The organism is Ferdinandcohnia sp. SAFN-114, assembly GCF_059415045.1.
In genome coordinates this window covers 1-57,671 of record NZ_JBPFDQ010000008.1, presented here as the reverse complement: position 1 = coordinate 57,671, position 57,671 = coordinate 1, and the positions used below count along the sequence as shown (strand labels likewise).

General features: G+C 36.1%; 57 protein-coding genes and 4 pseudogenes (1 of these 61 running past the window's edge). 49 read left to right on the top strand and 12 right to left on the bottom strand.

Annotation, left to right across the window (positions count from 1 at the left end; genetic code table 11):
- The 3 genes from cax to ACR65M_RS04235 all read left to right on the top strand — a co-directional run.
- Nucleotides 1-294, top strand: the 3' portion of a protein-coding gene (gene cax / locus ACR65M_RS04245) for a calcium/proton exchanger (RefSeq protein WP_440272640.1). It extends 771 nt beyond the left edge of the window; only the last 294 of its 1,065 coding nucleotides appear in the window; its start codon lies off the left edge, out of view; the stop codon is at nucleotides 292-294.
- Between the two features lie 329 nt (nucleotides 295-623).
- Nucleotides 624-1,253, top strand: a complete 630-nt coding sequence (locus ACR65M_RS04240) for a YczE/YyaS/YitT family protein (RefSeq protein ID WP_440272639.1) — start codon at nucleotides 624-626, stop codon at nucleotides 1,251-1,253.
- Between the two features lie 508 nt (nucleotides 1,254-1,761).
- A complete protein-coding gene (locus tag ACR65M_RS04235; protein WP_440272638.1) occupies nucleotides 1,762-2,580 on the top strand; it encodes a YfkD famly protein in 819 nt (272 codons plus the stop codon).
- A gap of 51 nt (nucleotides 2,581-2,631) precedes the next feature.
- Here the strand turns inward: ACR65M_RS04235 and yfkAB are convergent, their stop codons facing one another.
- The gene (gene yfkAB, locus ACR65M_RS04230; protein ID WP_440272637.1) at nucleotides 2,632-3,753 is read right to left on the bottom strand and encodes a radical SAM/CxCxxxxC motif protein YfkAB; all 1,122 of its coding nucleotides are present in this window, start codon (nucleotides 3,751-3,753) and stop codon (nucleotides 2,632-2,634) included.
- A gap of 132 nt (nucleotides 3,754-3,885) precedes the next feature.
- Here yfkAB and ACR65M_RS04225 point away from each other — a divergent pair, with 132 nt between their 5' ends.
- A complete protein-coding gene (locus ACR65M_RS04225) occupies nucleotides 3,886-4,074 on the top strand; it encodes an SE1561 family protein (RefSeq protein ID WP_121448735.1) in 189 nt (62 codons plus the stop codon).
- Between the two features lie 494 nt (nucleotides 4,075-4,568).
- Here the strand turns inward: ACR65M_RS04225 and ACR65M_RS04220 are convergent, their stop codons facing one another.
- Complete coding sequence (locus tag ACR65M_RS04220; protein ID WP_440272636.1) at nucleotides 4,569-5,756, bottom strand: DUF4317 domain-containing protein; 1,188 nt, start codon at nucleotides 5,754-5,756, stop codon at nucleotides 4,569-4,571.
- 138 nt (nucleotides 5,757-5,894) lie between these two features.
- Between ACR65M_RS04220 and ACR65M_RS04215 the strand changes: the two genes are divergently transcribed.
- The 3 genes from ACR65M_RS04215 (at nucleotide 5,895) to pdaA (ending at nucleotide 10,203) form a co-directional block, all read left to right on the top strand.
- Complete coding sequence (locus tag ACR65M_RS04215) at nucleotides 5,895-7,124, top strand: MFS transporter (protein WP_440272635.1); 1,230 nt, start codon at nucleotides 5,895-5,897, stop codon at nucleotides 7,122-7,124.
- Between the two features lie 113 nt (nucleotides 7,125-7,237).
- A complete protein-coding gene (locus ACR65M_RS04210) occupies nucleotides 7,238-8,773 on the top strand; it encodes a fumarate hydratase (RefSeq protein ID WP_440272634.1) in 1,536 nt (511 codons plus the stop codon).
- A gap of 668 nt (nucleotides 8,774-9,441) precedes the next feature.
- Nucleotides 9,442-10,203, top strand: coding sequence for a delta-lactam-biosynthetic de-N-acetylase (gene pdaA / locus ACR65M_RS04205; protein WP_440272662.1), 762 nt, complete (start codon nucleotides 9,442-9,444; stop codon nucleotides 10,201-10,203).
- 168 nt (nucleotides 10,204-10,371) lie between these two features.
- On the opposite strand, the gene ACR65M_RS04200 is transcribed toward pdaA, so the two are convergent.
- Both ACR65M_RS04200 and ACR65M_RS04195 read right to left on the bottom strand, forming a co-directional pair.
- Nucleotides 10,372-10,965: a lysozyme inhibitor LprI family protein gene (locus ACR65M_RS04200; protein ID WP_440272633.1), complete on the bottom strand. Its 594-nt coding sequence runs from the start codon at nucleotides 10,963-10,965 to the stop codon at nucleotides 10,372-10,374.
- Between the two features lie 102 nt (nucleotides 10,966-11,067).
- On the bottom strand, nucleotides 11,068-11,580 hold the full coding sequence (locus ACR65M_RS04195; RefSeq protein WP_440272632.1) for a DUF2269 domain-containing protein: 513 nt from the start codon (nucleotides 11,578-11,580) through the stop codon (nucleotides 11,068-11,070).
- A gap of 172 nt (nucleotides 11,581-11,752) precedes the next feature.
- Between ACR65M_RS04195 and ACR65M_RS04190 the strand changes: the two genes are divergently transcribed.
- The 12 genes from ACR65M_RS04190 to ACR65M_RS04135 all read left to right on the top strand — a co-directional run bounded on the left by ACR65M_RS04190 (nucleotide 11,753) and on the right by ACR65M_RS04135 (nucleotide 24,033).
- On the top strand, nucleotides 11,753-12,076 hold the full coding sequence (locus ACR65M_RS04190) for a DMT family transporter (RefSeq protein ID WP_440272631.1): 324 nt from the start codon (nucleotides 11,753-11,755) through the stop codon (nucleotides 12,074-12,076).
- The gene (locus ACR65M_RS04185; RefSeq protein ID WP_440272630.1) at nucleotides 12,077-12,430 is read left to right on the top strand and encodes a DMT family transporter; all 354 of its coding nucleotides are present in this window, start codon (nucleotides 12,077-12,079) and stop codon (nucleotides 12,428-12,430) included. It abuts the gene before it with no gap.
- Between the two features lie 57 nt (nucleotides 12,431-12,487).
- Nucleotides 12,488-12,799 carry a cupin domain-containing protein gene (locus ACR65M_RS04180; RefSeq protein ID WP_440272629.1) on the top strand — a complete coding sequence of 104 codons (312 nt, stop codon included), beginning with the start codon at nucleotides 12,488-12,490 and terminating at the stop codon, nucleotides 12,797-12,799.
- A gap of 87 nt (nucleotides 12,800-12,886) precedes the next feature.
- On the top strand, nucleotides 12,887-13,753 hold the full coding sequence (locus ACR65M_RS04175; RefSeq protein ID WP_440272628.1) for a DNA-3-methyladenine glycosylase family protein: 867 nt from the start codon (nucleotides 12,887-12,889) through the stop codon (nucleotides 13,751-13,753).
- A 16-nt stretch (nucleotides 13,754-13,769) separates the two neighbouring features.
- The gene (gene rlmD, locus ACR65M_RS04170; RefSeq protein WP_440272627.1) at nucleotides 13,770-15,185 is read left to right on the top strand and encodes a 23S rRNA (uracil(1939)-C(5))-methyltransferase RlmD; all 1,416 of its coding nucleotides are present in this window, start codon (nucleotides 13,770-13,772) and stop codon (nucleotides 15,183-15,185) included.
- 100 nt (nucleotides 15,186-15,285) lie between these two features.
- Nucleotides 15,286-15,831 carry a hypothetical protein gene (locus ACR65M_RS04165; RefSeq protein WP_440272626.1) on the top strand — a complete coding sequence of 182 codons (546 nt, stop codon included), beginning with the start codon at nucleotides 15,286-15,288 and terminating at the stop codon, nucleotides 15,829-15,831.
- A 486-nt stretch (nucleotides 15,832-16,317) separates the two neighbouring features.
- Entirely contained in the window at nucleotides 16,318-17,232 is a 915-nt protein-coding gene (locus ACR65M_RS04160; RefSeq protein WP_440272625.1) for a hypothetical protein, read from the top strand.
- 905 nt (nucleotides 17,233-18,137) lie between these two features.
- On the top strand, nucleotides 18,138-18,779 hold the full coding sequence (locus ACR65M_RS04155; RefSeq protein ID WP_440272624.1) for a hypothetical protein: 642 nt from the start codon (nucleotides 18,138-18,140) through the stop codon (nucleotides 18,777-18,779).
- Between the two features lie 649 nt (nucleotides 18,780-19,428).
- Nucleotides 19,429-20,460 (top strand): CBASS cGAMP-activated phospholipase, encoded by a 1,032-nt coding sequence (locus tag ACR65M_RS04150; RefSeq protein ID WP_440272623.1) that lies wholly within the window; start codon nucleotides 19,429-19,431, stop codon nucleotides 20,458-20,460.
- Nucleotides 20,447-21,427, top strand: coding sequence for a cyclic GMP-AMP synthase DncV-like nucleotidyltransferase (locus ACR65M_RS04145; protein ID WP_440272622.1), 981 nt, complete (start codon nucleotides 20,447-20,449; stop codon nucleotides 21,425-21,427). The genes ACR65M_RS04150 and ACR65M_RS04145 overlap by 14 nt, the downstream gene beginning before the upstream one ends.
- A 37-nt stretch (nucleotides 21,428-21,464) precedes the next feature.
- Nucleotides 21,465-23,198, top strand: coding sequence for a ThiF family adenylyltransferase (locus tag ACR65M_RS04140; protein WP_440272621.1), 1,734 nt, complete (start codon nucleotides 21,465-21,467; stop codon nucleotides 23,196-23,198).
- A complete protein-coding gene (locus ACR65M_RS04135) occupies nucleotides 23,188-24,033 on the top strand; it encodes a ribosomal-processing cysteine protease Prp (protein WP_440272620.1) in 846 nt (281 codons plus the stop codon). The genes ACR65M_RS04140 and ACR65M_RS04135 overlap by 11 nt, the downstream gene beginning before the upstream one ends.
- Nucleotides 24,034-24,490: 457 nt before the next feature.
- Here ACR65M_RS04135 and ACR65M_RS04130 read toward each other — a convergent pair whose 3' ends face one another.
- Nucleotides 24,491-24,940: a TetR-like C-terminal domain-containing protein gene (locus ACR65M_RS04130; RefSeq protein ID WP_440272619.1), complete on the bottom strand. Its 450-nt coding sequence runs from the start codon at nucleotides 24,938-24,940 to the stop codon at nucleotides 24,491-24,493.
- A gap of 443 nt (nucleotides 24,941-25,383) precedes the next feature.
- Here ACR65M_RS04130 and ACR65M_RS04125 point away from each other — a divergent pair, with 443 nt between their 5' ends.
- The 6 genes and pseudogenes from ACR65M_RS04125 (at nucleotide 25,384) to ACR65M_RS04100 (ending at nucleotide 31,022) form a co-directional block, all read left to right on the top strand.
- On the top strand, nucleotides 25,384-26,250 hold the full coding sequence (locus tag ACR65M_RS04125; protein ID WP_440272618.1) for a hypothetical protein: 867 nt from the start codon (nucleotides 25,384-25,386) through the stop codon (nucleotides 26,248-26,250).
- A gap of 473 nt (nucleotides 26,251-26,723) precedes the next feature.
- Nucleotides 26,724-27,641: an alpha/beta fold hydrolase gene (locus tag ACR65M_RS04120; RefSeq protein ID WP_440272617.1), complete on the top strand. Its 918-nt coding sequence runs from the start codon at nucleotides 26,724-26,726 to the stop codon at nucleotides 27,639-27,641.
- Between the two features lie 406 nt (nucleotides 27,642-28,047).
- The gene (locus tag ACR65M_RS04115) at nucleotides 28,048-29,478 is read left to right on the top strand and encodes a sensor histidine kinase (protein WP_440272616.1); all 1,431 of its coding nucleotides are present in this window, start codon (nucleotides 28,048-28,050) and stop codon (nucleotides 29,476-29,478) included.
- Nucleotides 29,471-30,160 (top strand): annotated as a pseudogene (locus ACR65M_RS04110) (response regulator transcription factor). The gene ACR65M_RS04115 and the pseudogene ACR65M_RS04110 overlap by 8 nt, the downstream one beginning before the upstream one ends.
- A 149-nt stretch (nucleotides 30,161-30,309) precedes the next feature.
- Complete coding sequence (locus ACR65M_RS04105; RefSeq protein ID WP_440272615.1) at nucleotides 30,310-30,813, top strand: hypothetical protein; 504 nt, start codon at nucleotides 30,310-30,312, stop codon at nucleotides 30,811-30,813.
- A 2-nt stretch (nucleotides 30,814-30,815) separates the two neighbouring features.
- Nucleotides 30,816-31,022 (top strand): SHOCT domain-containing protein, encoded by a 207-nt coding sequence (locus tag ACR65M_RS04100; protein WP_440272614.1) that lies wholly within the window; start codon nucleotides 30,816-30,818, stop codon nucleotides 31,020-31,022.
- Nucleotides 31,023-31,174: 152 nt separating this feature from the next.
- On the opposite strand, the gene ACR65M_RS04095 is transcribed toward ACR65M_RS04100, so the two are convergent.
- The gene (locus ACR65M_RS04095) at nucleotides 31,175-31,768 is read right to left on the bottom strand and encodes a TetR/AcrR family transcriptional regulator (RefSeq protein ID WP_440272613.1); all 594 of its coding nucleotides are present in this window, start codon (nucleotides 31,766-31,768) and stop codon (nucleotides 31,175-31,177) included.
- A gap of 168 nt (nucleotides 31,769-31,936) precedes the next feature.
- Here ACR65M_RS04095 and ACR65M_RS04090 point away from each other — a divergent pair, with 168 nt between their 5' ends.
- The 14 genes from ACR65M_RS04090 (at nucleotide 31,937) to ACR65M_RS04025 (ending at nucleotide 42,692) form a co-directional block, all read left to right on the top strand.
- Nucleotides 31,937-32,890: a zinc-binding dehydrogenase gene (locus tag ACR65M_RS04090; RefSeq protein WP_440272612.1), complete on the top strand. Its 954-nt coding sequence runs from the start codon at nucleotides 31,937-31,939 to the stop codon at nucleotides 32,888-32,890.
- 707 nt (nucleotides 32,891-33,597) lie between these two features.
- Entirely contained in the window at nucleotides 33,598-34,374 is a 777-nt protein-coding gene (locus tag ACR65M_RS04085) for an SRPBCC domain-containing protein (protein WP_440272611.1), read from the top strand.
- A 15-nt stretch (nucleotides 34,375-34,389) separates the two neighbouring features.
- On the top strand, nucleotides 34,390-34,824 hold the full coding sequence (locus ACR65M_RS04080; protein WP_440272610.1) for an SRPBCC family protein: 435 nt from the start codon (nucleotides 34,390-34,392) through the stop codon (nucleotides 34,822-34,824).
- Between the two features lie 558 nt (nucleotides 34,825-35,382).
- Nucleotides 35,383-35,685, top strand: coding sequence for a Spo0E family sporulation regulatory protein-aspartic acid phosphatase (locus ACR65M_RS04075; RefSeq protein WP_440272609.1), 303 nt, complete (start codon nucleotides 35,383-35,385; stop codon nucleotides 35,683-35,685).
- Nucleotides 35,686-36,180: 495 nt separating this feature from the next.
- On the top strand, nucleotides 36,181-36,501 hold the full coding sequence (locus tag ACR65M_RS04070; protein WP_440272608.1) for an ArsR/SmtB family transcription factor: 321 nt from the start codon (nucleotides 36,181-36,183) through the stop codon (nucleotides 36,499-36,501).
- 3 nt (nucleotides 36,502-36,504) lie between these two features.
- A complete protein-coding gene (locus ACR65M_RS04065) occupies nucleotides 36,505-36,897 on the top strand; it encodes an SRPBCC family protein (RefSeq protein ID WP_440272607.1) in 393 nt (130 codons plus the stop codon).
- 46 nt (nucleotides 36,898-36,943) lie between these two features.
- On the top strand, nucleotides 36,944-37,315 hold the full coding sequence (locus tag ACR65M_RS04060) for an iron chaperone (RefSeq protein WP_121447002.1): 372 nt from the start codon (nucleotides 36,944-36,946) through the stop codon (nucleotides 37,313-37,315).
- Nucleotides 37,316-37,380: 65 nt separating this feature from the next.
- A complete protein-coding gene (locus ACR65M_RS04055; RefSeq protein ID WP_440272606.1) occupies nucleotides 37,381-38,082 on the top strand; it encodes an FAD-dependent oxidoreductase in 702 nt (233 codons plus the stop codon).
- Nucleotides 38,083-38,111: 29 nt separating this feature from the next.
- Nucleotides 38,112-38,534: a VOC family protein gene (locus ACR65M_RS04050; protein ID WP_440272605.1), complete on the top strand. Its 423-nt coding sequence runs from the start codon at nucleotides 38,112-38,114 to the stop codon at nucleotides 38,532-38,534.
- Between the two features lie 119 nt (nucleotides 38,535-38,653).
- Nucleotides 38,654-39,064, top strand: a complete 411-nt coding sequence (locus tag ACR65M_RS04045; RefSeq protein ID WP_341330002.1) for a transcriptional regulator — start codon at nucleotides 38,654-38,656, stop codon at nucleotides 39,062-39,064.
- 265 nt (nucleotides 39,065-39,329) lie between these two features.
- Complete coding sequence (locus ACR65M_RS04040) at nucleotides 39,330-40,022, top strand: winged helix-turn-helix domain-containing protein (RefSeq protein WP_121446998.1); 693 nt, start codon at nucleotides 39,330-39,332, stop codon at nucleotides 40,020-40,022.
- An 80-nt stretch (nucleotides 40,023-40,102) separates the two neighbouring features.
- Nucleotides 40,103-41,026 (top strand): ABC transporter ATP-binding protein, encoded by a 924-nt coding sequence (locus ACR65M_RS04035; RefSeq protein ID WP_341330003.1) that lies wholly within the window; start codon nucleotides 40,103-40,105, stop codon nucleotides 41,024-41,026.
- Entirely contained in the window at nucleotides 41,019-41,774 is a 756-nt protein-coding gene (locus tag ACR65M_RS04030; RefSeq protein ID WP_341330004.1) for an ABC transporter permease, read from the top strand. The genes ACR65M_RS04035 and ACR65M_RS04030 overlap by 8 nt, the downstream gene beginning before the upstream one ends.
- A gap of 12 nt (nucleotides 41,775-41,786) precedes the next feature.
- Nucleotides 41,787-42,692 (top strand): sensor histidine kinase, encoded by a 906-nt coding sequence (locus ACR65M_RS04025; RefSeq protein WP_440272604.1) that lies wholly within the window; start codon nucleotides 41,787-41,789, stop codon nucleotides 42,690-42,692.
- 97 nt (nucleotides 42,693-42,789) lie between these two features.
- On the opposite strand, the gene ACR65M_RS04020 is transcribed toward ACR65M_RS04025, so the two are convergent.
- Nucleotides 42,790-43,731 carry a helix-turn-helix transcriptional regulator gene (locus ACR65M_RS04020; protein WP_440272603.1) on the bottom strand — a complete coding sequence of 314 codons (942 nt, stop codon included), beginning with the start codon at nucleotides 43,729-43,731 and terminating at the stop codon, nucleotides 42,790-42,792.
- 84 nt (nucleotides 43,732-43,815) lie between these two features.
- Here ACR65M_RS04020 and ACR65M_RS04015 point away from each other — a divergent pair, with 84 nt between their 5' ends.
- Complete coding sequence (locus tag ACR65M_RS04015; RefSeq protein ID WP_341330007.1) at nucleotides 43,816-44,295, top strand: GyrI-like domain-containing protein; 480 nt, start codon at nucleotides 43,816-43,818, stop codon at nucleotides 44,293-44,295.
- Between the two features lie 280 nt (nucleotides 44,296-44,575).
- Here the strand turns inward: ACR65M_RS04015 and ACR65M_RS04010 are convergent, their stop codons facing one another.
- Nucleotides 44,576-45,064: an SRPBCC domain-containing protein gene (locus ACR65M_RS04010; protein ID WP_341330008.1), complete on the bottom strand. Its 489-nt coding sequence runs from the start codon at nucleotides 45,062-45,064 to the stop codon at nucleotides 44,576-44,578.
- Nucleotides 45,065-46,001: 937 nt separating this feature from the next.
- On the opposite strand from ACR65M_RS04010, the gene ACR65M_RS04005 reads away from it, so the two are divergent.
- Nucleotides 46,002-46,400 carry a response regulator gene (locus ACR65M_RS04005; RefSeq protein WP_440272602.1) on the top strand — a complete coding sequence of 133 codons (399 nt, stop codon included), beginning with the start codon at nucleotides 46,002-46,004 and terminating at the stop codon, nucleotides 46,398-46,400.
- 288 nt (nucleotides 46,401-46,688) lie between these two features.
- Entirely contained in the window at nucleotides 46,689-47,426 is a 738-nt protein-coding gene (gene truA, locus ACR65M_RS04000; RefSeq protein ID WP_440272601.1) for a tRNA pseudouridine(38-40) synthase TruA, read from the top strand.
- 156 nt (nucleotides 47,427-47,582) lie between these two features.
- On the opposite strand, the gene ACR65M_RS03995 is transcribed toward truA, so the two are convergent.
- The 4 genes and pseudogenes from ACR65M_RS03995 to ACR65M_RS03980 all read right to left on the bottom strand — a co-directional run bounded on the left by ACR65M_RS03995 (nucleotide 47,583) and on the right by ACR65M_RS03980 (nucleotide 51,454).
- A complete protein-coding gene (locus ACR65M_RS03995) occupies nucleotides 47,583-48,374 on the bottom strand; it encodes an ABC transporter ATP-binding protein (RefSeq protein ID WP_121446990.1) in 792 nt (263 codons plus the stop codon).
- Nucleotides 48,374-49,405 (bottom strand): FecCD family ABC transporter permease, encoded by a 1,032-nt coding sequence (locus tag ACR65M_RS03990; RefSeq protein WP_440272600.1) that lies wholly within the window; start codon nucleotides 49,403-49,405, stop codon nucleotides 48,374-48,376. The genes ACR65M_RS03995 and ACR65M_RS03990 overlap by 1 nt, the downstream gene beginning before the upstream one ends.
- Nucleotides 49,405-50,432 (bottom strand): annotated as a pseudogene (locus tag ACR65M_RS03985) (FecCD family ABC transporter permease). The gene ACR65M_RS03990 and the pseudogene ACR65M_RS03985 overlap by 1 nt, the downstream one beginning before the upstream one ends.
- A gap of 2 nt (nucleotides 50,433-50,434) precedes the next feature.
- A complete protein-coding gene (locus ACR65M_RS03980) occupies nucleotides 50,435-51,454 on the bottom strand; it encodes an iron-siderophore ABC transporter substrate-binding protein (protein WP_440272599.1) in 1,020 nt (339 codons plus the stop codon).
- Between the two features lie 222 nt (nucleotides 51,455-51,676).
- Between ACR65M_RS03980 and ACR65M_RS03975 the strand changes: the two genes are divergently transcribed.
- The 7 genes and pseudogenes from ACR65M_RS03975 to ACR65M_RS03945 all read left to right on the top strand — a co-directional run.
- On the top strand, nucleotides 51,677-52,702 hold the full coding sequence (locus ACR65M_RS03975) for an NAD(P)/FAD-dependent oxidoreductase (RefSeq protein WP_121446986.1): 1,026 nt from the start codon (nucleotides 51,677-51,679) through the stop codon (nucleotides 52,700-52,702).
- Between the two features lie 321 nt (nucleotides 52,703-53,023).
- Nucleotides 53,024-53,335 (top strand): hypothetical protein, encoded by a 312-nt coding sequence (locus ACR65M_RS03970; RefSeq protein WP_440272598.1) that lies wholly within the window; start codon nucleotides 53,024-53,026, stop codon nucleotides 53,333-53,335.
- 915 nt (nucleotides 53,336-54,250) lie between these two features.
- Nucleotides 54,251-54,486 (top strand): annotated as a pseudogene (locus ACR65M_RS03965) (ATP-binding protein); the annotation flags it as partial.
- Between the two features lie 101 nt (nucleotides 54,487-54,587).
- On the top strand, nucleotides 54,588-54,965 hold the full coding sequence (locus ACR65M_RS03960; protein ID WP_341330016.1) for a RidA family protein: 378 nt from the start codon (nucleotides 54,588-54,590) through the stop codon (nucleotides 54,963-54,965).
- Between the two features lie 401 nt (nucleotides 54,966-55,366).
- Nucleotides 55,367-56,269: a Gfo/Idh/MocA family protein gene (locus ACR65M_RS03955; protein ID WP_440272660.1), complete on the top strand. Its 903-nt coding sequence runs from the start codon at nucleotides 55,367-55,369 to the stop codon at nucleotides 56,267-56,269.
- Nucleotides 56,270-56,303: 34 nt separating this feature from the next.
- Nucleotides 56,304-56,804 (top strand): YehS family protein, encoded by a 501-nt coding sequence (locus tag ACR65M_RS03950; RefSeq protein WP_440272597.1) that lies wholly within the window; start codon nucleotides 56,304-56,306, stop codon nucleotides 56,802-56,804.
- A gap of 356 nt (nucleotides 56,805-57,160) precedes the next feature.
- Nucleotides 57,161-57,595, top strand: a pseudogene (locus ACR65M_RS03945) (malate synthase); the annotation flags it as partial.
- Nucleotides 57,596-57,671 lie beyond the last annotated feature (76 nt).

Here is a 57,671-nt window from a genome sequence, read left to right as displayed (position 1 = left end):
GAGCATGCATCAGCCGTTATGATGGCTTATAAAAATAAAATGAATGTTGCTATTGAGATTGCAATTGGTTCAACATTACAGGTAGCGATGTTTGTTGCGCCGTTACTGGTATTGATTTCATTATTCCTTGACACACAAATGTCACTTGTTTTCTCGATGCCAGAACTTATTTCTATGATAACAGCAGTATTCTTAACTATTGCACTAACAAATGATGGTGAAACGAACTGGTTCGAAGGTGGCACTCTCTTAGCTGCATACGCCATTATGGGAATTGGATTTTATTTATTATAAGAAAAAAACGACTCTGTGTAGAACCTCCACACAGAGTCGTTTGGTGTTGTTTTAATCTTCTAAGTACTTTTTAAGGGATAACTTAACTTTTTTTCAATGGTGTTCTCATCGTCCGGCAACTCGATAGCATACCCCCTCCATTAAGGTATGGTCTCCTTATCCCTCCTTCATTTAAGGTATACTTAATAATATTTACATAACATTAAAAATATTCAATTTAATTTTAAAAAAATGAAAAAATATCGATAAATTTTATTAAGTTGATTATAATAAAATCCAATGTTTAAACTAATTTTTTATAAAAAATTTAACCTTTAGGGAGCTCATTCATGATCACACGGCGAATCTTATTCTTTTGCGTTGGGTTATTTGTTCTAGCACTGGGAATCAGTTTAATGATCATTGCAGATATTGGGGCTGGAGCATGGGACGCACTCAATGTTGGACTTTCAGAAACAATCGGCCTCACTGTAGGAAATTGGGTTATAATTGTTGGTATTTTTGTTATGCTTTTAAATGCGTTATTACTTAAAGAACAGCCAGCATACTTATCAATTGGAACTATCATTTTAATTGGCTTTTTTATAGACTTTTGGTTATTAGTTGCACTAGATGAAATGAATTTAGAAGGATTTGTCGTGAAGGCCATTGTTTTGCTAGGAGGGTTAGTAATCGCATCACTTGGGATTGCAATCTACCTGCAAGCTAAGTTTCCACTCTCACCGCTCGATAATCTGATGCTCGCGATCAGCAAGCGATTTAAGTTAAGATTTGGGATTTCAAAAACAATTGGCGAGGCAACAGGCTTGGTATTGGCCCTTTTATTTGGAGGACCAATTGGCATTGGAACTCTGGTTGTTACCTTCGGAATTGGACCGATTATCCAATTCTTCTATCCACATTGTGAAAGGTTGATGGAAAAGGGCTTCGGTTCTAAGATAAAACCGAAAATTAGTTAGTCGGCCTTCCGGGTGAACCGGAAGGCTTTTATATGGAGCAAACCTCGATTTGTCCAATATATTGGGGTTTATGTCCGATATAATCTGACTTATGTCCGATAAAAAGTGCCCAATGTCCGATATCTTCAAATATATGTCCGATATCGAGATGGAAGCAAAGAATAGTTAGTGGGCCTTCCGGTAAACCGGAGGGCTTTTATAATGGAGTAAACCTCGATTTGTCCGATAAATTGGGGTTTATGTCCGAAATAATTTGATTTATGTCCGATAAAATATGCTCAATGTCCGATATCTTATCAACTGTGTCCGATATCTTCAAACATATGTCCGATATCTAAGTTGACAGCAAAGAATAGTTAGTTCGGGCCTTCCGGTAAAAAAGGAAGGCCTTTTAGTATGCTCTTTTCGTGCTATTCATTTGTTCCGAGAAATTTCTAATAAAAGGATGGATAATCCGCAAATACTTCGAAAAAACTAAGCACAAAGCCAAGGAAAGGAGTACCGATCTATGAAACGATATTTTCATTTTATAGTTGCCGCCATTTTTATGTTTAGTTTTGTTGCAGGAACAGCGATGGCGGAAGGTACCGAAAAATCAAAGGATAATAAAGCAGATAAATTCAAAATTCCTAGTTCTGTTTTAGACATATCACAAGATAATACGTACCCGAACCCAACACAGGATTTGCCCTACCTACAACCAAGTAAGCTTACAAAAGAGCTTATTAAGAGTGCTGATGTAGAAATCGAAAATCCAGATCTCATTCGTATCTTAAATGAGTCGGCAATTCAGACGACACCCCTAGCGGTTGGGTATCGCGCAACGATTTATTTAGGCCAATGGCCACTGAACTATGAATCGTCTGAAACAAGCACGAATTGGGAATATGAAAAAATCAATACGAATTATTATGACAATCGTGGTGGAAAGACTCCATATAAAATCCACTACAAACAGGAAATGCAGAAGTTTGTCAAAGGTGGACTAACAGCGGAGATTCAAGATGCTGAAGATGTAAAGAAAATGATGCTGATTGAGGCTGCGAAAAAGTCGAAGCTTCCACTTTCCTTTAAAACGATTATTGGTGGAGGAACGAAAAAAGATCAAATCTATAATGTACCCCCGAAAAAGCTAGGATACTTATATGCCTATGCGCCAGCCGTTAACGAAAAGGGGAAGGTTACATATGGTGAGGTCTATCTCGTTCTAAAAGGAAGCAAAAAATCAATCGTTGTTAAAAATGTGACTCATCAAGGAATCGGTGCATGGATTCCAGTCCAAGACCACGTTTCTTACGGTTTCCTCGTATCAGACACCCCAAGATAAACCCGTTAATACGGGATAAAAAAATTCGGGCGACACTCAGCGCCCGAATTTTTATAGATTTGTACTCCGTTTTGTAAAATCATCCTCTTTGTAATACGCATTTTTCACAAGAATATTAGGCCCAAGGCATTTCACTGCTGGGCAGTGGCAACTAATTTCTTTCGCGATTTTTGTTTGTGACCAATTGTCATATGCATCTTGTAGAGAGGTTGTTTGGATATTACCCAGTGGAGGAGTGTCTCCGAAATCAGTTACGATAATATCCCCGTTGAAAATATTCACATTCAATCGAGAGCGACCATCGGGGTCATTACGAACTGTTATATTTTTACTTGAATAGAGTCTCTTTAGTAAAGTAAGATCATCCTCATTGTGACTGCACGGATAAAATGGCAAGGTGCCAAACAACATCCACACATCCTCATTGCGAATATCAAGGAGTTGATGAATGGCGCTCCTAATTTCTTCAAGTGACAGCACCTCTAGATTGCTTGCAAAATCGCTTGGGTACATAGGATGCACCTCATGTCGGCCACACTCCATTTCCTCCACAATTTGTTTATGAATTGTTTCTAAATGTGGTAGAGTACGTTTATTTAACATGGTTTCTGCAGCAACCATCACTCCAGCTCTCGATAAAGCTTTACTATTTTCAATCATTCGCTGAAAATAACGTTCGCGCTGTTCAAAAGATGGCTTTTTCTCCATCATCGCAAATCCGCCTTGAACAAAATCATCGACCGTTCCCCAGTTATGTGAAATATGAAGCACATCTAAATAAGGAACAATTTTTTCATACCGCGCGAGATCCAGCGTGAGATTTGAATTGATTTGAGTACGAACCCCTCTTTCATGGGCATACTTAAGAAGAGGAACCACATAATTCGCAACAGATTTCGTTGATAGCATTGGTTCGCCACCTGTGATACTTAAGGACCGAAGCTTCGGAATTTCATCTAGGCGTTTTAACAATAAATCGATTGGTAAAGCATTTGGATCCTTTGGTTGTAATGTGTAGCCAACCGCACAATGCTCGCATCTCATGTTACAGAGATAGGTCGTTGTAAATTCAATATTGGTAAGTTGCATTGAGCCATATTGCTCAACATCTAAATAAGCCTCCCACGGGTCATGTGCGGGAGAAATTCGAATAGAAGATTGTAATTTTGACATATGTAACTCCTTTATACAGATTTGTTAAACACAAATCGCCATAGGCATTGTATTGAAAAGAATAATAGTTGTCAATGCAAACATCTTTTACTAAGATAAAAAGATATCTGAAAATGAAAGGAACGTTGTCACTTGGGAAACGCAATTCAAGATAAGGACTTACAAATAACGTATTTAAAAAATCGACTAAATATGTTTTTAGAGGTAATTGATTCATTAGACCCTGAATCAACTGATCTAGAAGACATCGACCGTCTAATTGGAATGCTCGATGACTTGGAAGGAAAATACGAACGATTTAAAAAGGATTGGAAAGAATAAAGGTTGAAGGACGCTCAGCACTTGTGCTGGGCGTTTGTTCGTTTTTGATTGGGCTGACTTGGTAGCGATAAAACGCCGATCCGTGCCCGATTGTTGAGCGAGAAGGAGCGAAAGGTAACGCAAGGGTGTGGATCGTGCCCGATAGTCTACTGAGAAGGAGGGAAGGGTAACGCAAGTGTTTGGATCGTGCCCGATCGTGGAGTGAGAAGGAGGGAAGGGTAACGCAAGCGGTGGGATCGTGCCCAATCGTGGAGTGAGAAGGGGCGAAGGGTAACGCAAGCGAGTGAATCGTACCCGATGGTGGAGTGAGAAGGAGGGAAGGGTAACGCAAGCGGTGGAATTGTGCCCGATCGTTGAGTGAGAAGGAGCGAAGGGTAACGCAAGCGAGTGAATTGTACCCGATCATCGAGCGAGAAGGAGTGAAAGGTAACGCAAGCGAACAGCAACAGTACATAAAAAAACAGTGGATTTAAGAAAATCCACTGTTACTTAGTTTATATGGAACCGTCCTCGTGCCCTTGGTTCTTCGTCTCTAAAGTCAATCCTTCGACAACAACGTCTTCATCAATTTCCAATAGCAAACAACGCTTGCCTTGGTACATAATGTATTTGACGTATCTGAGGTCTTTTGGACCGAGTGTAAGCTTAGCTACTTTGGTGTTGATTTTGATTGATTTTGGAACGAGATTCGCTGCTTTGAATTCATGACGCTCATCATCGACTACACTTTTAAAAGCATGTTCCACCTTTACTGTGTCCACATTTTCTACGCCGCTCACCTTTAAGATGCGCTCAACGTCTTGGTAGTTGATCATCGGTGGTTCGCTTTCTTCCTGTTCCTCTTCTTCTTTTTCTTGAACGAAGCGGTCGATTTCTTCATACACGTTCGAGATAACCTCAGATTCTACCTTGTCCCCAATGACGTTTTTCAAGATCATTTCAAAGCCAATTTTATCATCTTCCGCTGTCATGATATCTTCACAATTCAACACATCGGAAATAAATGTATAACTAGGCTCATTCGCCTTTCCAGATGCATAAAGGATATGATTTACGTCTGCTGCATTGTCGTTAAAGGCTGGAAAAAGAAAACCCGTTAACGGAGCAGTCAGATTTATTACTGGGTCCAGCTCAGTATTTGGTTTAAATGTTCTTTCAATATAGTCAAAAACCAATGACTTTTTCGGTTGGTCCATTTTATTCACACTGCAAAGAATGAGCGGGCTAAAATAAACCTCATCAGAGCCGCCAATCTCAGATTCTGGGTCACGTTTTCGAGTTGGCTTACGGTATTCGGCACGGATGAATGTCACTACAGTGTCAAACTCGTAAACCTTATGGGCGTACATTTTCTCCACGATTTGTAGCATTTGCTCCAGCCATTCTTCGGTGTCCTCCATTTGTAGTCCGTCGTACAGAAGGTCGCGTGTGCTATTCTCCACACCGTGTTGGAACTTTAATTCAAACAGCTTCGTATCCAGTTGACCTGCTAATGTCTTTTTAAAGTTATCTAAAAACAATTCTTGCGCTTCCTGCTCAAGTAGCTCGAATGGCTGGCAAATATGATGATAAATCTCATTGGATTCTTTTTTAACATATACATTGAAAATCTCTTTGATGTTTAAGTATTGATTATTTAACTTAAATTGCTTTCGGATGTTTGCGATATCTTTTTTATTCACTAATCTCAACTCCCATTTTTTGATTATACATGCTGGTATCAAAAATTGTAATGATTGATTTTTTCGTTTATGTATGAGCACTACCGGTATGAAAACCCATATATATATAAGGTAAAAAGCAAACAGGGGAAGATATCATTGGGCATACAAACTAGTAAATTTAGATGGGTTATTTTTGCTTCTGTTTTGTTTACGTATGTGGTCATGTCAAGTCAGCGAACCGCACCAGGATTGATTACAGACCAACTGATGACGGATTTTCAAGTAACAGCTACCACGATTGGACTCCTCACGAGTATCCAATTTTTTGTGTACACAGGTCTACAAATGCCAATGGGTATCTTGGCGGATCGATATGGACCTAACTTTTTTCTGATACTAGGCGCCATCCTTACAGGCGTTGGAACCATCATTTACAGCTTGGGAACCCATGAAGTCATCCTCTTTTTTGCAAGAATCCTAACTGGAATAGGGGATGCAACCATTTGGGTGAACTTGGTGCTGATTTTAAGCAGATGGTTTAATGAAAGAGAATTTACCCGGCTAATTGGTGTCGCAGGCATGACCGGTAGCCTTGGTTTCTTGATGGCAACTGTCCCTTTTTCAGCATTAATCGTTTTACTAGGTTGGCGAGGCGCTTTTCTCTCAGGGGGAATTCTACTTTGCTTGTGTGGGATTTTTCTTTACATTGTACTTGTCAAAAAGCCGGGCCACCCGATGATAGAGAAAAAAGAGGTTCAGCGTGAAAAAACATCAGTGTTACTCCGACGAATTTTTACCAATCGGCAGGCATGGGCTTTGTTCTTATGTCACTTTGGGCTAGTTGGAGGCTATTTAGGTTTTATAGGTTCGTGGGCAGTACCTTATGGAATGGATATGTATGGCTTGACCCGTTTGGAAGCAAGTCAACTTATTATGTTTAGTCTGATTGGCGCGCTAATGGGTGCACCGTTAATCGGCTGGATCTCAAGTCGTTTAGGGGTCATCAAACGACCTTATATTATTTTTCATGTTGTCACTGTGTTATGTTGGTCTACTTTTCTTGTTTTCAGAGAAGGACCCCCATTATTCTTGCTCATTTCCCTCTTCTTTATTATCGGATTCTCGTTCGGTTCAAATTCTCTAACCTTTGCCATCGTTCGTAAAACGTTTCCGACAAGTGAATCAGGAATGGTATCTGGATTTGCGAACACAGGTGGATTTTTAAGTGCTGTATTGCTTCCGGCCATTTTCGGGGGTGTGTTAGACCACGTTACATCTGGATATTATTATGGCTTTATCATTCCTTTGATTTTTTCAGTCTTCGGTTTGATAGGAGTGAACCTTATAAAAGAAAAACCTCAGGTTGCAACGATTCCGGAAAGATAAAATCTGGAATCGTTTGCAAATCCCTTCCCGAAAAAATTAGATAGGGGTATAATGAAAATTGGATTATAAATAACATGTATAAAAATGGGGATATAAGGGAAAGGGGAATACAGATGGATAAGCTACAACAAAGTATGTACAAGTTAATTGTAGAGACATCAACAAGACTTCCAAAGGATGTACGTAGAGCGGTTGCTCGCGCAAAAGCGAGTGAAAGTGCGGGTACTCGTGCTGCTATGTCTCTTTCAACCATCACCAATAATATTTCAATGGCAGACGTAAACGTATCACCAATCTGTCAAGATACAGGTCTACCAACTTTTAAAGTGAAAACTCCTGTTGGAGTGAACCAATTAAAAATCAAAGCTGCGATTCGTGCAGCCATTGTGGAAGCTACTAAAGACGGAAAGCTTCGTCCAAACTCAGTTGATTCATTAACTGGTAAAAACAGCGGAGACAACCTTGGTGAAGGTGTTCCGGTTATTAAGTTTGAACAGTGGGAAAAAGATTACATCGATGTTCGCCTTATTTTAAAAGGTGGCGGCTGTGAAAACAAAAACATTCAATACAGCTTACCATGTGAATTAGAGGGACTTGGTCGTGCTGGCCGTGACTTAGACGGTATTCGTAAGTGTATCATGCACTCTGTGTACCAAGCACAAGGACAAGGATGTAGTGCTGGATTTATCGGCGTTGGAATCGGTGGGGACCGTACATCTGGCTATGAATTAGCAAAAGAACAACTTTTCCGCTCTGTTGAAGATGTCAATCCAAACGAAGATCTTCGCAAACTTGAAGAATACGTAATGGAAAATGCAAACAAGCTTGGCATCGGAACAATGGGCTTCGGCGGCGAAACCACTCTACTTGGTTGTAAAGTGGGCGTTATGCACCGTATCCCAGCAAGCTTCTTCGTATCTGTTGCATACAACTGTTGGGCATATCGCCGTCTAGGTATCACTCTTGATGCTGAAACTGGTGATATCAAAGATTGGTTATACAATGAGGGAGAGGAAATTGACTTCTCTAAAGAACAAGAGGAGGTACAAGAAGTAAAATCAGAAACTCGTGAAGTTGTGCTTCAAGCTCCAATCACTGAAGAGCAAATTCGTGAATTAAAAGTTGGTGACGTGGTTAAAATCAACGGTCGTATGTTCACAGGTCGTGACGCTATCCACAAACATCTATCCGAAAACGATGCACCTGTTGATCTAAATGGACAAGTCATTTACCACTGTGGTCCGGTCATGCTTAAGGATGAAGATGGAAACTGGCACGTAAAAGCTGCTGGCCCAACAACAAGTATCCGTGAGGAACCTTACCAAGGAGACATCATGAAAAAATTCGGCATCCGTGCTGTAATCGGTAAAGGCGGAATGGGACCAAAAACGCTAGCTGCACTTAAAGAGCATGGTGGAGTTTACCTAAACGCAATCGGTGGAGCTGCACAATATTATGCAGACTGCATCAAGTCAGTCGACGGCGTAGATCTAATGGAATTCGGTATTCCAGAAGCAATGTGGCATCTATCTGTTGAAGGTTTCACTGCCGTAGTAACCATGGATTCACATGGCAACAGCTTACACGAGGATGTTGACAAGTCTTCCTTAGAAAAACTAGAACAATTCAAAGAGCGTGTATTTGCTTAAATTGAATAGTACCCGTTACGTATTGTGCGTAGCGGGTTTTTTAGGTTGGTTGGAGGTTAGGGCACAAATAATTGAAGTTAGGTCACAAATGTTAAAAGTTAGGGCACAATTATTCGAGAATAGGGAACAAAAATCATTTAGTATCACTCAGCCAGTGTTCACAACAATGCATTTTCTAAAAAACGTTCATCAAAAATTAAAATAGACTAACATAAATGGTTTCGTGGAGCATACACACTCAAAATAGGAAGAGCATGATAGTTAAAACCTTTTTAAAAGTACAAGCTAAGAGTGGTTTCTCCTAGGAATGTATGACAAGATGAGGCTCGCGGTACACGCTCAAAGCGAAAATGCTCAAGCATATATGTTAAGAATGGTTTAGCGGTACACGCTCAAACCTAAATAGCCACCGGCATGCCCTGCAAGACATTCTCACACTACAAGCTCGGCCAAAAATACACACCAGCATGTTCCGCAAACCCAACCAGCAACACAACTCCACCCCCACAAATTTTATTCAACTCACCCACAAAATCTTTTTGGTAATGTATTCGTGCATGAACTCCCTAAATGTGGTAAAAACTAACCCTACTACTAACGGAGTTTGGGAGGTTTTACTTTTGAAAAGGCTTTTGGGCTTACTTTTTCTTTTAACTGTTACCTTTTCATTGGTTGGTGCCCACCAGGCAGCAGCAGCTTATTCAAATGCACCCATCCATTGGGGCTTCAAAAAAAGCAAGAATCATGAACCGGCATCAGCCGGTGAGGAGTATGATAAACTACTCGCAAAATATGGGGCATTTTATATTGGGGACACAACTAAGAAAGACATCTATCTAACCTTTGACAATGGCTATGAAAATGGCTATACCGAAAAAGTTCTTGATGTGTTAAAAGAGAAAAAGGTTCCTGCAACATTTTTTGTAACCGGACATTATCTAAAAGATCAGTCCGACCTCGTCAAACGAATGGCAAAGGAAGGACATATTGTTGGCAATCATTCATGGTATCATCCGGATTTAACAAGAGTGAGTGACGAGCGACTCCGAAAAGAGTTAGATTCAGTTAGGGAGGAAACGAAAAGGCTGACTGGGCAGGATGTCGCCTATCTTCGACCACCGCGCGGCATTTTCAGTGAACGTACCTTAGCATTATCGAATGATCTGGGCTATCAAAATGTATTCTGGTCACTTGCATTTGTTGATTGGCATATCAATAATCAAAGAGGTTGGGAGTATGCCTATAACAACATCATGAGACAAATTCATCCAGGTGCGATTCTATTGTTACATACAGTATCAAGGGACAATGCGGAAGCGCTTGGTAAAGCTATCGATGATTTACGGGAGGAAGGGTATACTTTCCGAAGCTTAGATCACCTAATGGTTGAAAGATCCATTAAAGAAGAGCTACTATTAAACATGAATTAAATGGGAAAAGGACTTAGAATGTATCTAAGTCCTTCGTTATTAATGTCTAGCTTCAGGCGCCATCGGCTCGAGGTCATAAGCCAATCGCTTAGGAAGGTAAAAGACACCTTCTGTCAGCGTTTGTCTTATGCTTGTCGCCGTTAAGCAGGCGCCTTACGCTTTTCTATTTTACATATATTTTTCAACTAATTCATAGCATCTTTCTTTGGTGACCTGTGCTAGAGTACTTGTCTTTACTAAAGACTCCATTGTGCCACCTTTGTACTGTTCTGCTTCTTCACTTGCCGCCTTATATTTTTCTTTAATCCATCGGCGTTGTTCTTCACGTAACTCATCCATTTCTTCAGTCGGAAGTTGTTTCTCAAGTTCTTTCCAGATTTTATTTAGCGCATCATCCCAGGCTTTATAGTTTGCTGCCGCGATTTCATCCATCTCAACTTGAGTTTCTCCCTCAGGCTGGCTTTCGATTTCCTTCTCAATCGCTTCAAGTTCACTTAAATATTGGATCTTAAGAGGACTGTCTTCTGTTGTCCCTTCAACGTTAGTATCAGTAGACTCTGCATTAGTATTTTCCTCAGTGGTATTTGCCTCGTTACTTTTTTCAGTGTCTTCAACAGTCTCATTTGAATCTGCTTTTTCTGAGTCAGAAGTATTTTCTTCGTTTTTAGTTGGTTCTTCTGGTGTTAAACTGGTCTCCTTATCTGTATTTGAACAGGCAGCCAACAAACCTAATATGACAGTTAACAGTAAAAACTTCTTCATTATAAAAACTCCTTGTAAAAATTTGTTTTATGTAACCTACTTTAACAAAAATGCATGTATCGTCAAATTATAACGTAAAAACGATAAAAGAGCTGTAAGTTTTCAGCTCTTTTTCTGTGGTACTTTTTTCTTCCGCCAAGGTTTAATGTACGAAATAATAAAAATAAAAATGGTAACCGCCACTTGAAAATAGACTGCATATTGTCTCATTAAGTGGTTTTGAATGAACTCGGGATTGGTCAATGCTAATTCCCGTTGAGTTTCAAGGAGCTCCATATTAGTGATCATTAGCTTATCTATAATAAAAATTCCAACAATCGTTTGAATTAAATAAAGTACGAATTTTACGCCAACCCATCGATGTTTGAAAAATCCCCAGTTTGTAAAGAATCCATAGGTGAGCCCCACTAATAATGTGCCGATCGCACCCCAGCGAACAATATGATCACTAATGATTACAATATTTTTATATCCCAAATAAGACTCATCAAACTTAGCGAAATCAAGATGTATATTAAGTGCAAGGGAGCTCATTATTCCTCCGAAAAAGACCACGACTAGAAAAACGTGAATTATTTTTAACCATTTCATCCCTTTAGGTCCGATTTTTCTCATATTTCAATACCTCCCGTGTTATCTGAACAACATCATCCATTTTACGCCGAGGAGGAACATATAAAAATATGCCACAGACGTAACTTTCGCTACAACTGAGGTCCTATATTTTCTAAACTTGACCGAGGAGGTAAAATGGAGAAAGAGACTTTTTAAGGTAGGAGGAATCACAATGAATGCATACATCCTTTTGGTTTTTGCGATTATTAGTGAAGTATTCGGGAGTTCGATGCTTAAAGCAACAGACGGGTTCAAAAAGTTCCTGCCTTCTTTAGGAGTCATGGTTGGATACGGTCTAGCATTCTACGGTTTATCACTTTCTTTAACAACTTTACCACTCGGAATGGCCTATGCGATTTGGGCAGGAGTAGGGACAGCACTAACCGCATTAGTCGGAATCATCATCTATAAAGAACATGTTGATCGAAAAAAAATCCTTGGATTCTTCTTAATCATCGGTGGAGTCATTTTACTAAATGTCGGAGGGGGTCATTAAATGAGAGGATATCTTGCATTATCTATTTCAATTATTTGTGAAATTTTTGCAACCGCGATGCTTAAAATGTCCGAGGGCTTTACTGTACTTTTGCCGTCGGTCGGAGTCATCATTGGTTATGGACTCGCATTTTATTGTTTATCCTTATGTTTAAAAACCCTTCCGTTAAGTTTGGCATATGCGATTTGGTCTGGTGTCGGTACTGCATTAACAGCAGTCATCGGTGCCCTTGTGTGGGGAGAGGTTTTTAGCACGCTTAAACTAGCAGGGATCATCTTAATTATCGGTGGAGTGATTTTATTAAATTCTTCGAAAAGCGAAGAAATTGAGAATCCAAAAGCTAAAGCACTTTAATAAAGATGCATTACCTCTTATAATTGTAAGGGAATACATAATAAGGGGGACAAGGAAATGGTTGGAGAATGGGAAAACGCAGAACCAGGGGTAAAACGAAAAATTTTCCCTCCAGGTGAATCAGTGATGATGATGGAAGTGCACTTTGAAAAAGGGGCGGAAGGCTACCAACATAGTCATCCTCATGAACAGTTCACGTACGTCATGAAAGGAAGCTTCCAGTTCACAATTGAAGGTGAACAAACAACGGTATCCCAAGGAGAAACGATTTTTATTCCAGGGAACCATAAACATGGAGTCGTGGCACTTGAAGACGGTATTTTACTAGATACATTTACACCGCTTCGTGAAGACCTACTTAATAGATAATCAAGGAATCCTCTTGCTTGCAGGGGGATTTTTTTTATGCGTAAATGGTATAATGTGTACTAACACTTAAGAATTGAGGTTGGTTCCATGTGGGAGAAAACAGTGCATGTACAGCCGCCATATAATTTCGATCGGGTCCTAGACCGGCTATCAATAAATCCACTTATCGATTTAAATAAAGATGAACGTTCCGTGAAGGTACCATTTTATATTAAAAATGAACCTTTGGTTGTTACGGTAAAAGCAACTGGAACAACAGAGAATCCAAATTTCGTAGTCAAGGGTACTCAAACTGATTTATCGGAACAGGCTTTGCAGCAAGTTTCTCACATTCTTCAATGGGATGTACCATTAGATAAAATCCAGGACCATTTTTTACAAACGGACCTCAGAGATATTTTCATAGAACATCGCGGGACACCGTTAGTCTTAGATTTCGATCCGTATTATTGCTTGATGAAGTGTATCATCCATCAGCAACTCAATATGACATTTGCCTATACACTGACATCACGATTTGTCACGACATTTGGCGAAGAAATTGACGGAACATGGGTTCATCCGCGACCTGAAAAAATTGCGAAATTAACGGTTGAAGATCTGAGAGAGTTGCAATTTAGTGGTCGGAAGGCTGAATATGTGATAGATACTTCCAAACTGATTGCAGCAGGTGAGTTAACACTCAATGACCTCAATACGAAAACAGATACTGAAGTCATAGATACTCTTGTAAAAGTCCGTGGAATTGGAAAATGGACCGCAGAAAATTTTCTCCTATTTGCATTGGGACGCCCGAATCTATTTCCGATGGCAGATATCGGAATCCAAAATGCCATCAAAAAATTATACAATCTTGAGAAAAAGTCATCCTATGAACAGATGGAAGAATACAGCAAGCCATGGGAGCCATATTTAAGCTATGCCTCCTTGTATTTATGGCGAAGCATTGAATAGAAAGTTGTGTGTAATCATGAAACAACAAAAAGAAAACCAAGCAAAATTACAGGTGGGACAAACATTCCCCCTTACAATAAAACGACTCGGAATCAACGGAGAAGGTGTAGGCTATTTTAAAAGACAGGTTGTCTTTGTTCCGGGAGCACTGCCAGGTGAAGAGGTAGTCGTTGAAGCAACAAAGGTCCACCCGAAATTCTCTGAAGGAAAGATTAAAAAAATCCGCAAAAAATCAGAGCATCGGGTGAAGCCACCATGTCCAATTTACGAACTATGTGGTGGTTGCCAGCTTCAGCACTTAGATTATCGTCAGCAATTGAAAGAGAAGCGGGACATTGTGGTTCAAGCTTTTGAACGCTATGGTAAGACGCCGATTGAAAAGCTGAATATTAAAGAAACGATTGGCATGGATAACCCGTGGAACTATCGAAACAAAAGTCAGTTCCAGGTTGGACTCGATAAGACAAAGGTGATAGCTGGACTCTATGGCCTTAATTCACATAAACTAATCGATATTGCGGACTGTATGATTCAACATCCTGCGACAAGCAAGGTTACTCAGACAGTCAAAATGATCCTACAGGATTTAAAAATATCAATTTATAATGAGCGAAATCGAAAAGGACTTGTCCGAACAATCGTCACAAGGGTAGGTGTCCAGTCCGGAGAGGTTCAGGTTGTCTTAATTACAGCTCAGAAAGAAATCCCACATAAACAATTATTAATAGAAGAAATCACAAAACGCTTACCAGAAGTGAAATCAATCATCCAAAACATCAACGGACAAAAGACTTCACTCATTTTTGGAGACGAATCGATTCATTTACACGGAAACGAGGTCATTCAAGAAACTCTAGGAGACCTTTCATTCGAACTGTCAGCACGTGCATTCTTCCAGCTGAACCCGGAGCAAACCGTCAAACTATATGACGAAGTAAAAAAGGCAGCGCAATTAACAGGTAAGGAAAAAATCGTCGATGCCTACTGTGGAGTTGGAACGATCGGACTTTGGCTTGCAGATGGTGCTGCAGAAATTCGCGGAATTGAAATCATCCCAGAAGCCATCGAAGACGCAAGAAAAAACGCCAAAAAACACGCCAAAAAACACGGTTTCCAAAACGCCACCTACGCCGTAGGAAAAGCAGAAAAACTCCTACCGAAATGGGTAAACGAAGGCTGGCGCCCAGACGTTATCGTCGTCGACCCACCACGTACCGGCTGCGACGACCAATTCTTACAAACCGTCTTAAAAGTAAAACCGAAGAAAATGGTGTATGTATCTTGTAATCCTTCTACACTGGCGAAGGATATCCAAGTTTTGTCAAAGCTTTATCGGGTGGAGTATGTGCAGCCGGTGGATATGTTTCCGCATACGGCGCATGTGGAGGCGGTCGCGAAGTTAGTTTTAAAAAAAGCAGCAGGCCCCAAATAGGGGATTCTGCTGCATTTATTTGATTTTGTGAGCCGTAAAAGTAAAGTGGATGATTGGTTTCCCATCAGACATAACTTCAATTCGATTTAGAGGAGGAAATATGGAAGATAGTTCACACGGATTAACTTTCAAAAAACAGATTATTTTTTTTATTATAAGTACAATTATAGGTGCAGTTATAGGAGGTATATCTAACGAGATACTAAATTTAAAATCAGATAGGAGAGAAGCTGAGCAAAGTGCAATGCTCTTGTACTATGATTTAAAAATGGCAAGTGATACAATCCATTCAACAAATGAAAACATCTCAAACATATCATCATCTGATATTATTTATACACATACTACAATCGCTAATTATATAAATAATTATGGAGAGTTGTTGATAAATTTACGTTCAGATTTAGATACTCATGATTTACAAAACATTATTGCATATTATAAAAATTTAGAGGTTTTAGAAAAAATCAGAGTTAATTTAGATGAGTTTACTTTTGAAAAAGACAAGGAAGAACAACTTTCATCTGAATATGAGAATTACAAAAACTTTATTAAGCAAATGGAAACACAATGTAACGAACATAATGAAAATTGTATCGATCCAACAATAGAAAAGATAAAAGAAATAGCAAAATTAGAACATTAAGAATAACAGTTATCTTTTCGTTAATAGTATAAAATGCTGTGATTTTATCGAATAATTAAAAGGCAGATACAAATGGAACTATCGGATAGAGTTAATAAAGTAGTGAAATTAAATACTGTATCTATTATATGGTGCTCCATGAACTGATTCAATTCAGGTATAATCATTAGTGAGAATTTTTATAACATGGTCTTTACTTTGATATCCGATTGGGAGAAGAGGAAAGCAATTTTAGATGAAGAAGTGGTAAAGGACTTATAAAAATGAACTACTTAGTGATGAACACAACAGGATAGAAAACAGAAGGCAGTTCATATACTATGGAGCTGCCTTTTTAACATACTTTAGATTGCTTATAGGGAGGAATAAGAAAGAGTAAAACAAATCAATCAAGACCGGATGATATGCATGATTTGGTAACGAGGTTGTTATGATGACTCGACGTGTAGAAATATTATACTATTTGAATTGTTGGAGGCTAAAGGAATGCTTGAGGGGATATTGATGGGTATATTTGGAAATACAATTTTTGCTATAATTCAAGGAATGGTTACTACGTTATTTGGTGACAAGGATGATGATCTAAATAATCGAATTTATGAGTCTTTGGAAATGGCGACTAAAGACTTCTTTAAGCAATACGGTGAAATCTATAGGAAACCACATAGTAGCTTTTTAGCACGTGAGTCTAATATTAGATTAATAGTTCAATCGGTGTATTTCGGAAAAAAAATAGATGTGCTGAAAGAGTTAGATCGAAGAGGGTTTGATAATGAACCAGATGTTTCAGAAGAACATTTACATTATTTTGTGAGTAACTTAGAAAAAATTATGAAAGAAGATTTTATTTTAGATAAATTAAAAGAAGAAAAAAAGCATATCGAGGAGTCAAAAGTAGCAAATGAAAATATAAAGGAGATTTTAGAAATAGTAACTGGACAGTCCACAACCACTCCTACTGTAAAAAAAGGTAATTGGCAACTAACTGATTTGGCTACTGGAAATGAAATACCATTTATAGAAGGGAAAAAGTATCATCAAAAATACCCAAACGGTGTAGAGCAAATTTTCATGATAAAGGATGATATTATTAGTGTGGATTTCAAGGATAAAGATGGTAGATGGTCATACCATGAAATAGACATTAGTAAAGGGAGTGCTAAGAACAACAAGTTCCCTTATCCCGTATCGGAATATAAGTTAGTTGTTAATAAGTCAGACATCATTAATAAAACTGTTACTCCATTATCAAATGGTTACTATCAAGAAGAGATGACACTGAAGTGGGGAAGGACATCAAAAGTTATATATGATATCAATGATAGAATACAGCAATGTAATGTAAGTGGGGAGTGGATGGTAAATCACAATTCAAAAACTATTAGTCCGCACAATGAATAATATTAAAGTGGAGATTTACTATATTTGTTTTAATAGTTAGGTAAAAGCTACTATTATTAGTCAGTGATATTAGAGTAAAGATATATAGATTTACAATTACTGGAGTGGGGCTTGTAATTGATCCTGCTGCAGAGATCACAAATAGAAGAACAATTAAAGGGCAGCCCCTCATCGTACTAAAGAGTTAGCACACTAGGGTTCAGGCCCTACTCCTAATTTGATCTGGCATTACTGCTTGTACCTATTTTAGATAAATTGGTTACTGAAAGAGAACTAAACCTTGAAGTATTATTTGAAAGAATACTATCTTGGCCTTTGTTACATGAAAAGAATAAAAGGTTTATTGAGCTAGGACTAGGGAGATTTTTGGAAGAGGACTATGTAAGTCAATTCATATTTTAGTACCAAATTTTGAGTCAACTATGAGAAGAATGTTTTCATCAATCGGATTTGCAAGAACTCAATTAAGAAAGGTAACAATCAACAAGAAGAAACATTCAATGAATTTCTGAACAGAGAAGATGTTAAAAATGCTTTAGGTAAAAATTTACATCAATATATCTATATGATAATTGTTAATCAAAGTGGCCTCAATTTAAGAAATAGAATTGCCATGGATTAATTTCATTTGAAGAATGTAATAAATATATCAATGTATTAATTGTTTATTTATTTTTACTCTTAACAAATTTCAAACCAATAGTATCTGAAGATAATGAGTAAGTTTACTCTTTTTTTAAAACCTTATGAAGTATGTGAGAAGAGCCTTTATTTTGGGCTCTTTTTTTGATTGGGGAATAAATTTTGGGAAATATGATACATTTTTCACTCTACTCAAAGAAAATTTAGTAAAATCTTTATGTGCTCAATCTGCTAGATGCAGAAGAAAATAGGAGGGGTTGTGTATGGATTATTTTTTCGTCTTAGGTCTTAAAATTGGTTTCATTGTGGGGATTGCTGCTTTGGTGTTAGGGATATTTTTCACAGCAATGTTTAAATCGTGGAAAAAAGAAAAGCCCGCCACAAAAGTTATTACAGGATTTTTAATTATTTGGTTCTTATCTTTAATTATTTTGGTTTTCTTATTTGGAAACGAAGAAATTCTAAATCCTACTATGAAAGAATGGACAAAAATTATAACTATTTCATCAACTGCAGTTGGTCTTATCGGTTTAATCGTTAAGTCATTCCATAAAGAAGCTAAATCATTATCTTTTGGTTGGTTTCTCTTTATTATCCTGCTATTAATCGGTACTAGCGCAATTTTAGACAAAGTATATGGAGGGTTTGTTTACTTCCAAAATACGATGAGTGATATTTATACACTTATTACAGCAACATTTATCTTTTCTACTCCATATCTCAGTTACTTGATTGAGAAACGAATGGATGAAAAGAAAAAAAACTGGAAGCGATTGAAAATTAATAGTTTGACTGAAGAGAATGATAACCTAAAGAAAGAGAAAAAGGATTTGAAAAAAGAGATTAAAGACCTAAAGATAGAACTGGGAAAACTTAATAGTAACTCAGGAAACACAACAAAATAAGTAACATTAAAGCGCAGGGGCTTATCCATGCGCTTTTTTGCTTTGTTTATTCCTAAATACCTCCTAATTATTTACAAACAAAATAATAATAGAATAGATATGAGCTGAAATAGATGTTTATCAGCCCTATGTTGCTTCAGAATTTTGAACGGAGTTTTGGTATTTTTCTTCTATTTAATATTAGTTTTTGTATTTAGACTTTTTGTCCGACAATTTGCATTTCGTTTAATTTTATATAACAATTTGTATATTATTTTAGGCTAATTTCAACCCTTTAGAAATTGAACTACACGTTCTTGGAATCTAGCAATTCTCGGATTGACCATATTGTAATTGAATTCTTTATTGTTGAGACAGACTGTTAAAGGGGCATGTTTTAAATTTTTTGTAATAATAAAGAAATTTACAATATGGGTCTTAAATACTTTATTTCATAGGTTTTATTTCTTCTAGATTTAATATTTTATCTAGTAATATATATCTAAAAAAAGAGAAAGTATGTTCTTGTTTTTTGTAGATTTTTGTCAAACTTATGGTACAATGGTATTACAAAATATTACAACTATTTCGAAATAGAAAGTATTAATAGCAAAAAATCTTTTGAAAACGTACCTAAATTCAATAATTGAATGGGAGGGCTAGGCAGAACATGAGTGAAAATGAATCATTTAAAATTTTATCTATCGACGGAGGTGGAATAAAAGGATTATATTCTGCAGTTATTTTGGCAGATTTCGAGGATAAGTATGGAAAATTAAGTAATTACTTTGATTTGATTTGTGGAACATCTACTGGTGGAATTATTGCGTTAGCACTATCTGCAGGTATTCCAGCTAAAGATATTGTTGACCTATATGAAAAAAATGGTCCACTTATCTTTCCATTTATGAATAAATATAATCGAAAGTTTCACAAAGTTAAGCAAATTTTTCTTACTTCAAAATATAGTGATAAAAATTTGAAAAATTCCCTTATTAACGTATTTGGCGATATGAGAATAAAAGATTGTATAACAAATGTATTAATTCCTACCTCGAATATAACTAAAGGCACTCCATGTATAATAAAAACTGATCATAATCATGAATTGGGAAGGGATAGCAATCATTTATTAGTTGACGTTGCATTAGCAACTGCTGCAGCACCTACATATTTCCCTATTCAAGAAATCCCAACGATGGGGGATTGTAATGACCAGTTTGCGGATGGGGGATTATATGCAAATAATCCGTCACTACATGGCATACAAGAAGCGTACCGTTATTTTATTGGCAAGGAAAACAATAAGTATAAAAAATTTAGTCTATTATCTGTTTCAACGCTTCATCGGAATTTTTCGTTTCAAAAACCACTTAATATATATAGACGATCATTTATTTTATGGAATGCAAACTTAATTTCTTTAATGATGGATTTACAATCAATTTCAACTCACTATCATATTGAATACTTAAACAAGTCCCTTAAGGGTGATTATCTAAGAATTGAGAGTGAGGATCTTACTGAAATAGAAAGCAAGTTGATTGACTTGGATAATGCCTCTCCAGAATCTATAAAAATATTAATTGAAAAAGGTCACGAAGCAAGCGAAAAGTGGATTAATGAGCCTCTTTTAAAAGGCTTTTTTGAGAATGAGTTTGAAAATATCACGTTAAGGGGTGAGCCTGTTGGCACAATGTAATGACTTGTTTATTGAATTTGATAGGAAAATTAAATTAAAACCAGAAAAGAAGAAGTCTTTGCGAAAATCAAGAAATGCACTTAGAGTTAAGATTCAAAATCATTTTGAAAATAATTTAAAGGTCACTAAACCTAAGTTTTGGGGACAAGGTTCCTATATGATGAACACTACAATTGAACCAATAGAAGGCGAATATGATATTGATGACGGAGTTTATTTAGTTCATTTGTCTAGCAAAGAAGAAGAAGAATGGCCAGCAGCAAGTACTGTACATAATTGGATATTAAAAGCCGTTGATGGACATACAAGTACAACACCTGTTAATAAAAATACTTGTGTACGTGTTATTTATAAAGACGATTACCATATTGATTTTCCGATTTATATTAAAGGAGATAATGCGGATCATCCTAAATTGGCTCATAAAACCAAGGGATGGATTGATAGTGATCCCAAAGCATTAACAAATTGGTTTAATACGGAAGTAACTAGTAAAGGTGATCAACTAAAACGAATTGTACGGTACTTTAAAGCCTGGAAAGATTATAAAAAAGGCGACGACAAATTTCCGAGTGGAATGGTATTTACAATACTTGCAGCAAATTATTTTGTTGAAGGTTATGAAGAAGACGATGATTCTGCACTTATTGCAATTGCGAAAGAAATTTATGATAACCTAAGCGATTCCTTCAGTCTTAATCGACCTGTTTTCCCAGAGGAGGATTTGTTAGATGACTGGTCAGATACCGCAAAAACCAACTTTTTAAGTAAATTGTCAACACTTATTTCAAATGGACAAAAGGCGCTTGAAAAAGATAAATTAAGTGATGCCGCCGATATCTGGATTAAAATATTTGGAGATAGATTTCCTAAGTCTAATCCACCAGAAGAAGAAAGAGTGAACAAAGGATATGCTTTACAAACATCGACACCTGCAATTTTAGGTAACCATGGACGCTCCTCTTAATTTAAAAGAAATTTATTCTAAAATTAGAACCGAATCAGTGGATTATCTGGAACAAACTTATGGAGCAATTTTAGTTGAAACAGAAAATCCCATTAGGTATCCTGTCACTATAAAAATATCAATATTAGTTGAGGGATACCTTATTAATCTTTTGATGAGTCTTCCATTTAATTTTCCTGATTCGTTTCCCAAAGTTAAATTAGACGACCAAAGCTTTCAAAAGTTAAATCCTTTGCCTCACTTAGATATTTTTAAGACACTTTGTGTTTTCGATGATGTAATTGCAAGTCCAAACCCTGACAATCCACTTGGTGTCTTAGACGCAACTATTGAAAAATCTAGAGAAATACTGTTAAAAGGTATTTTGAAACAAAACTTAGATGATTACACTGATGAATTTGAAACCTATTGGATGGAAGAAAGTAAGGGGGTCTACATATCTATTGTAGAACCCTCTGATATTCCCAAAGAAGTCTTTTTAGTCCCATTTAAGTATGGGAATTGGTTGGAAAAGGGAATATTCTCTGACCAAAAAAGTGAAGCAATCAAGTGGATACAAAATTTAGGCGGTTCTTTTAACGAAGAAGAAATAATCCATGTCCTGTATATGCCTATTTTTGAGCCTATAGGGTTTCCATTCCCTAAAGATAACAAAGATATTATTCGATTACTAAAAAGTAATAAAAGTAATTTAAAGAATTATTTCCATTTCCTTTCAAAACATAAAAGACCTACAAAAATACTGTTTTCATTGCATTTGAAAAATGAATACACATGGGGTGTCTGGGAACACCTAAAACCCTTTAAAAGAGTAGTTTCTAATTATAAAGGAAGAAAGATAATACAAACAGGACTTAATGGATTTCGGAGCACCATTCAAAATGGATGGCTAGAGTTAATAAAGGAATTCCCTATGATGGAAATACAAAAGTATTCCGTAAAAGATGTTAGAGCAGCACGGTTAAAAAGTCGTGGTGGGGATGGAAAGATTGGTAACATTGGAAGGAAAGTTGCTGTAATAGGATGTGGAGCAGTAGGCAGCCATATTGCGCAAAGTCTAATGGATATCGGAATACAGGATTTACTCTTGATTGATCCTGACATTCTAAGTTTTGAGAACATTAACAGACACCTATGTGGTGCAAATCAAGTAGGACAAAAGAAAACTGAGGCAGTTAAAAATAATCTGAAAAGACACTATCCAACAAGTCATATTCATGTATATAGTGATGATATATTATCATTGTTACAGACTTATCCCTGTTCATTAGATTCCTATGATTTTATCATTGTTGCAATCAGTAATATGCCTACAGAGTTAAGGTTAGATGAATTACAAAATAAGAATATAATTAACAAGCCAATACTAAACATTTGGGTGGAGCCGTATTTAGCTGGTGGACACGCAATATGGAATGAACCAAATAGTCATACAATATTAAAGACGCTATTTAAGGACGGAATTTATAAATATCAAGTATTAAAGAATGGAAATCTATATTCAAAAAAAGAACTTGGGTGTAACACATCGTTTGTACCTTATGGAGTATTAGAACTGAAAAAGTTTATTATTGAAGTCATGATGTTTATCCAACAGCAATTAGATAAAGACATTATAAGTAGCAAGGCTTTTACTTGGTTAGGAAACTTAACAGAACAAAAGAAAAATAATCGACTATTATCACCTAAATGGGTAGGTGCATCCGATTTTTCAGTTAGGTTAAATAATTTAGAAAATTACCAAGAAAGTGTTGATTTAAGTGATATATAAATTTTGCGACAGCCATGTTGATGTTGTCTTTTCAGAAAAAGTTGTTAAAGTTTTTCAATCCTATAAGCAAATAGAAAAGAATCAACATGAATCAGGAGGAATCCTCTTAGGTAAAATCTATAAAGATTTAATTTTAATTGATACTATTTCGGAGCCTTCAGAGGAAGATAAGTCAGGGCGCTATTACTTTTATAGGAATGTTCAAAAGGCTCAAAGAATAATAGAAGATGCTTGGGATAAATCCAAAGGAGAAAGAATTTACTTAGGTGAATGGCATACACATCCAGAAGATATACCTACACCTTCAAGTGATGATAAGAAGTTATTAAGTTGTATGTTGAAGGACTCAACAATGGAAATAGACTTTCTATTGATGACAATTATAGGTATTAAGAATTCATATGTAGCAATTCAACGGAAGGGGCAAAAAGAAATTCAGCGACTTAGAAGAATTAAAGCAACGGATGGATTAGAAATTACACTTTATGAAAATCAACAAGGGAAAATCAATGGTTTTAAAGTAGGTGGATATTTGCAGTTTGCAAAATTAGGATATGATATTTATAACGCGGTATTTTCCCAGATTTTTTTTGGAACAATCAATTCTATAGTTGCTTTAACCGGAATATCCGATTATATACTAGAAAAAGAAAAGGCTTTTATTAGGTTCGTAATCCCCAGTATTAATGAGAATGAAGAGAAAGCTTTTATCCTTTTTGACTCAATGAAGATTCAGATTGAAATGGTTATGGAAGAAATGCAAGGGAAGAATCTTGATAATAGGTTGAATATTAGAATTGATAACGCGACATATAAAGAATATAACAAAAGGTAGGAAGAATTCTTTGAATTCCTGCCTTACTTCTTGGCTTCTAAGAAATGTATTTACCGGGGCACTTGATTAGATCCTAGCTTTTTTGTAAGATTCTAATCCTATTTTAACAGCATTGAGGAAACCCAATGCTGTTATTTGGCCTCTCAAATTACTACGTGAACAGTATAAATAACAAGTATGGTATATCAAATTACGTAATTTATTTTGGGTAAACACTACTACATCAATTATGTCTGCGATCACCACTCAAGCCACGTCGAGTGCATAACTTAAATCATAAGATCTGTGTACCCATAAATAACATCTGCCAGTTAAAAATAAAGTCTTGTCATGTAGACCCTGATTTTAGTTTACAAAACTAAAGCCCAATCCAAACAAGGATTGGGCTTATTGCTGATCAACTATGCGTGGAACTATTTGTGAAACAAGAATTTTCGGGTCGTCACTGTGACGTTTCCTAACTGTCAATCTCTTTTATAACAAACCCTCTTGCAAAGGTATTTAAAATACGTATGAGACGATCTGTCATTTCACCGGGTGTCACATCAAAATCCTGCGCAATCCAGTCTGTAATTAACCCCGCCGTACCATATGCCATATAACGCTTTTGGTGGTAATCATCAACAGAAGGCACATCGTATAGAATATCAAATTTATTCTTCAATAAATTAAATATCGCTTCAGGTAGCTGCTGGTGAATGTGTGGCAAGGTGTCTTCTAAAAGTAATAATGTAAAGTAATCACGGTGATCGTAAATATAATATAACAAGTCGAAGGAGTTTGTTGTTAACTCTTCTACTTTTACCCGACTATCGCTTTGGTATTTAGACGTGCTGTAATACTGAATGGCTTCAAACATTTCCTCCATTAACTCTTCGACAAGATCATCTATGTTTTGATAATACACATAATAGGTTGTCCGATTAATTGCGCATGGTCAACGATGTCCTTCACCGTAACAGCACTAAATCCCTTTTAAATAAAGGGCCTGCCCCCAGCGTACTAAAGTGTTAGCGCACTGGGGGTTAGGTCATTGGCCTTGGTGGAGTCACGACTAGTAACTAGGAGATTAAATTATGTTTGAAGTATTCAAATGCCGAAGTGTAGATATGCCCAATCAAATTTAACGGGTGACATAACAATATTATACGGGTGAAGATCAAAATCAGCAATTTACTCTTGAAGTATAGTAATGGTGACAATTAAAGGAACTGACCTCAGTGTGTGAATCGGATACTTAGGGGAAGTTCCTTTTATTTTTTTAGAAATCTTCCACAAAAACTCTCATAACGGATGCCCTCTTTTGACCACCGCCTCTCTATAACAATGGTGAAAGGGTGGTGCATTCGTATGAATTTAAAATCCGGGACAATTGATAAATTTGAGGATTATTCGAATTTTAGTGATTTACAAGAGTTCAATAGACATATAGAGAAGTGGATGCTTCAATACAAGGATGATTTTTCAAAAGGGCAGCTTGTTGGATTAAAACGGATTGTGCGTTATTCTGCAAAAATTCCTGGGGTTTGCAATGCAAAGATTGGTACGATATTGAAGTCCATAAATGAGGAATACAATGGAAATGGCATATCTCGTTCTACATTTAAACGGATGATTCAAAAAGCTGTGGCTTTAGGTATTTTTACAGTTTATGAAACCGAGCGGAAGAACGGCTCACAATCTAGCAATCTTTATGTGTTTAATCGTTACCCTAAAATGACTTCAACCCATCATGAACCACCTAAAAAGGAAATCTTGAACCACCATAATGAAACTAGTAATCCTTTTAAAACTAAACAAAATATAAAAGAACGTAAGGACGTACCTTTAGATTTCACATTTACTAGTGATCTAGTTCCTGTATCCTTTGTGAATGCAGTAAAACCATTTTTTCCTGAAGCAAAAATAATCGAGGAGTATTGGAAAATGGCAACCATTGCAGCTAGTAAAAACAATCGTGACGGGGATTGTGTAGATATGATTGAGCTTTCGATTAAAGCCTTCAAACAAATGATTGTCAAGTTAAAGAGACATAATGTTCATAATCCATTTGCCTATTTTTATGGGATATTAATCCGAAAATTAGAAGAGTTATATTATCAGGAACTGGAAGAATCAGAGGAATATTTCGCGGATAGCATAAGCAAGCAGCGAAAAGAAGCATCCAAAAAATCTGAGCTATTTTTGTTGCTTCAGGAAGTATTACCGCTTGCTTAGTCGACAAAAAGGTTAAATTTTTGGTGTTGGTACTTAGTTATAATACAGCCCAATCAAACAAAGATAGGATTTATTGTCTATAACCTATTCGTGAAACTATTTGTGGAATTAATGGGCATGCCCCCCGTCGTACTAAAACGTTAGCGCAGTGGGGGTCATGCCCTGCTTTTTGAGTTTTTGTAAAAACACTATTTCTATTTTAATTAAAGAAACTCACTACGCATCACACCTGATATGAAGTGTTCTTTGCTAAATAATTGTATGAGTAAAAGTTCCACAGAAAGTTATAAATCCTGGAAAACTCGAGTTTAAAAAACTGGAATACGGCATTTAGATTTAACAATACTCTCTGCTACTTTAATTATAATACAGTAAAAAAATATATTATAGACTATTTATTTAAAAGCATACTCGTATAATATACTTACAGCAGATTACTGTTTTATTAATACTAGTACAGGGAGGATATAATCATGGATAAAAATAATGTTCAAATTCATGGTGAAGAAAGTGTTCAAAATGTTGGACCATCGAAAATAAAAATGGTTTATCAGCGTTTTGGTAATCCTGCTTTATCACCTGTCTTTCTGATTATGGGTGCTGGTGCACAAATGATTAACTGGCCTGAAGGATTTTGCATAGAACTGGCTGGTCACGATCTGCATCCAATTCGTTTCGATAATAGAGATGCTGGACTTACAACTCACTTTTCAGATGCTCCTGTACCAGATTTTCCAGCGATACTATCAGGTGATTTCTCTACAGTAACTTATTCTCTTTCTGACATGGCAGCAGACACGATAGGTCTCATGGATGCGCTTGGTTATGATAGTGTGCACTTGGTAGGTGCATCAATGGGTGGAATGATAGCTCAAACAATAGCTATAGAGTATCCTCATAGGGTTCGGTCATTGACCTCTATAATGTCAACTACTGGGGATCATTCAGTTGGACAGCCCGACTATTCCGTGTTTGCAAATCTGGGTTCGCCACCTTATGATGACCGTCAAGCCTATATTGAGTGGCAAATTCAATCACGTAAAGCTATTGGTTCTCCCAAGTACCCTTTAGATGAAAAATTAACTGCTCAAATCGCAAGTCTTGCCTGGGATCGGGATCATGATCCACTAGGCATGATGCGACAAGCTGTTGCAGTAATAAAATCCGGTGATAGAACAGAACAACTGCGTTCTATAAAGATACCAACTCTAGTTATCCACGGTGAAAATGATAAAATGATTAATATAAGTGGAGGACGTGCCGTTGCGGCCGCTATTCCAGGTGCTGAACTTGCTACATTTGAAGGCATGGGTCATGATCTCCCAAAGCCTTTATGGTCAGTGTTTACAAAGAAGATTGCAAATCTGATACATAGAGCAGAGTCCTCGTGATATATTAAACGATACACAAGCATTTACAGCCATTTAACAACGAGTTGTATTGATGGTGTTGGCATGGTACCAATAGGTTTTGTGGTTTTTAACTAAATATTAAAGTGTGTTTGATCTTTCCCCGGACGAAAAGTTCGGGGATTTTTTGACCCCTGGGGTCTTACTTTTACGAGGAATAATCGATAGAAGGTAATGATTGAAGTTCAACTTATCTAATGAAAATTTGATACCCAAAAAACCAGGTGTTTTTGTCTTTGGAACAGTCACTAGACATGATAATGATAGATAAATACACACCTAGATACTATGAGTTTAGAAAAATTTTATATTTCGTTTAGAATATGTTCTTTATTATTTTTTACAATAAGGTTATAGAGTTAAGTACCTTATTTAGAAGGAGTTTACTATGTCTATTCGTAAACAGTTTATGTTATCTCATGCTGCAATGATTTTGACACCTATTGTTATCATTATACTCATTATGCTCTTGTTAAAAGTAGTGTTGGTTGGCAATACAGATTGGAACTTTGGGCAACAAGGCTATGATCAACAAGATGAGAGTGTTGAGATATTTCAACGTTTAATCAAAACAGCATCACTAAATCAAGAGAAACTAATGGATACCGAATATTTAAATGCACTTTTGAATCACTCAGATGACAATCTTATTGTGCGTAAAAGTAATGAACTATTGTATACATCAAAAGAAATGGATAAGAATAAGCTACCAGCCTTTGGTTCTGTTTCTAACAAATTTAACCCAAAAGGGATATGGATAAATGAAGAACATTATTCTGTTATGCAATATGATTTTTACTTTAAAGATGGTACGGAAGGTTCTATTTTTCTTTTAAATCAAGCATCTTCTTTTGCTAAAAATGCGAGAGTTTTTTTCCCAGTGCTATTTCTTACACTTATTTTCACGCTGATTCTAACTAATTTATTATTATCGTATTTCATGTCACGAAATATTTTGCGCCCAATAAAAAAATTATCAGCTGCTGCAGAAAACATTCGTAATGGAAATTTTGATTTCGAAATGGAGCCAAACGGTAAAAATGAACTGAATAAACTTATTCAAACATTTGATACGATGCGTGCTCAATTGAAAGAGACATTTGAACTGCGGGAAAAGTATGAGACCAATCGTAAGGAATTAATCGCCAATATTTCACATGATTTAAAAACACCAATTACGTCGATCTTAGGGTATGTGGAAGGACTTGAAAAAGGCATCGCGAAAACACCTGAAAAGGAAAAACAATATCTTGAAACGATTCATTCAAAGGCTTCGTATATGAATCAATTAATTGAGGAACTCGCTCTATTCTCTAAGTTAGATGTAAATAGAGAGCCATTTCATTTTGAATCAGTTAACATTCATAAATTTGTAAGTGATTATTTAGAGGAGATGGAAGACGATTTACATGACAAACACATTCAATGGACATTAAATGATGAAAACATGAATGTATATGTTCTTATAGATAGAAATAAATTAATTCGAGTTTTGGAAAATATTATCTATAATAGTGTGAAGTACATGAATAATGTCGCTGGTCAAATTAATATTTCCCTGACCAATCAAGAAAAAAACGTACTTATCACCATTAGTGACAATGGCCTGGGTGTGCCTGAAGAGGAGCTTTCAGCTATATTTTCTCGTTTCTACCGTGTTGATTCTTCTAGAAGTCAAGGTGGTAGTGGTCTAGGACTAGCTATAGCAAAACAAATTATTGAAGCACATGGTGGTACCATTTGGGCAGAAAACAATCCAACAGGTGGACTAATAGTACACTTTACATTGAAAAAGTCAGAGGATGATAGGAATGAGTAAATCAATTTTAATTATTGAAGATGACCAGAGTATTGCAGAAATAGAAAAGGACTTTTTGGAAATAGATGGATTTCAGGTTGAAATAGCAAATGAGGGTGAAATAGGCTTGGAATTAGCACTAAGTAATCAATATGACCTTATTCTACTTGATCTTATGCTCCCCAATCTAGATGGTTTCCAAATCTGCAAAAGGATACGCCAAGAAAAGGACATTCCGATTTTGATGGTCACTGCAAAATACGAGGATCATGATAAAGTACGTGGTTTTGGATTAGGTGCGAATGATTATATTGTTAAGCCTTTTAGCCCAACCGAATTAGTAGCTAGAGTAAGGGCCCATCTTGCAATGTATGATTGACTAATTCAAAAAGAAAAACCAAAAGGGGAAATAGCGATACGCGGTCTTCATATTCATCTTCTCTCTAGACAAGTTTACTTACATGGACAAGAAATAGAAATGACCAATAAGGAATTTGATTTACTTGCTTTTCTGGCGTCTCATCCAAATCAAGTATTCTCTAAAGAACAATTATTTGAAGGAATTTGGGGACTAGATTCAATGGGAGATACTGCAACCGTTACCGTTCATATAAAACGGATACGTAAAAAGATTGAAAAGGATCCGACGAACTTTCAATATATCCAAACTGTATGGGGATCGGGATACAGGTTTAATGGATAAGTACTTAACCACCACTCATTTAATACAAATGGGTGGTGGTTTTTGCATTTTCTCCATTGTTTATTGATGGTTTATAAAAAGTTTATATCTGTGTAAGAGCCTGTTTATTTATACCTGATATAGTGAAACTAAGGTAAGGAGGTGACATATTGAAGTTAACAAAAACAGCTAGAAAATGGATATTAATCCCTCATATCCTGTTTTCCGCAATAATGGTAGGCAATATGGCTACATTTGTAATTTTAAATATAACCGTCCTAACAACATCTGATTCTTTTCTGATAACAAGCTGTTATAAGGTTATGAACATCCTTTCTGATACTTCAATCAAAGCCTCTACTATCGGGGCAACAGTAACCGGAATTATTCTTTCTGTGGGCACCCATTATGGCTTATTCAAATATTGGTGGATTATTGTAAAGGAAATTTTAACTGTACTGCTCATTGGAATAAACCTCTGGGGGATGTATTCTTGGACACTAGAAGCTTTAGAAAATATGGTTGAGGGAGGGCTAGAAACGCAATCCACTTTAGCCAATCTCGATTTATGGACAGGTATAGTTTTACAAATTATTACGTTAGTTTTTCTATTTGTCATTTCAAAATTCAAACCATGGGGAAATCGTAAAAATTACAATAAAAGGAGTAGGTAGTTATGCATTTTTTTGGTTTTATTATCTTTAAATTATTATTTATTGCCCTCATCATTACAGTTTTTGTTATATTTATGCGTAAAAGAAGATCTTTTCAATACGGTGCTACAGATCCAATCACTATTCTAGAAACTCGATTTGTTCACGGTGAAATCACGAGTGAGGAGTTTAAAAGAATTAAAGAAGAATTAATACAAAGTCGGAAATAAAGAACCAATTATTAAAAACGGTATCGAAAAAAGTAGAAAAACCATCCCCTAGTTGTTCGGGCGATGGTTTTTTTATAATGTCCTCATTAAGAATACATTTAACTATAATTACCTATTTACGCAACATTAGAAATATATATTTCTAAAGTTATTTAAGTGTCGATTTCTTTTATAACAAACCCTCTTGCAAAGGTATTTAAAATACGTATAAGACGATCTGTCATTTCACCGGGTGTCACATCAAAATCCTGCGCAATCCAGTCTGTAATTAACCCCGCCGTACCATATGCCATATAACGCTTTTGGTGGTAATCATCAACAGAAGACACATCGTAAAGAATATCAAATTTATTTTTCAATAAATTAAAGATTGCTTCAGGCAGTTGCTGGTGAATGTGTGGCAAGGTATCTTCTAAAAGTAATAATGTAAAGTAATCACGGTGATCGTAGATATAATACAACAAGTCGAAGGAGTTTGTTGTTAGCTCTTCTACTTTAACCCGACTATCGCTTTGGTATTTAGACATGCTGTAATACTGAATGGCTTCAAACATTTCATCCATTAACTCTTCGACAAGATCATCTATGTTTTGATAATACACATAATAGGTTGTTCGATTATATTGCGCATGATCAACGATGTCCTTCACCGTAACAGCACTAAATCCCTTTTTATGTACCATTTCAATAAATGCCTTTTTTAAGAAATTTTTTGTCCGCATCGCTTGGTTGGAATTAGATTTCATCATATTCCTCTCCTATTAGACAGATTTGATGAAAGTGTTGGTTTCCTCAACATTATAGCAAATATTAAGGATGGTTTATAGCAAGAGAAACCTAGTAAACTATATATGTAGCAAGAATTATTAGGGGAATTACAAAAAATAAGATTTGAACAATTTGGAGGAGATAGTATGAGAGGTTGGCTATTTTCAGGAACAAATAAACCACTAGAATTGATTGAAAAAGAAGATCCGAAAGCGATTCCAGGTCATGTTGTGATAGACGTGAAAGCTGCTGGTCTATGCCATTCAGACGTTGCAGCACTACAAGATCCAGGTTGGATGCCGCTTTTCCCAAATGGTCCTGTTATTATGGGGCATGAGTTTGCTGGGGTTGTTATTGAAGTGGGTGAAGGTGTTGAAGGTTTTAAAGTTGGAGACCGTGTTGGGGCTAACCCAATGAATAGAGAAACAAAAGTAACTGCTGGGTATAACTATGACGGTGGGTATGCAGAAAAAGTACTTGTTCCTGCAGAGCAATGCGTAATTATTCCTGAAGGCGTTTCCTTTGTAGAAGGAGCAGCTTCAACAGATGCAGGGATCACAGCTTATCGTGCTCTTTTCAGTATTGGACAAGCTAAAGAAGGTACAAAATTAGGAATCATCGGAATCGGTGGTCTTGGTCAATTTGCTTTACAAATGGCATTGATTAAAGGTTGCGAAGTGTACGCTACAGATGTATCTCCAGAAGCTCGAAAGCTTGCTGAAGAACTAGGAGCTACTAAAGTCTACGATACTATTCTAGATATGAAAGAAGCAGAATGTGATGTTATTGTTGACTTTGCTGGTTTTGGACAAACAACTTCTGACGCACTGGAAGCTGTAAGACCAAAAGGAACAGTTGTTATTGTTGGTATGGGTAAATTAGAATCTACTATCAATACGTACCTAATGATTACAAAAGAAATTAAGCTATTAGGAAGCAATGGTGGATCAGTAGAAGACTTAAAAGGTGTATATGATTGCTTTGCTACTGGAAAAATGAGTCCAGCTCTTATCACAATCCCGTTTGAAGAAGTCGACAAAGGGATTGAAAAACTCAAAAATCATGAGGTAAAAGGGCGCTTAGTAGCTGTATTTGAATAAGTGTAAGTTATCTCTATAAAGGTAGAGGTTGGGATAAAACAATCTTCTATAATGAAAAAGCCTGTGAAATTTTGTCGTTAAATTTCACAGGCTTTTATATTTTAGAAAAGTATCGTAATAGCAAACAAAACAAAAAATGGAGAAAGCTAAATTTAAGTTAACTTTTTCTCCAACCCATTTTAATTAAGCTAGTTATGTCCCAGCCTGTTTTTATTGTTAAATCTGATATCTTCTAGGGAGGAGTATGTATTGGTTTCATTATAGTGTTATTGATGACATCTGTTTTATTTTAAGGATCTTTTTTAAAGATTGTTACATTTTGTTAATACATTGAAAACCATGATGATTGGAGCGTAAGGTGGCGACTCCAGCGGGAAAAGCGTGAGACTTGAGACCCCGCAGGAGCAGCAGCGACGAGGAGGCTCAAGCCACGCCCGCGGAAAGCGTCCACCTGAAGCGGAAGTCAACGATATAAAAAACAACAAAGATTACGAAAACAGCCTATTTTAAAAATAGGTTATTTAAACTGATGTCTCTACGGACTATTTATGTAATTTTCAAACAAGAGGACAAACTATGCTTTGTTCTATTATTTTTTTATAGGTAACCTTGACCAGGGATGATCGACATGTTACCATTAGGTCACATTAATATGTTACCTTTTTGTCACATGTGAAATAAATTTATAGAAAGAAAGGATCGATGTAATGAGTGAAGAACTATCAACCATATTCAAAGCATTGGGACATCCGATCCGAAGGAAAATTCTCGATCTTTTAAAGGTATCTCCAAAAACTACGGGAGAACTAGATGACCACTTTCCTGAAGTCACTAGATATGCCATTATGAAACATTTAAAGATATTAGAGGAAGGGAATTTGGTAGTAGTACGACGTGAAGGAAAATATAAAAGGAACTTTCTTAATACTGTTCCTCTTCAAGAAATGCATAACCGCTGGGTTGAAAAATACATGGAATCTACTGCTAACTCGCTATTAAATTTACGGACGGCAGTACAAGAAAAAGGAGGAAATGGAAGAATGGAAACCTCAAAGGATTTTCGTATTGAACAGGAGTTATTTATTAATGCACCTCGAGAAAAGGTATTTACTGCATTAACTGAAAATGTAGAAGATTGGTGGGAATTTCGTTTAGCTCCAAAGGGTGTAACTTCCCACTTTACATTAAATCCTGTCCCAGGTGGACAATTTATTGAAAAATGGGGTGAAAACGAAGGTGCGATTTGGGGGAACGTGTATTATGTAAATGCTCCAGAAGAAATTCGATTACATGGACATCTCGGTATGCAAGGTGCGGTAAATAGTGCTTATACGTATCGTCTGCTTGAGAAAGAGGGAGGAACCTTGCTTCAATTATCCCATACAGCTTCTGGTGTCATTCATGAGAATTGGGAACATGATCACACTAAAGGATGGGAATACCTACTTGGCACATTACTAAAAAAATACGTTGAAGCTAAGTAATGTTAGGAGGACAAAATGGTAGATGTTTTAACAGAAATCATTATAAATCGCCCCATTTCACAAGTATCAGAATATGCAATGAATCCTGATCATGCTCCAGAATGGTATGTAAATATACAGTCTATAGAATGGAAGACACCCAAACCGCTCAAACTTGGTTCACAAATTGCTTTTAAAGCGAACTTTCTTGGTAGGGAGCTTTCCTATGTGTATGAAATTGTAGAATTTATACCCGGGGAGAAATTTGTGATGAAAACAGCAAATGGCCCATTTCCTATGGAGACAATCTATACATGGCAAGCCATCGATGAAAATCATACTCGAATGACTTTACAAAATAAAGGTAAACCATCTGGCTTTAATAAGATATTATCCCTTTTCATGACAACAATGATGAGAAGAGCAAACATGAAAGATTTGAAAAAAATCAAAGCTATACTTGAACAATAACTTCTGCTGACAAGAATTTGTTCAAAATTTAATTATCACCTAGTTGATTGTTGACTTCCGCTTCGGGGTGGACGCATTCCGTGGGCGTGGCTTGAGCCTTCTCGTCTCTGCTGCTCCTGCGGGGTCTCAAGTCTCACGCTTTTCTCGCGATATAAAAACAACAATGTTTGCGAAAACATCATTTTTGTATGAATTCCATTGTTGCGACTATAAATCAAGGTTATCTAAGTTTTTAAAATTGTATTACTTTTCCCTTGACTATTATATTAATAAAATTAAGTGCTGTAATTTTAAAAGAGGAAAAGGGAGAAAATCTTTGATTATCAAGTGATTAAACAAACATATAGTTTTCATCTATTAAAAAAGTATTATATTACTAATCCGATAGACTTTTTAAAATATTTCTGCTTTTCGCTTTCGTATTTCCTCCAAGATTAGACTGTGATACTATCTTATAGGTTTTGGAATTAGAAGATATTTCATCACAGATTAGAGTATTACTGGTTTTGATCATCACCCATTCCAAAACCATAATAAAAAATATTATTGGAGTGTATGATGAAAACAAAAGAGAATGTTCAAAGTGAAAATATGGAACTCTTAATAGAAATCTTTCATCTTAGAAATACCTTAAGCGAAATATACTCTCAAAAGGGGCCAGATAACTCTGTTTATCTTTCACTCTCACTAGAGTTAAAAGTACTTGTTAATGAGTATATTGAGGAAAAAATTACTATGTTGAAAGATGAGCTTATCGAAATATGTAATGAAAAAGGCTTTCAAAACAAAGAAACTATTGAGACGAGCAGGAAACTTGATAATGCAATAATCGAATATCAGAAGTTGATGTATATTGGCTAGAATGGGAGTCAAACAAGTTATCCTAAAGGAGTTAAAGATTAGGATAACTTTTTTTGTTTATAAACCTATATACCTGAACTCTTCAGTAGTTCATCGTTTGCAGTTCTATTTTACGTTTTTGTCAAGACATCACTAAAACTAAAAGACATAGAATGCTGATATAAAGAGTGACTGATACACAATATGTGGTGTCAGGCATTCTTTTTTGATATTAAAAATCTCTATCTAAATATAGATAATCACTTAATCACCACATTAAGGAGTGACAAATATAACTAAAAGGAAAATGATTATTTATCAAATCGAAGAATGTTCACGATTTAAAGTTAATCTCTAAAGCTATGTTTTTTTAAATTTAAAATGACAAGAATAATTAGAAGGATTACATGCAGAAAATGCTAGATATCTTTTAAAAATATTGACTGGACACTAATTGGTGTCATATAATTTAAGACACCGATTAGTGTCGTTTATATTTGAAAGGGGGGGAGGATTTTGAACACTACTCACCAAAAGCATGATGTTTTTGTAGCGATTGCAGATCCATCAAGAAGAAAATTAATACGTTTGTTGGCAGGTGCAGAAGAGTTACCTCTTCACGAACTAACTCCTCATTTTCAAATGGGGCGGACAGCGGTATCGAAACATTTGGCTATCCTTAAAGATGCAGATCTAGTTACTAATCGTAAAGTAGGTAGAGAAACAAAGTACCGACTAAATCCGGCTCCCTTACAGGAAGTGAAGGATTGGTTAGCCTATTATGAAAAGTTTTGGAATGAAAGAGCGATATTACTTAAGAATATATTGGAGGAATAGAGAATGGCAGATTTATCATTAGATTTTGAATTTAAGAGTCCAATCAAAAAGGTATGGGCAGCTTTAACAAATTCCGATACACTCGCACAATGGGTAATGAAAAATAATTTTAAACCAATTGTCGGATACAAATGTCAGTTTCAAAATGAGGAAATCGGTTTAATTGTAGATAGTGAAGTATTGGTGGTGGACGAGCCTAATAAATTATCCTATACATGGGTAGGTGGTCCGGTAAACACGATTGTCACATGGACGTTAAAACAAGAAGGGGAAACCACCTACTTACATCTTGAACAGACTGGATTTGAAAATGAGAATGTTCAAGCGTTCAACGGTGCGAAGTATGGTTGGGCATATAAGATTGAAGAGCTTAAAAAAGTGATAGAGGAAATGTAATACGAAACTTTTGAACACCATCATTTTCATTCTAGGAGGGAATAACTTGGACGTTTTTGCTGAATTTTTAGCGGGGATTGATGACCCTTTTCACAGAGAAAGAACAGAAGAAGTATTAACGTGGATAACGGATAAATATCCAAATTTAAAGAAAGAAATGAAATGGAATCAACCAATGTTTACGGATCATGGCACATATATTATTGGATTTAGCGTTTCTAAAAAGCATTTAGCTGTGGCTCCTGAAAGTGTAACGATTACTCATGTAGAGGATGACATTGTAAAGGCTGGCTATGATTACACAAAGGAGATTATACGTATTCCTTGGAAAAGTTCGGTAGACTACACACTACTTGAGAAAATGATTGAATTTAATATAAAGGACAAGGCAAACTGTACAACTCTCTGGAGGAAATAAAAAAATATAGGGTAGCCCTTAGAAAGTGTATGAGGGCTTCTGTAAGGCTTAAAGGAGATAGTGAAATGGGATTTTTTCAAGATATGATTGCGGTATTTAAAAAGAGACAATTAGTCTTTATCGAAAGCCACAAAGAATCAGATGATGTATATACCTTCTTATTTGAAAAGGAGAAAGATTTAACCTGGAAAGCAGGACAGCATGGATTGTTTAGTATTACTCATAAAAAAGTGAAAAATCCTACTAAACCATTTACAATAGCAGCTGCTCCAAGTGAAAATGTTTTAAAATTAACGATGAAAATAAATGATAACCCAAGTGAATTTAAGAAGGCAATGTTAGAACTAAAACAGGGAATGACAATCGGTATGTCAGGACCTTTAGGTTCATTAAATGTTAACGATGAACATCCTACGGTTCTTATTGCTGGAGGAATTGGAATCACACCGTATCGATCCATCATAAAACAAATTGAGGCAGAAGGAAATGGTAATAAGAAGCCAATACACCTACTTTATATGGATAGTGAAAAGAAGTATATGTTTAAAGATGAATTTGATGCTAACAATGATTCAATACGTATCTCGTATCTTGACTCTAGGGATGGCTTACATCAGGAGATAGACAAGTTAACTACTCTTTATCAGAATAATGGTCAATATCTGATTGCAGGGCCGAAGTCAATGGTGGATTCAATCTCTAGTTACTTACAAAATAATAGTATTTCAAAAAAGAATATCAAAAAAGATGCTTTCCATGGCTATTAAAATATAAGTTGAGGAGGTTGAATTCATTTATGAAACCAAGAATCACTGTCATTACATTAGGTGTAGATGATTTGGAAAAGGCATTAGATTTCTATCGTGATGGGTTGGGACTACCAACAGAAGGTATTATAGGTAAGGAATTTGAGCATGGAGCTGTTGCCTTTTTTGACCTACAAGCAGGTTTGAAACTTGCTATTTGGAAACGCGAAGATATTGCATATGAGGCAAAAGTTACACAGGCTCCTGCAAGCCCCACTGAATTTACAATTGGTCACAATGTAAATAGTAAAGAAGAAGTAGATAAGGTTTTAGAACAAGCCGAAAAAGCGGGTGCAACAATAACAGACCCAGCACATGACACTTTTTGGGGTGGTTATTCTGGTCATTTCCAGGATCCGGATGGTCATTTGTGGGAAGTAGTTTGGAACCCAGCGTGGGAGATTGAGGACTAGGTTCGTGTTCTTGAAAGAGAATGTGGTTCAGAAATAAGCTAGAGTGTTTTTAAATAGATTTGATTGTTTAATTGAAGCTATATTAAAAAACGATGTTGAAGGAGATAGAAATACATAGGATGGAAACGATTTTTATTGAAAAAGACATTAACGTATTTTGTATAACTGCTACGTCTTTTCCAAATGGAGTTTTGGAGGCCCATCAGAAACTTCATAAAATGATTCCTTTTTCGGAAGAAAGAAGGTACTTCGGTTTATCAAGGCCGGAAAATGGTAAGATTGTGTACAAAGCAGCTGCAGAAGAATTAGTAAAAGATGAAGAGGAAAATAATGAATTTGAATCATTCGTTATTGAAAGAGGTAACTACAGAACCGTTACCGTATTGAACTTTAAAAATGATCCACAAGGTATAGGAACAGCTTTTGAAGAGCTAATTTCATATTCTGATATTGATCCTAATGGCTATTGCGTCGAATGGTATTTTAATGATCAAGATGTGAAGTGTATGGTTAGGTTAAAAGATAATTAATTAAATTTTGTATCCAGGGTGGTTTTTCCAATCAAAACTAATACAAATTCTCACTGACATTGGAACTAGATCTATATTCGTTCAAATAAAACCTAAAAATAATGCCTCTACTTAGTAGTAGAGGTGTTTTTTAGATAAAATCCATTTTGGTTTCTTATAATAGTAAAGGTGAAAATCTCCATATTACTAGGCTGTTCCTATTTTTATAACAATCGGTATGTTATAAAATAAGAAACATGAATAATAAAAGTAAGGTGTCGATAAAATGGAGAAGGAAATAAAGATCTTAGTTGTTGAAGATGACAATGATATCAATAAATTATTATGCGACATTATAAGAAAGAGTGGGTATGTGCCTCAGTCCGCATTTTCTGGAACAGAAGCGATGATTTACTTGGAAAATCGGGTTTGGGATTTGGTGCTGCTAGATCTAATGCTGCCAGGTATGTCGGGGGAAGAGCTTCTTGAAAAAATAAGTGAGCAAATTCCTGTTCCTGTCATGATTATATCAGCGAAGAGTGAGAAGCAAACAAAAATAGATGCATTAAGAACTGGAGCAGATGATTACATTACAAAACCTTTTGATATTGAAGAAGTATCTGCGAGGATTGATTCCCATTTACGCAGATATCGACGCTTTAACCAAGCTTCACATAAAAAAGAGCTAAGCTATAAAGATATTAGAATCAATACAGACTCACAAACAGTAATTGTAAATGAAAAAGAGATTCTTTTTACCGCACGAGAATATGCCATCTTAACACTTCTTATGTCCTCTCCTAAGAAAGTCTTCACGAAAGCTAATCTGTTTGAGAGTGTGTGGAATGAGAAATACTATGGGGATGATAATACGATAAGTGTTCATATGAGTAACCTCAGAAGTAAACTTTCGAAAGCAAATCCAAATGAAGACTATATTGAGACCGTTTGGGGAGTCGGGTATAAATTGCAAACTTAAGACTTTCTTAAGACTTTCCTTAACTCTTTTTTATGATTTCCTTTCTATACTAAAAGCATCACAAAAGGGAGGGAAATGATATGGTGGAATATGTACTTCGAACGAATAGCCTATCAAAGCAATATAAAAACCAATTAGCCCTTAATAAAGTAAATCTTACGATAAATAAAGGATCTATTTATGGATTTATTGGGCAAAACGGTGCAGGTAAATCAACGCTTATACGTTTAGTAACGGGTCTTGCTTTTCCGACCACGGGAAAGATTGAATTATTTGGACAAAGTAGTGAAATGGAACTTATTGAGGCAAGGCGACGAATTGGGACGATTATAGAAGGTCCAGCTTTGTATCCGCATTTGAGTGCAGCTGACAATCTAGAGGCACACAGACTATTAAAAGGGATTCCTGGGAAGGAATGTATCGAAAAAACACTCGAGATTGTTGGACTCCAAGATACAGGGAAAAAGAAAGCGAAGAATTTTTCATTGGGCATGAAACAAAGACTTGGAATTGGGATTGCATTGTTAGGTGAGCCGGAATTCTTGATTCTCGATGAACCAATTAATGGACTTGACCCTATGGGTGTTGTAGAAATAAGAGAATTATTGAAGAAGCTCAATCATGAATATGGGATTACAATCTTAATATCAAGTCATATTTTAAGTGAACTTCATTTACTCGCTACCCACTACGGAATTATTCATAAAGGAGAATTGTTAGAGCAATTAACCGCCAACGAACTTAATGAAAAATGTCAACAGTATATTCATATAAAAGTAGATAATCCAGATAGAGCAGCAACAATCATTGAGACTGATCTAGGAACTACTAAATATGATGTATTACCTGATGGGACAATTAAGCTTTACACTCATCTGGAAGCTCCAAGTAAAGTTTCAAAAATACTCACGGATAAAGGTTTATTAATCGAGCAATTTATGCCGATGGGTGAAGACCTGGAAACGTATTTTACCAATCGGATTGGTGGTGTTCAGCATGGATAATCTATTGAAATTTGAGTTATTTAAGCTGAGGAAGGATCGGTCATTTTGGACATTGGTCTTTGGGCTAATCGCATCTGCTGCTTTTTATCCAATGCTAATCTTTTTTAATGATGGCGTATTTGGTGCGGAACCAGTATCCGTGAGTGAATTATACACATTTACAGCTCTTGGAGGAAATAATTATATTGTTCGATTAGTTCCATGTATTCTTGCAGGTTTCTTTATTTCGAGCGAATATTCAATCGGTACAATGAAAAGTATGTGTGCTTCTGGTAATAGTAGATTTCGTATCTTTTCCTCTAAATTAATTGTCTTTTCGATAGGTGCTGCCATTATTTCACTGATATTCCCTATTGTCATGACTGGGGTTTCAGCGATCTTATCTGGGTTTAATGACATGCCAGATTTAGTCTTTATCCTTCGAACGATAGGATTAACGGCTTTGTACGCAGTTTCATTTGCATCTATGATGGCGTTAGCTGCGATAATATTTACTGATGGTGGAAAAACAATTGGATTTCTAATCTTATTTTTTATACTTTTCGACAGTATTTTATATATGCTGGGTCAACAGTTTTCGTTATTTGAAACAATCTTTAATAATTCAGTGTTTAAGCTCTATTTAGATATTACAAAGCTTGATCTTGTGTCCGGAGAATTACTTAAGTTAATACTGGTACCCATCTTAACCTTTCTTGTTTTTGGACTTATCGGTAGTTTTGTGTTTCAAAGGAAGGAAATTAAGTAAGTAGGAAAGCGGGTGAGAATCATCGTCTATATCGCAGTCACTTCAATAGTCATAACTGTATTTGTTCTCACTCGTTATTATTTGTTAAAAAAGGAAATAAAAAGAGCTAAAAAGCAATTGCACGAGTTAAATAATAATCGGACTGAAAAGAAAATTGACCTTGCTTTTTATGATAAGGATATTGAAAAGCTTGTGAAAGAAATAAACAATCAAATTGATGTAACCAAAAAAGCAAACGCAGAAAAGCGACGGAAAGAGAATGAATTAAAGCAGGCGATCGCTAATATTTCGCATGATATTCGTACACCTATGACATCAATTCTAGGGTATATTCAATTTTTAGAATCAGACGAATTAACATTGGAGAAAAAAACAGAGTATACGAAGGTTGTAAAAAGTGGTGCGTTAAGATTAAAGGCCTTACTAGAGGACTTTTTTGAATTATCCGTCATAGAGTCTGCCGATTATCCATTAAAGCCTGAAAAGATAACATTGAACCAATTGCTTTTAGAAGTCTTGGTCGTCTTTTATGAGCAATTCAAACAGCAAGGCATTGAGCCTGTTCTTCAAATTCCAGATGAAGAGATCGATATCATAGGTGACGTCTCTGCAGTGAAAAGAGTGATAGAAAACTTAGTGGTCAATGCGATTAAGCATTCAAATGGAGATGTTTCCATCCGACTTGAAAAACTTGCATCATCTGTACAACTGATCATAAGTAACAATGCTGAAGAGCTAAGTGAACAAGATATCGATTATCTATTTGACCGATTTTATAAAGCAGACAAAACGAGAACAGAAAAAAGCACAGGTTTAGGATTAGCAATTGCTAAAAGTCTAATGACTAAAATGCGCGGCACTCTCACTGCACATATAAAAGAGAATGAGTTATTTATGATTTGTGAATGGAAAAGGTAGTTTTTAACTAAATGATTTAAATCTAAGAAAACAATTCAATTCCAAAAAGAAGAACCCAATCTTTATTCAAACCAAGTATACAGATTGGGTTTTAGTTTTATTTTTCCTCCATTTTTGATTTAAGGTTTTGGCCATATAGGTTGAGGACTTTTTGCAAATAATGACGAAATTCTTTTTCAAAAATACCACCTTCAATAATTTGGGCATTCGTACCTAATTGTAATAAAAAACGGTAGGCATTCTCATTATTCGGAAGTTGTAAGTCTGCATAGTATGTTGTTTCATCACAAGGTGTAATCACCGAAATGCCAAAGCGTTCGATGATGATATCGCGAACCCGCATATTCGCTTTCAAACGCACTGGGTAAAATGGGGGGAGCTTTTCTTTTGGTATTTTGTCTATAAAGACATAATCACGTGCATGAAATATTTCGTTAGTAATTTGTATATTCGACATGCGAGCTAATCGAAAGGTACGAAAATCCTCTCGTTCATAACTATAGCCTTGTAAATACCAGCGCTCTCCTTTAAACATCAAGTGATAGGGTTCAATTTTTCGGGAAGTGTGTGTGCCGTTTACATCGTAATAGTCGAATTTGACGATTAAATGGTCTCGGATTGCCTCTTGTAAAGACTCCGCTAACGCCTTCAATTCCTCAGTTCCTTGCCAGTTTGTAAAATGCAAAGAAAAATCCATCTTATCGTTCAATCGTTCTGTTTGCATGGCACGGATTTTCGTCATAGTCGATTTGATTTCCGGACTTTCAATCAATTGTTCGACACTATTTAAGGCAGTTATTATATTTTGTAAATCTTTTGAGGTTAGTAGCTTTTTATCAACCTTATAAGTAGACATAAGTCCAATCCCGCCATCTCTTCCGGGAACAGTATATATAGGTATATTTGCCATGCTAAGCGTTTCAACATCGCGATAAATTGTCCTTGTTGTTACCTCAAAAGTTTTAGCAAGTTCTGTAGCCGAGACTAATTCTCGCTTTAATAAGATCATAATGATACTAATTAATCGTTCGATTTTCATAACTTTCTCCAAATATATGACAGACTGCTGTCAGGGTTAGTTGATTATAGTATAGATATAAATTAAGAAAAGAGGAATGATAATATGACAAATTTAACTATAAAACATATGGGTGAATTAACATTAACCGGCTATAGTACGAACATTTCACTCCCAACAATGGAGAATGTAGATGAAGTATCAAAACAAAAGTCAGCACACTTCGGGTCACTCGCAAAAAGTGGCAAATTCGGTGAATTAATGGCTGGAAGTAGAGACAAAATTGGTTATGCAGTCGGGACAACTAGCAGTGATAGCTTATCCTATTTCGCAGGAGCAAATACAACGACAGTTGCTGAAGATGGGGAACAATTGGTCCTGCCGGCTAATGAATATGTCGTGCTTACCGCTAAAGGAGGTCCAAGTCGAAATTTATTTGACCAATTAATCCGCCAATTTTTTGGAGAAATATTACCCAACCATCCTGAATTTGAGTATAAAGATACGTATGTCATTGAAATGTTATTAAACGGGAATCCAATGGATGCGGTTGTTGAGTTAGCAGTTCCGGTGAAGTCGAAATAGTAGGAAAGTGAGCAACATTAAAAAATTAGTCTGAAGATTGTTTAGATAGGCTCTTAATTCATTCGAAAAGGCGCAGCTAGAATCTTTGATGATTGCTGTAAAAAATTTAGGAGAAAATTAAGTTTTTGTTTCAGATTCCCTCAAACTATGATTGAAGAGTTGATAAACATAAATGGTTTAGTGGGGATTGTACTGAATCTTTTGGTTGGACTGTTTAAGAAAAGTTTAAGTAATAAAAACACCGGTTGCCGGTGTTTTTGTTTTGGTTATATTCAACGGTTTATATTTTTGTTAAGTATTCTTCTAATTGATTAAAGGTTCCACTATATCCTGCCTGAGCCATCTCTTTTGAATCTTCGAAGGTTTTAATCTCTTCCTCAGTAGGGGATACAGGAGCCACAATCATTGTAAGTGTTGTTTTTCCAGCGTCTTCGGTAAGCGTGATGGAATTCAGAGTTTGCATAGGCCAATTTGCGTCAAATGGTGCACGTACAGTGTTTCCTTCTTCATCCGAAAAGAAACTGGTGTAAATGATTTTCTCTGGTGCAATAATTTCATTGTATAAGAATTTAACCCACATTATGTTGCCGTCGGCAGGTTTTTGGCTATAGTGAAAGACACCGCCTGAACTGAAATCTGATTTAGAAACCTCGAATGCCCATCCTTTTGGTCCCCACCAGTTCTTTAGGTGTTCTGATTCAGTTAATGCCTTAAATACTAGTTCACGCGGGGCGTTGAAAGTATGAGTAATTTTGATTTGAGTTGACATTATGTTTCCTCCATTTTTTAGTCTTCACTTTCTTTATTTTCTCTCTTTTGTAGGTCTTACAGATAACGATCCGAGTTGTCGATTTTTTCTTCCCAAATGTCACTAATTCTAAATAACTGAACTTTTAAGAAAAAAGTTATTGCTGAACAGCAATTAATAATAGAGCTTAAAAATTATGTGAAGCAGAAATATAATAAAGTTTGGGGTTTTAAGGAAATCCCTATTGATGCCTATATACCAAAATAGGAAATGTTTAATTTGGACTTTGCCTGTTTGGTTATTGTTATAATAGCCATTAAAATTGGATTTTACTACCTCAATTACTACCTTTTCCTTATTTCTATTTGGCTATTTTCGTAAACTTTGTTGCTTTTTGATCCGATTATGCAAGGGATATATTATTGTCCAATCAGTGATTGCAGTGGATGGTACGAGATCCTCAAAAATGCAAGCATTTTCTTCGTGCGGTGTAGCTTCGAGGAAGTAATTCAACGTCCTGCGGGAATAGCGAGCCAGGCGAGACCCCGCAGTGACATAGCGACTTGTCCAGTTGCAGCGGCTAGAAACTCGAGAAATTTCAACTCCTCCTTCAGAGGCAAAATACGCCTCTTTGTCGGAGTCTCCGACGCACAGGACGTGCTAGTGCCGACTCCGCCACAGGACGTGGCGCTTTAGTCGGCCAATTTTCTCGTTTCTGTGCAAGCCGCCTCCACATTTCGTTGAGGAGGCTTGCGGATCGCCCGCGGAAAGCGAGTACCAGGAGCGGAAATCACCCTACATATAAAAGCAACAATCTTTTAGAAAATAGCCTTCTATTAAAAGTATAGGAACCCTTCGAATAATAGAAATAAGAACACCTTCCTATATGAATAGGAACAACAGGTGATTCATTTTTTTTATGAATTCCGTCAAAATTAGCATATAGGTTGAAAAGGGGATGACGAGCTTGAGAAAAACTGTATTAATTGCTGACGATTCATTATTTATGAGAACTTATTTAAAAAAAATGATAGTCAAAGAGAACTATAAAGTTATCTCGGAAGCCAGCAATGGAGAAGAGGCTGTCATCCAATATAAAAAGTCCTTACCAGATATTGTTTTTATGGATATAACAATGCCTACAGTCAACGGTATTAACGCATTAATAGAAATTAAAAAATTTGATCCTAATGCAATAGTGATTATGTGTTCCTCAATGGGGCAAAAGTCAATTATTATAGATGCGATTAGAAACGGAGCGACAGATTTTATTGTAAAACCTTATTTCAATAATCTCATTCATATATTAAGGAATATCGAATATAACTGTCACTCAAATAGATTGAAAGTAAAGTAGCGTACATATACTTAAGCAAACATTCGTGATTTCTCTCCATTAGCCCTACTTCTTATGAGGTAGGGTTATTCGTTTGTTAATATAATACACTTTCGCATACTTCGAAATATAAAGATAATTATCAACATATCTACAAACACTTATTCACATATCCACAGGAATCAATAATTTTCAATGGCATTTAAATTGAATGGGAATATAATCAAACTTGAAGTTGTGAAGCTCAATGAAGTACATTATGAAGGGAATATCTAATAATAGAGAAATACATTACCTAAGGAGAAAACAATGAACAATTATAAATTAACCATTCAGTATGATGGTGGACGTTACAAAGGGTGGCAGCGACTTAGTAATAGTGACAATACGATTCAAGGGAAAATTGAGAATGTATTAACAGAGCTGGCAGGAGAAAAGATTGAAATTATTGGATCTGGAAGAACGGATGCAGGTGTACATGCTCTTGCTCAAATCGCTAATTTTAAGATGCGTAAAAATGCATCCGAAGATGAAGTTATGCAATATTTAAACAGATACCTTCCAAATGACATTAGCGTTGTAGATGTTACGTTAACCCACGATCGATTTCATGCACGCTATAATGCTAAAGATAAAACCTATTTGTATAAGATATGGAACGAGCAATATACACATCCTTTTATGAGAAAGTACAGTATGCATGTGGAGGAGAAGCTTGATATTGAAAAAATGAGAATGGCATCTCAATTCTTTCTAGGTAAGCATGACTTTACTTCCTATTCCAACGCAAAATCTAAGAAAAAGTCGATGGTGCGTGAAATATACTCACTTGAAATAAATGAAAATGAGGGCTTTATCGAAATCAAAGTGCGAGGCAATGGCTTCCTTTACAATATGGTGAGAAAAATTGTAGGAACGCTAATTGAAGTTGGATTAGGCGAAAAAGATGCGGCTGCAATACCGAGTATTCTTGAATCAAAGGAAAGAATTCAAACAGGTCGTATGGCCGAAGCTGAGGGGTTGTATTTAGAAAAAGTTGGTTTTTAAATCATCTCCTTTTTTACGGAGCTATAATTAGCACCTCATGTGTTGCCATATACACTCAAGCTACTTGCTGCATTTATATTATTTTGGGAGCCATAAAACTATAGTAAAAAAAAGTAGGATTTGAGACGACCTCAAATTCTACTTTCTTATAATTTATTATTTATGAAATCGACTTATTGGAAGGACAAGTGGTGTGTTAGAAATGGGATCATTTATGATATGGCAATCTAAATTAAAGGTTTCTTTAATCAGTTCGCTCGTGATAATGTCATTTGGCGAGCCTTCAGCAATCAGTTTCCCATTCTTTACGGCAAATAAATAATCCGCATAACGTGCTGAAAGGTTAATATCATGAAGCACCATGACAATTGTTGTCCCATACTTTTCATTTAAGTCCTTCAATAAATCTAAAATTTCTACTTGATAAGTGATATCTAAATAGGTTGTTGGCTCATCTAAAAATAAAATATCGGTTTGCTGAGCTAATGCCATCGCAATCCATACACGTTGGCGTTGTCCACCTGATAATTCATCAATATGACGATCGCTAAATTCAGCGATATTCATCATATCAAGAGCTGTTGCAACGGCTTCGTAATCCTTTTTTGACCAACTTGAAAACATCGATTGATGCGGAAATCGCCCACGGCCAACTAAATCAGCAACGGTAATACCTTCTGGAACAATAGGGGACTGAGGCAAAAGTCCAACCGTACGAGCAAGCTTTTTAGACGGAATTTCATAAATTGATTTGTTATCTAAGTACACATCGCCATCCGATGGTTTTAATAACCGAGCCATTGTTTTTAATAAGGTCGATTTTCCACAGCCATTTGAACCGATAATAATGCTAATTTTATTTTTAGGAATCGAGAGGTTTACATCCTTTAAAATGAGATTTTGGTCATAGCCAGAATGTAAGTTTTTAGTCTGTAATGTATGAGACATTAAATATTCCCCTTTCGATTCAACTTGATTAGTAAGAAAATTAAATAAGGTGCTCCAATAATCCCTGTAATAACACCAACTGGATAGTGTGTCTCAAAAGCAAATTGCCCGATTAAATCTGCTGCAAGTACCAAGATTACACCAATTAACCCTGAAGGTATAAGTGCAGAGAATCCGACTCCGACAATACGTCTGGCAATTGGGCCAGCTAAAAATGAAATAAAGGCAATCGGTCCTGTTGTTGCAGTTGCTAAGGCAATAACCAGTACAGCTGATATTAATAAAATGATACGAACTTGATTTGTTGAAACACCTAAAGATGTAGCTGCTTGTTCACCGAGCTCTAACATTTCCAAATGATTTGAAAAATAGATAAGTATCGGTGTACAAATGACTATAAGAATAAGTAAAGGCATTATAGTTTCAACTTTTGCGCCGTTTAAGCTTCCACTCAGCCATCGAAGAGCAGTCGGTAAATCATGTGTTTTTGCTATTAACATTAAATAAGAGATAAAGGCATTTAACATTGCTTGAATCCCGATTCCAATTAAAATTAATCGTCCAATTGAGAAAGAAGAACTTTTCGACAAAATATATAAAACCGCAACTGTCAATAATCCACCTACAACTGAAGCAATTGAAATCATTGTGTTACTTGCATGTAGGACGACAATACAAAATACAGCTGCTGCACTTGATCCCGTTGTAATACCGATAACATTTGGATTTGCTAATGGGTTTCGCAGCATTGTTTGGAAAACATAACCCCCAACTCCAAATGCAAATCCAGCAAGGAGACCAGCTAACAAACGAGGAAAACGTAATGTTCCAACGGTAAAACTTGCCCCCTTAACATCTTCACCTAATAAAACGGCTATGACATCTTTCACTGGATAAATCGTATTTCCAAGCATGAGCATGGCACAACATAATCCAAGGGCAATTATTATTAAGATAACCATCGTCGCAATATAACGACGTTTACGTTTTGATCTTGATTGAATAATGGTTTGTAAAGTCTCATTGTTCATCATAGGCTACGCATTTTCGCTTTCATCGTAATATAAATTAAAATTGGTGCGCCAATAAAGGCTGTTAATATCCCAACCTCTACTTCTCCAGGACGAGCGATCACACGTCCTACAACATCGGATATGGTTAAAATAATCCCACCAGATAAGGCGGAAAGAGGAATGACAAAGCGCAAATCTGGCCCAATCATTAAGCGAATGACATGAGTTGCTAATAGACCAATAAATCCAATTGGTCCCGCAAAGGCTGTCGCAGCCCCACAAAGTAATACGCCAGCAAAAGCAGAGACTAAACGAATCGTCCCTGTTTTAGCACCTAATCCTGTCGCTACCTCATCCCCTAATGCCATCGCATTTAGTGCAGGTGCAGTTAAAATAGCAAGTATTATACCTACAACTAAGAAGGGTAGAAGTAATTGAATACTATCCCATGTACCAGCTCCAACGCTTCCAACTTGCCAAAAACGGAATTGATCCATAACATTTTGTCGAGGAATCATAATCGCTGTTACGAGTGATGAGAAGATAGCACTTGTTGCAGCGCCAGCTAAGACGAGTTTTAAAGGCGTAGCGCCGTTATAACCAAGAGAACCAATTGTAAACACAAAAATAGCAGTAAGAATCGCACCTGCTATAGCTAACCAGACATATTCACTTGGAGAGCTAATATTTAAAAAGGCAATGCCACTAACGACAAATAATGCAGCACCTGTATTAACTCCTAAAATACTTGGATCGGCAATCGGGTTTCGCGTGACTGATTGCATTAATGCCCCAGATACACCTAATGCAGCACCACACATAAAACTAAAAATAGTTCGTACAACACGTTGACGAACAACACTAGATTCATGATCGTTTAATTCTGGATGGAATAATCCATCCAGAATTATCGACCACCCAATTGAACGAGAGCCAAAAGCTATAGAAGCAATAATAGTAAAAGAATGAAAAGAATAATTGTTAACTTCCCTAAATTCTTTGGCCGGAAAAATTGCTTCTCCATAGCAACATTCAACTGTTTCATGACTACTTAATATTCTTCGCTACGTCTGAGATTAAAGTTAAGTATTCATCAATTGTATATTGAATTGAAAGTGGGTTTGGGTTACCAGCAGCTGCTAATGGTGTGTTGTCTTCTATAACTACGATGTTACCAGCAGCAATTGCAGGCACTTTCCCCAAAATTGGATCTGCTTGTAAAGCAGCTAATGTATCCTTGTTACCATAAGTAATAAATAGTTCAGTGTCGTTTAATGCATCTGCATTTTCAGCACTTACTTGAATGTAGAAGCTGTCATCAGTAATTAATTCTTTAATACCTTCAGGATATTCCATACCCAAATCCGATAAGAATTCACCACGTGGGTCTGCAGGTGTATAAATATAGAAACTTGATAAGTCAGCTGTGTTAAACATACCGAATGCAGCTTTTTTGCCTTTAATACTAGAGTACTCGTTTGCTTTATCAGCAATTAACTTTTCTGTATCCGCAACTAATTTCTTACCTTCTTCTTCCATACCCATACCTTTAGCGTTTAATAATACTTGGTCGCGCCAAGGTGTTACCCATGGAGTTTCTTCATACGGAACTACTGGAGCAATTTGGCTTAAAGTATCGTACTCTTCTTCTGTAATACCTGAATATGCAGCAAGGATTACATCTGGATTACTATCAGCAATTGCTTCAAAATCTAAACCGTCAGTATCTTGATATACGGTTGGATTTTCTTCACCTAGCTCTTTTAATTTATCAGCAGTCCATGGTAATAAACCAGAATCATCTTGGATCCCGTAGTTTGCAGCAGAGAAACCTACTGGTACTATACCAAGTGCTAACACTACATCATGGTTTGCCCAGGCTACTGTTGCAACTCGTTCGGGTTTTTCCTCAATTGTTGTTTCACCAAATGCATGTTTAATGACGATTGGATACTGACTATCGCTTTCTTTATCAGTGGTTGCCTCTTCATTGGTTGTGCTTTCGTTGGCACAAGCCGCTAGAAATAAAATAAAAATAGAAGTAATAATAAATAATAGCTTCTTCATTATAATTAGCCTCACTTTGTTAATTAGTTTTTTTATTTTCCGGTTAAATGATAAAGATTTTCATTATCATTTGTATAAATTTATAATACGCTTACTTTTTTTCATATGTCAATAACTTTTCTGAGAATTATTATCAATTACAATTGACTTTCAAAACAGGATTCGTTAATCTAGTTGATAAGAGTTCTCATTTAAATTCATAAACAAAATGGAGTGTTCCAAATGGAAATATATGATGTGACGATTATAGGTGGTGGACCTGCCGGACTATATAGTGCTTTTTATAGTGGTATGCGAGACATGAAAACAAAAATTATCGAATATCATTCCTATTTAGGTGGAAAAGTAAATATCTTTTTAGAAAAGGTACTTTGGGATGTAGGTGGTCAACCACCAATTCTGGGCCATCAATTTGTGGAAAATTTAATCGCACAAGCTATGACATTTGAACCGACCATATGTTTAAGTCAAAAAGTTGACCGGATTGATAAAGAGGAAGAATATTTTATTATTTCAACAAATACAGGGGAGAAGCATTATTCAAAATCTATTATTATAGCAATTGGCGGGGGCATCTACGAGCCAATTAAGTTGGAGCTTGAAGGAGCAGAAAAGTTTGAAATGACTAACCTTCACTACACAATTAACGGCATCGAGCGCTTTAGAAATCGAGATATTTTAATATCGGGCGGAGGAAATGCGGCTATTGATTGGGCTGTTGAACTATTGCAAGTCGCAAAAAAGCTAACAATTATTTACCGTAGTGATGAATTAAAAGCACATGAATCACAAATAAAAAAATTAGTAGAGAACGGTGTAGAAATTAAATTACATACAGAAATAGTGAAGCTCATTTCAAATGAAAATAAGACGGCTATTGACCGTGTTTTATTAAAAGAAAATGATACGGAATATGAAATAACAATGGACGAAGTATTAGTCTGTCACGGTTATAATCGGGAAGTTTCACTAGAATTCTGTGATTCTATTGCACCCGTACGAAATGAATATAAGCAATTTGAAAGTGAAGGGCAATGTAAAACATCGATACCTGGGATATACGCGGTAGGCGATATTGTATCCTATACAGATAAAGTCTACTTATTAGTCGGGACCTTTAATGATGCAGTTTTAGCTGTAAATAGTGCGAAGAAATTCATTGAGCCAGATGCGGCGAGTTATGCCATGGTTTCTTCACATAATGATAAATTTAATCAGCGTAATGCAGCGATTTTAGTGAAAAAATAAGGCTCATTTCTAAAAGATTGTTGATTTCAAAAATAAATGTGTAAACCTAGTAGATTGGAGCAGGTGGCGACCCCCGCGGGGAAAGCGTCCACATGAAGCGGAACAATCATAATAAACAACAAAGTTTGCGAAAACAGCCTAAATATAAAACAGTGTAAGACATTTCTACATAAAGAGCGGTCGCGTTTTTAGAATTACTATAACGAATAGAACGAATTTCCATTAGTGGAATTCGTTCTTTTTTGTTATATAAGAGGATTAAAGATATTTTTGAAGAATTTCTATATGATGCATTTGTACTAATTTTTTATGGAGGGAACTATGGGGTCGGAATTTATTATAACGATTGTTATTATTTTTGCAGTTGTATTCTTGATAGACAAAGTATACGGAAGAATTAATATAGAAGATTATTCACCTATTTGGGAGTATTTTTTTAAAGCCCTTCTCTATGGGTTTATCGCTAGCGTTACATTATTCTACGGAAAGGAATCGCTAAGTGATGTAAATACGCTAGAATGGGCCATCATTGCAGTATCAGCAATAGAAGGAATAGGGAATTACATTAACTATGTAAAAGAATCTAAAAGGAGAAAAGAAGAAAAAAAGGAAGCCTTGAAAAGACTTAACTAAACCACTGTTTGATTTGGTGTGGTAACTTAATTTTCCTTATTTTATTTTTTATTTTGAAAAAACCAAAGCCTGTGAAATTTTACTCATGGTAAATAACACAGGCCTTTTCATTTCAAAGGAGGGTTTTGTCCCAGTCTCTTGTTATGTTAAATCAGAAGATTCCATATGTATTTAATTCCATCCCATAAAGCTAAGGCTACGAGTACAGCAACTATCCCTTTTAAAATCTCTCTCATACTATCACCTCACAATAGCCGGTTTCTATGTATTTACGAAAGGGATTCGTAAAAGTTTCAAATCTCTAAAATTCATTAAGTAGTGTCAAATCCTTCGTTGCTCAAACTCAATGTTTAATAAAAGAGAAGGGCATCCCTTTATATAGTTCCATATCAAAAACCGATTAGTGCTCCGGCAATCAATTTCGTATTTAACATGGTGAAAACTAGGTGAAGAATATTTTGATACAGAGAGGTGGGAAAATACAGGTTATGTAGATAAACAATTTATGTTTTATTAGAAGGCTCTTTTCTAAAAAATTGTTGGTTTATTGATAATAAAGTTCAAACCTAGTAGATTGGAGCGAAAGATGGCGACTCCTCGAAAATGTATTCACATTTTCTTCGTGCGTGGGTTATTTCAAAGAAGCAAATTCAATGTCCAGCGGGAAAAGCGTGAGACTTGAGAACCCGCAGGAGCAGTAGCGACGTGTCCAGTTTCAGTGGCTAGAAACTCGAGAATTTCAACTCCTCCTTAAGAGGCAAAATACGCCTCTTAGTCGGCAATTTTCTCGTTTCTGTGCAAGCCGCCTCCACATTTCGTTGAGGAGGCTCAAGCCACGCCCGCGGAAAGCGTCCACCTGAAGCGGAAAGTCAACAATAATGTATCCCATGATTTGAGAACACCTTTGACCATGGCAAAGCAGTACTGAAAGTATCAAATAGGGTAGAAAAAGCTCCTGTAGATGATGTGAAAAAATTATTTGAACTATTTTTTAGAGGAAACAAAGCAAGGAAAGATAACCAAGGTACGGGGTAGGACTTGCGATCTCAAAAAGAATCGTTGAACTTCATTATGGCAATATTTGTGCGGATTATAAGAAAGGGTGGATGACTTTAATTGTTGAACAACCGATTCATAAAAGTAGCAGGTAGAGAGGAAACCCTGTCGATTCTCTAGTTAGGGTAAGAGGAATGTAGAGAGTATGATGTTAATATCTTACAAAAAAATCTTGTTTTAAAAGGAGGAGTTTTAAATGTCAAGAAAGGCTTTTAGTGCACCAGGAGCTGTTGCTGTTGGTCCATATTCACATGCAATTGAATCAGGTGATTTACTATTTCTATCTGGACAAACCCCAGTAGACTCACAAAATGGAAAGCTTGTAGAAGGTGATATTGTTGAACAGACAACTCAATGTTTTAAAAACCTTTTCAATGTATTGGAGGCAGCAGGATTAACTCCTGACCATGTTCAAAAGGTGAATGTGTTCTTAACCAATATGGATAATTTCACAGCGATGAATGAAGTATATTCTAAACAATTTTCTGAGCCATATCCTGCACGTACAACTATAGGAGTGTCATCACTTCCTCTTGGTGCACAGGTTGAAATCGAGATGATAGCTAGAAGATAAAACTCAGGGAATTCGGACCAAAGTATAGGAATAAGCAGAAGTGAAAACTGGAGTGCAGCAGGTATCAAAATAATCAACGGATGGCTACTTGTAGAAAGACCATGAGTTCGTTAAAAGGTTTTTTAACAATTCATGGTCTTATCTATTTCAAATAAACTACTTGGATTATATGTTCCTAAGGTGAAGATCTGGAGTCGCGATATAACTACTATTGTTATTTTTATAAAGGCTAGATTTCAGTATGCTCTTACTTTCGATTAACTACTATTAGGTCTCCAGCTTTTTAAAATGGTATAATCTTGTTTATCGTTTGCGGTTTTACTATCATTATTAAAATATTCATCGGGTCTTCACTGTGACCGATGACACATAGACGAAGAGGGGGATTAATAGTGATTAAAATGGGGGTTATTGGACTTGGAGATATTGCACAAAAAGCTTATCTTCCTGTTTATAGCGGATTAAAGGAGATTGAGTTTCACTTTTACACAAGAAACCAAGAAAAGTTACGAGAAATTACCAGCCAGCATAGGTTTGAACATTTTCACTTCAGCCTCCAATCCTTGGTTGAGAGTGGGATTACGGGAGCATTCGTCCATTCAGCGACATCTTCTCATGAAGAAATCGTGAAGTTGCTTCTACAGCACGGAATCCATGTATTTGTGGACAAACCAATCACGGATAATTATGAAGGTGCTCATCGGCTTGTTGAACTAGCAGAAGCCCGAGGGGTCATTCTTATGGCTGGATTTAATCGTAGGTTTGCACCTTCGTATGTCAGTTTGAAGGAAGTATCTCACCCCAATATGGTTGTGGTCCAGAAAAATCGTCATAATCTTCCTGGAGAGCCGAGAACGTTTATTTTCGATGATTTTATTCATGTAGTGGATACGATGAGGTATTTATTTCCACACTCAATGGAAGATTTAATAGTGAACGGTCGTATGGAAAATGGTCTCTTATACCATGTAGTGATCCAATTTGTATCAAAAGGCGGCACGGCAGTCGGTATTATGAACAGGGATAATGGGACGACCGAGGAAATGGCCCAAGTTATGGGTCCGTTCGAAAAGCGAACAGTCATGAACGTATCCAACTTAGTTATTTCGAAAGGTATGGAAAACAGTGAGGTTCGTAGCAGCGATTGGGAGCCAACCTTGGTTAAAAGAGGCTTTGAGCAAATGGTAACTAATTTTATTCAAGCGGTCAGCACAAATTCGGTACCATTAATTACAGCTAGGGATGCACTGAAAACCCATGAAATTTGTGAAGAAATCCTCACAAAACTAGCGGAACAGAAGTAACTGACAGTTAAATAGAAAAAAAGGAGGTCAAATGATGGATAATAACGATATTTTAATCCGATTAAGATATGCATTGGAATTAAAAAATAAAGAAATGGCAGAGATTTTTAGACTTGGTGGCACGGAGGTATCGGTACCAGAGGTAGTAAAGATTCTCACAAAGACATACGATGAGGATGAATACGAGAATGAAGATCAAATAAAGTGTACGCACAGTATGTTAGACTCATTCTTAAATGGCCTTATTATTTACAAAAGAGGGGTGCAGGAACCTAAACCAGGACAGCCTAATCCAGCAGAACCTACTCTAAAGACAAGTGGGAACATGAATAATCTTCTTTTAAAGAAAGTCAAAATTGCACTAGCTTTGACGACTGAGGATATGCTAGATATTTTTGATAATGTAGGATTAAGGGTAACAAAAGGTGAGCTAGGGGCTTTATTACGAAAAGAAGGACATAAAAACTATAAAGAATGCGGAGATAATTTCGCAAGAAACTTTTTAAAAGGGCTAACGATCAAATACAGAGGGTAGTGCCACAGCCATCATTTATTAGAGGTTCTATTATCTCGTTCCGCTTAACAACAGATGATCATATATAGGGGTTTTCCAAAAGTAATAAGACTTTTGGGAAGCCCTTTTTTATAGCTTTTTCGAATGGTTTCGGAATATAAAATTTCATTTTACCTCACGATAAAATAAGTTGTCAATAAGAAAATTTGAAAAACTTTCAAAAAAATGTTACAATAATCTTACAATTGGTTATTGATACCAATCGAAGAATAAATCAATCATTTACGTGGGATTGAAAGGAAGCTAGTTGAATAAAATGATCAATTTACTATCTAATAGTAACCGAGTTTTTTTATTCTACAAGGAGGACTAGAATAATGAATCTAATTAATAAGAAAGTTACACACAATCGTTTTGGCCTGGGTAGTATAGTTGAGCATAATGAATCTAGTATTGAAATCCATTTTGAATCTGAAAATAAAAAGTTTGTTTTCCCCGATGTATTTGAAAAGCATCTAAAACTGCATGATAAAAATATTGCCAATTCACTAGAAAAAATAATACAAAAAAAGGCAATGGAACGAAAAGAGGAAGAACGGAAGAAGGAAGAGGAAAGAGCACGACAAAGAAAAAAAATGGAACTTCGCTTGGAATATGAAAAACTTATGAAAAATCATAAACTTCATCCACAATCACAAATGGTCTTTTGGTGTGACACAGAAGAACAGCATCAATCTTTATCAGAATGGAAGGTTTTTTCAGGTGAAATAAAGAGTGGTACAAATAAAGGGAAGCCAAATAAACCTATCCGTGGACTAACCTAAAATAGTGAGACAATATAAAACACCTCCAAAATGGCAATACTTGAGATAAGTATTGTGACATTAT

What these genes read in the sequence shown, in the direction of transcription:
- ACR65M_RS04080 (WP_440272610.1), top strand. Translation starts at nt 34,390, where the DNA reads ATGGTAGATGTTTTAACAGAAATCATTATAAATCGCCCCATTTCACAA.
- ACR65M_RS04090 (WP_440272612.1), top strand. Translation starts at nt 31,937, where the DNA reads ATGAGAGGTTGGCTATTTTCAGGAACAAATAAACCACTAGAATTGATT.
- ACR65M_RS03960 (WP_341330016.1), top strand. Translation starts at nt 54,588, where the DNA reads ATGTCAAGAAAGGCTTTTAGTGCACCAGGAGCTGTTGCTGTTGGTCCA.
- ACR65M_RS04100 (WP_440272614.1), top strand. Translation starts at nt 30,816, where the DNA reads ATGCATTTTTTTGGTTTTATTATCTTTAAATTATTATTTATTGCCCTC.
- rlmD (WP_440272627.1), top strand. Translation starts at nt 13,770, where the DNA reads ATGAAACAACAAAAAGAAAACCAAGCAAAATTACAGGTGGGACAAACA.
- ACR65M_RS04030 (WP_341330004.1), top strand. Translation starts at nt 41,019, where the DNA reads ATGGATAATCTATTGAAATTTGAGTTATTTAAGCTGAGGAAGGATCGG.
- ACR65M_RS04005 (WP_440272602.1), top strand. Translation starts at nt 46,002, where the DNA reads ATGACGAGCTTGAGAAAAACTGTATTAATTGCTGACGATTCATTATTT.
- ACR65M_RS04190 (WP_440272631.1), top strand. Translation starts at nt 11,753, where the DNA reads ATGAATGCATACATCCTTTTGGTTTTTGCGATTATTAGTGAAGTATTC.
- ACR65M_RS03955 (WP_440272660.1), top strand. Translation starts at nt 55,367, where the DNA reads ATGGGGGTTATTGGACTTGGAGATATTGCACAAAAAGCTTATCTTCCT.
- truA (WP_440272601.1), top strand. Translation starts at nt 46,689, where the DNA reads ATGAACAATTATAAATTAACCATTCAGTATGATGGTGGACGTTACAAA.
- ACR65M_RS04055 (WP_440272606.1), top strand. Translation starts at nt 37,381, where the DNA reads ATGGGATTTTTTCAAGATATGATTGCGGTATTTAAAAAGAGACAATTA.
- ACR65M_RS04040 (WP_121446998.1), top strand. Translation starts at nt 39,330, where the DNA reads ATGGAGAAGGAAATAAAGATCTTAGTTGTTGAAGATGACAATGATATC.
- ACR65M_RS04010 (WP_341330008.1), bottom strand. Translation starts at nt 45,064, where the DNA reads ATGTCAACTCAAATCAAAATTACTCATACTTTCAACGCCCCGCGTGAA.
- ACR65M_RS04075 (WP_440272609.1), top strand. Translation starts at nt 35,383, where the DNA reads ATGAAAACAAAAGAGAATGTTCAAAGTGAAAATATGGAACTCTTAATA.
- ACR65M_RS04085 (WP_440272611.1), top strand. Translation starts at nt 33,598, where the DNA reads ATGAGTGAAGAACTATCAACCATATTCAAAGCATTGGGACATCCGATC.
- ACR65M_RS04155 (WP_440272624.1), top strand. Translation starts at nt 18,138, where the DNA reads ATGGATTATTTTTTCGTCTTAGGTCTTAAAATTGGTTTCATTGTGGGG.
- ACR65M_RS03975 (WP_121446986.1), top strand. Translation starts at nt 51,677, where the DNA reads ATGGAAATATATGATGTGACGATTATAGGTGGTGGACCTGCCGGACTA.
- ACR65M_RS04120 (WP_440272617.1), top strand. Translation starts at nt 26,724, where the DNA reads ATGGATAAAAATAATGTTCAAATTCATGGTGAAGAAAGTGTTCAAAAT.
- ACR65M_RS04235 (WP_440272638.1), top strand. Translation starts at nt 1,762, where the DNA reads ATGAAACGATATTTTCATTTTATAGTTGCCGCCATTTTTATGTTTAGT.
- ACR65M_RS04165 (WP_440272626.1), top strand. Translation starts at nt 15,286, where the DNA reads ATGGAAGATAGTTCACACGGATTAACTTTCAAAAAACAGATTATTTTT.
- ACR65M_RS04020 (WP_440272603.1), bottom strand. Translation starts at nt 43,731, where the DNA reads ATGAAAATCGAACGATTAATTAGTATCATTATGATCTTATTAAAGCGA.
- ACR65M_RS03990 (WP_440272600.1), bottom strand. Translation starts at nt 49,405, where the DNA reads ATGAACAATGAGACTTTACAAACCATTATTCAATCAAGATCAAAACGT.
- ACR65M_RS04180 (WP_440272629.1), top strand. Translation starts at nt 12,488, where the DNA reads ATGGTTGGAGAATGGGAAAACGCAGAACCAGGGGTAAAACGAAAAATT.
- ACR65M_RS03970 (WP_440272598.1), top strand. Translation starts at nt 53,024, where the DNA reads ATGGGGTCGGAATTTATTATAACGATTGTTATTATTTTTGCAGTTGTA.
- ACR65M_RS04125 (WP_440272618.1), top strand. Translation starts at nt 25,384, where the DNA reads ATGAATTTAAAATCCGGGACAATTGATAAATTTGAGGATTATTCGAAT.
- ACR65M_RS04175 (WP_440272628.1), top strand. Translation starts at nt 12,887, where the DNA reads ATGTGGGAGAAAACAGTGCATGTACAGCCGCCATATAATTTCGATCGG.
- ACR65M_RS04150 (WP_440272623.1), top strand. Translation starts at nt 19,429, where the DNA reads ATGAGTGAAAATGAATCATTTAAAATTTTATCTATCGACGGAGGTGGA.
- ACR65M_RS04035 (WP_341330003.1), top strand. Translation starts at nt 40,103, where the DNA reads ATGGTGGAATATGTACTTCGAACGAATAGCCTATCAAAGCAATATAAA.
- ACR65M_RS04065 (WP_440272607.1), top strand. Translation starts at nt 36,505, where the DNA reads ATGGCAGATTTATCATTAGATTTTGAATTTAAGAGTCCAATCAAAAAG.
- ACR65M_RS04045 (WP_341330002.1), top strand. Translation starts at nt 38,654, where the DNA reads ATGGAAACGATTTTTATTGAAAAAGACATTAACGTATTTTGTATAACT.
- ACR65M_RS04160 (WP_440272625.1), top strand. Translation starts at nt 16,318, where the DNA reads ATGCTTGAGGGGATATTGATGGGTATATTTGGAAATACAATTTTTGCT.
- ACR65M_RS04115 (WP_440272616.1), top strand. Translation starts at nt 28,048, where the DNA reads ATGTCTATTCGTAAACAGTTTATGTTATCTCATGCTGCAATGATTTTG.
- ACR65M_RS04185 (WP_440272630.1), top strand. Translation starts at nt 12,077, where the DNA reads ATGAGAGGATATCTTGCATTATCTATTTCAATTATTTGTGAAATTTTT.
- ACR65M_RS03950 (WP_440272597.1), top strand. Translation starts at nt 56,304, where the DNA reads ATGGATAATAACGATATTTTAATCCGATTAAGATATGCATTGGAATTA.
- ACR65M_RS03995 (WP_121446990.1), bottom strand. Translation starts at nt 48,374, where the DNA reads ATGTCTCATACATTACAGACTAAAAACTTACATTCTGGCTATGACCAA.
- ACR65M_RS04015 (WP_341330007.1), top strand. Translation starts at nt 43,816, where the DNA reads ATGACAAATTTAACTATAAAACATATGGGTGAATTAACATTAACCGGC.
- ACR65M_RS04200 (WP_440272633.1), bottom strand. Translation starts at nt 10,965, where the DNA reads ATGAAGAAGTTTTTACTGTTAACTGTCATATTAGGTTTGTTGGCTGCC.
- ACR65M_RS04095 (WP_440272613.1), bottom strand. Translation starts at nt 31,768, where the DNA reads ATGAAATCTAATTCCAACCAAGCGATGCGGACAAAAAATTTCTTAAAA.
- yfkAB (WP_440272637.1), bottom strand. Translation starts at nt 3,753, where the DNA reads ATGTCAAAATTACAATCTTCTATTCGAATTTCTCCCGCACATGACCCG.
- ACR65M_RS04240 (WP_440272639.1), top strand. Translation starts at nt 624, where the DNA reads ATGATCACACGGCGAATCTTATTCTTTTGCGTTGGGTTATTTGTTCTA.
- ACR65M_RS04050 (WP_440272605.1), top strand. Translation starts at nt 38,112, where the DNA reads ATGAAACCAAGAATCACTGTCATTACATTAGGTGTAGATGATTTGGAA.
- ACR65M_RS03980 (WP_440272599.1), bottom strand. Translation starts at nt 51,454, where the DNA reads ATGAAGAAGCTATTATTTATTATTACTTCTATTTTTATTTTATTTCTA.
- ACR65M_RS04195 (WP_440272632.1), bottom strand. Translation starts at nt 11,580, where the DNA reads ATGAGAAAAATCGGACCTAAAGGGATGAAATGGTTAAAAATAATTCAC.
- ACR65M_RS04210 (WP_440272634.1), top strand. Translation starts at nt 7,238, where the DNA reads ATGGATAAGCTACAACAAAGTATGTACAAGTTAATTGTAGAGACATCA.